Source organism: Pseudoalteromonas sp. NZS127_1 (assembly GCF_015864295.1).
Taxonomy (GTDB): Bacteria; Pseudomonadota; Gammaproteobacteria; order Enterobacterales; family Alteromonadaceae; genus Pseudoalteromonas; species Pseudoalteromonas arctica.
Genome location: NZ_JADYXO010000017.1, coordinates 57,672 through 102,000, shown reverse-complemented (window position 1 = coordinate 102,000; position 44,329 = coordinate 57,672). Strand labels below are relative to the sequence as shown.

At 38.3% G+C, this 44,329-nt stretch carries 32 protein-coding genes and 1 pseudogene (1 of these 33 running past the window's edge); 18 read left to right on the top strand and 15 right to left on the bottom strand.

Going from position 1 to position 44,329, the window contains the following annotated elements:
• Nucleotides 1-132: 132 nt before the first annotated feature.
• The 3 genes from I6F50_RS15045 to I6F50_RS15035 are packed head-to-tail and all read right to left on the bottom strand — an operon-like array spanning nt 133 to nt 6,469.
• Nucleotides 133-1,020 (bottom strand): peptidylprolyl isomerase, encoded by an 888-nt coding sequence (locus I6F50_RS15045; RefSeq protein ID WP_197176625.1) that lies wholly within the window; start codon nt 1,018-1,020, stop codon nt 133-135.
• Between the two features lie 32 nt (nt 1,021-1,052).
• On the bottom strand, nt 1,053-4,742 hold the full coding sequence (locus I6F50_RS15040) for a translocation/assembly module TamB domain-containing protein (protein ID WP_197176623.1): 3,690 nt from the start codon (nt 4,740-4,742) through the stop codon (nt 1,053-1,055).
• Entirely contained in the window at nt 4,742-6,469 is a 1,728-nt protein-coding gene (locus I6F50_RS15035) for an autotransporter assembly complex family protein (protein WP_197176621.1), read from the bottom strand. Before I6F50_RS15035 ends, I6F50_RS15040 begins: the two co-directional genes overlap by 1 nt.
• 214 nt (nt 6,470-6,683) lie before the next feature.
• Here I6F50_RS15035 and I6F50_RS15030 point away from each other — a divergent pair, with 214 nt between their 5' ends.
• Nucleotides 6,684-7,019 carry a ribonuclease E inhibitor RraB gene (locus I6F50_RS15030; protein ID WP_165725436.1) on the top strand — a complete coding sequence of 112 codons (336 nt, stop codon included), beginning with the start codon at nt 6,684-6,686 and terminating at the stop codon, nt 7,017-7,019.
• A 44-nt stretch (nt 7,020-7,063) separates the two neighbouring features.
• Here the strand turns inward: I6F50_RS15030 and I6F50_RS15025 are convergent, their stop codons facing one another.
• The 7 genes from I6F50_RS15025 to I6F50_RS14995 all read right to left on the bottom strand — a co-directional run bounded on the left by I6F50_RS15025 (nt 7,064) and on the right by I6F50_RS14995 (nt 23,745).
• Entirely contained in the window at nt 7,064-8,815 is a 1,752-nt protein-coding gene (locus I6F50_RS15025; RefSeq protein ID WP_197176619.1) for a DEAD/DEAH box helicase, read from the bottom strand.
• A gap of 124 nt (nt 8,816-8,939) precedes the next feature.
• On the bottom strand, nt 8,940-9,242 hold the full coding sequence (locus I6F50_RS15020) for an H-NS family nucleoid-associated regulatory protein (RefSeq protein ID WP_007586043.1): 303 nt from the start codon (nt 9,240-9,242) through the stop codon (nt 8,940-8,942).
• Between the two features lie 167 nt (nt 9,243-9,409).
• Nucleotides 9,410-12,226: a TonB-dependent receptor gene (locus tag I6F50_RS15015; RefSeq protein WP_165741699.1), complete on the bottom strand. Its 2,817-nt coding sequence runs from the start codon at nt 12,224-12,226 to the stop codon at nt 9,410-9,412.
• 1,167 nt (nt 12,227-13,393) lie between these two features.
• Nucleotides 13,394-16,279 carry a TonB-dependent siderophore receptor gene (locus I6F50_RS15010; protein ID WP_197176617.1) on the bottom strand — a complete coding sequence of 962 codons (2,886 nt, stop codon included), beginning with the start codon at nt 16,277-16,279 and terminating at the stop codon, nt 13,394-13,396.
• A gap of 1,683 nt (nt 16,280-17,962) precedes the next feature.
• A complete protein-coding gene (locus tag I6F50_RS15005; protein WP_024593662.1) occupies nt 17,963-18,205 on the bottom strand; it encodes a hypothetical protein in 243 nt (80 codons plus the stop codon).
• Between the two features lie 67 nt (nt 18,206-18,272).
• Nucleotides 18,273-21,161, bottom strand: a complete 2,889-nt coding sequence (locus tag I6F50_RS15000) for a TonB-dependent siderophore receptor (RefSeq protein WP_165728577.1) — start codon at nt 21,159-21,161, stop codon at nt 18,273-18,275.
• 241 nt (nt 21,162-21,402) lie between these two features.
• On the bottom strand, nt 21,403-23,745 hold the full coding sequence (locus I6F50_RS14995; RefSeq protein WP_197176615.1) for a DNA polymerase II: 2,343 nt from the start codon (nt 23,743-23,745) through the stop codon (nt 21,403-21,405).
• A gap of 194 nt (nt 23,746-23,939) precedes the next feature.
• Here I6F50_RS14995 and dinG point away from each other — a divergent pair, with 194 nt between their 5' ends.
• From dinG to I6F50_RS14965, 6 genes are read left to right on the top strand one after another with little or no spacing between them, the layout of a single operon-like run.
• On the top strand, nt 23,940-26,015 hold the full coding sequence (dinG, locus tag I6F50_RS14990) for an ATP-dependent DNA helicase DinG (protein WP_197176611.1): 2,076 nt from the start codon (nt 23,940-23,942) through the stop codon (nt 26,013-26,015).
• On the top strand, nt 26,015-26,791 hold the full coding sequence (locus I6F50_RS14985; protein WP_010553699.1) for a TSUP family transporter: 777 nt from the start codon (nt 26,015-26,017) through the stop codon (nt 26,789-26,791). The genes dinG and I6F50_RS14985 overlap by 1 nt, the downstream gene beginning before the upstream one ends.
• Nucleotide 26,792: 1 nt before the next feature.
• The gene (locus I6F50_RS14980; protein WP_007378182.1) at nt 26,793-27,401 is read left to right on the top strand and encodes a primosomal replication protein; all 609 of its coding nucleotides are present in this window, start codon (nt 26,793-26,795) and stop codon (nt 27,399-27,401) included.
• A 13-nt stretch (nt 27,402-27,414) separates the two neighbouring features.
• Nucleotides 27,415-28,308 carry a histone deacetylase gene (locus I6F50_RS14975; protein ID WP_197160228.1) on the top strand — a complete coding sequence of 298 codons (894 nt, stop codon included), beginning with the start codon at nt 27,415-27,417 and terminating at the stop codon, nt 28,306-28,308.
• A 51-nt stretch (nt 28,309-28,359) separates the two neighbouring features.
• Entirely contained in the window at nt 28,360-28,641 is a 282-nt protein-coding gene (locus tag I6F50_RS14970; RefSeq protein WP_024590772.1) for a late competence development ComFB family protein, read from the top strand.
• Complete coding sequence (locus I6F50_RS14965; protein ID WP_007584045.1) at nt 28,625-28,777, top strand: DUF2496 domain-containing protein; 153 nt, start codon at nt 28,625-28,627, stop codon at nt 28,775-28,777. The genes I6F50_RS14970 and I6F50_RS14965 overlap by 17 nt, the downstream gene beginning before the upstream one ends.
• A 2-nt stretch (nt 28,778-28,779) precedes the next feature.
• Here the strand turns inward: I6F50_RS14965 and I6F50_RS14960 are convergent, their stop codons facing one another.
• Nucleotides 28,780-29,301 carry a sel1 repeat family protein gene (locus tag I6F50_RS14960; RefSeq protein WP_165728573.1) on the bottom strand — a complete coding sequence of 174 codons (522 nt, stop codon included), beginning with the start codon at nt 29,299-29,301 and terminating at the stop codon, nt 28,780-28,782.
• A gap of 105 nt (nt 29,302-29,406) precedes the next feature.
• On the opposite strand from I6F50_RS14960, the pseudogene I6F50_RS14955 reads away from it, so the two are divergent.
• Nucleotides 29,407-30,296: pseudogene (locus I6F50_RS14955) on the top strand (DMT family transporter).
• Between the two features lie 29 nt (nt 30,297-30,325).
• On the opposite strand, the gene I6F50_RS14950 reads toward I6F50_RS14955, so the two are convergent.
• Both I6F50_RS14950 and I6F50_RS14945 read right to left on the bottom strand, forming a co-directional pair.
• On the bottom strand, nt 30,326-31,324 hold the full coding sequence (locus tag I6F50_RS14950) for a cupin domain-containing protein (RefSeq protein WP_165740533.1): 999 nt from the start codon (nt 31,322-31,324) through the stop codon (nt 30,326-30,328).
• 18 nt (nt 31,325-31,342) lie between these two features.
• Nucleotides 31,343-32,083, bottom strand: coding sequence for an SDR family NAD(P)-dependent oxidoreductase (locus tag I6F50_RS14945; RefSeq protein ID WP_165740532.1), 741 nt, complete (start codon nt 32,081-32,083; stop codon nt 31,343-31,345).
• A 129-nt stretch (nt 32,084-32,212) separates the two neighbouring features.
• On the opposite strand from I6F50_RS14945, the gene hisD reads away from it, so the two are divergent.
• From hisD to I6F50_RS14920, 5 genes are read left to right on the top strand one after another with little or no spacing between them, the layout of a single operon-like run.
• Complete coding sequence (gene hisD / locus I6F50_RS14940; protein ID WP_197160227.1) at nt 32,213-33,487, top strand: histidinol dehydrogenase; 1,275 nt, start codon at nt 32,213-32,215, stop codon at nt 33,485-33,487.
• Nucleotides 33,488-33,491: 4 nt separating this feature from the next.
• On the top strand, nt 33,492-34,499 hold the full coding sequence (locus I6F50_RS14935; RefSeq protein WP_149591888.1) for a LacI family DNA-binding transcriptional regulator: 1,008 nt from the start codon (nt 33,492-33,494) through the stop codon (nt 34,497-34,499).
• Between the two features lie 14 nt (nt 34,500-34,513).
• Nucleotides 34,514-35,215 carry an alpha/beta fold hydrolase gene (locus tag I6F50_RS14930; RefSeq protein WP_197160226.1) on the top strand — a complete coding sequence of 234 codons (702 nt, stop codon included), beginning with the start codon at nt 34,514-34,516 and terminating at the stop codon, nt 35,213-35,215.
• Entirely contained in the window at nt 35,212-35,982 is a 771-nt protein-coding gene (locus tag I6F50_RS14925) for an HpcH/HpaI aldolase/citrate lyase family protein (protein WP_197176607.1), read from the top strand. Before I6F50_RS14930 ends, I6F50_RS14925 begins: the two co-directional genes overlap by 4 nt.
• Entirely contained in the window at nt 35,979-37,001 is a 1,023-nt protein-coding gene (locus tag I6F50_RS14920; RefSeq protein WP_197160225.1) for an ester cyclase, read from the top strand. The genes I6F50_RS14925 and I6F50_RS14920 overlap by 4 nt, the downstream gene beginning before the upstream one ends.
• A gap of 62 nt (nt 37,002-37,063) precedes the next feature.
• Here I6F50_RS14920 and I6F50_RS14915 read toward each other — a convergent pair whose 3' ends face one another.
• Nucleotides 37,064-38,077, bottom strand: coding sequence for a nuclear transport factor 2 family protein (locus I6F50_RS14915; protein WP_197160224.1), 1,014 nt, complete (start codon nt 38,075-38,077; stop codon nt 37,064-37,066).
• A 238-nt stretch (nt 38,078-38,315) separates the two neighbouring features.
• Between I6F50_RS14915 and I6F50_RS14910 the strand changes: the two genes are divergently transcribed.
• From I6F50_RS14910 to I6F50_RS14890, 5 genes are all read left to right on the top strand, one after another.
• The gene (locus I6F50_RS14910) at nt 38,316-39,926 is read left to right on the top strand and encodes a sodium/solute symporter (protein ID WP_165741061.1); all 1,611 of its coding nucleotides are present in this window, start codon (nt 38,316-38,318) and stop codon (nt 39,924-39,926) included.
• Nucleotides 39,927-39,936: 10 nt separating this feature from the next.
• Entirely contained in the window at nt 39,937-40,902 is a 966-nt protein-coding gene (locus I6F50_RS14905) for an ester cyclase (protein ID WP_197176605.1), read from the top strand.
• Between the two features lie 9 nt (nt 40,903-40,911).
• A complete protein-coding gene (locus I6F50_RS14900) occupies nt 40,912-42,015 on the top strand; it encodes a nuclear transport factor 2 family protein (protein WP_197176603.1) in 1,104 nt (367 codons plus the stop codon).
• Complete coding sequence (locus tag I6F50_RS14895) at nt 42,012-42,866, top strand: hypothetical protein (RefSeq protein ID WP_197176601.1); 855 nt, start codon at nt 42,012-42,014, stop codon at nt 42,864-42,866. The genes I6F50_RS14900 and I6F50_RS14895 overlap by 4 nt, the downstream gene beginning before the upstream one ends.
• A 105-nt stretch (nt 42,867-42,971) precedes the next feature.
• The gene (locus I6F50_RS14890) at nt 42,972-43,289 is read left to right on the top strand and encodes a hypothetical protein (RefSeq protein WP_197176599.1); all 318 of its coding nucleotides are present in this window, start codon (nt 42,972-42,974) and stop codon (nt 43,287-43,289) included.
• Nucleotides 43,290-43,367: 78 nt separating this feature from the next.
• On the opposite strand, the gene I6F50_RS14885 is transcribed toward I6F50_RS14890, so the two are convergent.
• Nucleotides 43,368-44,329, bottom strand: the 3' end of a protein-coding gene (locus I6F50_RS14885) for a TonB-dependent receptor (RefSeq protein ID WP_197176597.1). Its footprint extends 1,444 nt past the window's final position; 962 of the gene's 2,406 nt are visible here — the last part of the coding sequence; its start codon lies off the right edge, out of view — the gene reads right to left on this strand; its stop codon occupies nt 43,368-43,370.

The following is a 44,329-nucleotide window of genomic DNA, read 5'->3' as shown; positions in this document are numbered from 1 at the left end:
TTGTTCTATATTCACAAAAAAATCCGTAGTTAGTTTCCTAACTACGGATTTTGCATGATCGTTTGGATCGGTCAACCGGTCATTTTCTTAACTGATCGGCATTAAGCCTAGGCTCCTTTTCTATTTGTATATTTAATTAACTTCACGCTTAGTGGGTATAGGCATACCACACACATCAACGTAATTATGTGCTTTAACAAACCATGGTTCAATACGGTTTTTACGAGCACTGATCAAGTTTTTAAACACAGATGAGTTTGTTTTCATCACTTTAAATATACTTTTATCGCTTTGTATATCGCCAAGTACTTGTATATTGGTAATTGGGTTAAATACTTTTCCTTCAGTTGGTGTACGCGCTAAACGATTAAAATGCTCTATACCTTCGAGCACTCGGCCAAACACCGTAATGTTTTTATCAAGGTAACGAGGGCCTTGCCCTATCGTTACAAAAAACTCCGTACTCGCACTATTTATATCGTTATCGCGCGCCATTGCAAACACGCCACTACAATGCACTTGCCATGTTTGCGTATGTGCTGAATTTTGAGCTACTGTAAAGCCGTTTAAAAAACCCGTAACAGGCGCATATCCGTCGCCATTTAGCTCAGTAATTTTAAGTGGTTTGTTTGTTGTTAAATAAAACTCAGCAGGGACTGTTTTATCCGCTGTTTTAATTAACTTTTCACCCGAACTGTCGCCACCTTGCGCTACAAAACCTTCAACAAACCGATAAACGTTGGTATTTTTATAAAACCCTTCTCGTGCTAACTTTTTAATATTTTGAACGTGCTTTGGGGCAAGCAGTTCATTAAGCTCAATGTACGCATCGCCCGTTGGCAGCGTTATCTTTAAAGTATTTTGAGCGTTCACTACTCGCCAGTCATTATCTGTTGCACTCGCAATTACCTCACTCGCGCTCAATAAAGGTAGCTCTTGTTTAGCAACACCATTACCTAGTTGTTGAGCACAACCGCTTAATAAAACACTAAGCAGAGCTGGTAATATAATTTTTTTCATCGCTTATATCCTTATAATTATTATAGTTTTTGTTATTCCCAGTCAAACTTATATAGCACATCAACATTTTGGTATAGGCCGCTCGTTATTTCTATGTATAACTGTGAAAGTAACTGATAACGCACAGCCACTTCACTGAGCGAATCAAATACACCCACGCTATATTTAACTTGTAAGCTAGGTGCTACGTAACCTGATATTTCTACTTTGGTGCTATCACCACTACCTGATGAGCTTAAACTTACATCTGACAGCCCAAAGGTTTCACCTACCTTAGAAACAACCCCTTCGCTGCGGCTAACCCCTTGAGAAAGCAATAACTGCGTAAGCATCGCATCGCTTGACGAACTTTCTCCATCGCCTAAAGGTTGGCCATTAAGTAAATATGCGAGTGCTTGAGCTTGATCCATCGCAGGCTCAGAAAATATTTTAAGCGTTGGTTGTTCAACATTACCCGTGAGCGTAACCCCTGCAATGACACCATTTGCAGTCGTGTCGGGGTTACGTATTGCTTTAATATTTAAAAATGGTTGTTCAATTGAACCGCTAAAACCTACTTGCCCGGTGCTGATTATTAAATCTTGCCCAAAGGCTAAGTAAGTACCTTCAATTAAGTTAAGCTCACCTGTGGCTATGATTGGCGCACCTTGACTCATTTTTATCGCTAAATCACCCGCAACTTTTGATTCCAAGCCAAACGACTCTACTTTTACATCGTTTTTAACAATCACTTTTAAATCTATGTCGTAATCAAACGGAACTGTTTCGGTGGCCTCGGTTTTTTTATCAACAATAATTTCATCATCGCTAACTTGCACCGCGCCCTCAGGAAGCTCTTCAATCATTATACGACCGTAAGGCACAATTACCTCACCAGCAAGCTTGAGTGCATTATTAGCCAAGCCTATTTTTAAATCCGGCGATACTTTAAAAGTAACCCCTTGCTGCGCGCGTACATAAAACTGCTCGCCAACTACCGCAACATTTACAGCAGGTTGCGCACCTTGCCAATCAACGTCACCGGTGAGATTTATTTTACCGCCTTGATTGTCGTTTAAGTTGCCTTTTATTGTGGCTGTTGTTTTATCAAACAATACGTTTATGTTTGATTTTTGCAGCGCTATAGGTAGTTGCTCGCCCTCTAAACTAATATCGCTCACATTAAGTTCGCCATTTAATAAAGGATCTTTTAACGTACCAGCTAACGCCACTTTCCCGCTAATATCACCTTTTAACTGCTCAAGGGTTTCAAGAAAAGGTTGTAAGTCTGAAAGGAGTATTTTATCGATATTAATGGTGCCATTAAGCGCTTGCGTATTTTGTATATCATCGATATTAATTTGTGTGTTTATTTTCCCAAGCACACTTGATTCTAAATTAGCTTCAAGCTTGCCAATTTGAGAATCCGAAAACGCACTAATGCTTAATGTTTCAATAGGTAATTTAAAACGATCTTCTTCAGAGGTAAGTACCGCTGTTAAATCAGTAGAATCGATATTTGCACGTAATGTTTTAAGCGCACCGCTTTGCCAGTTAAGTGCCACATCGCCAGCTATATTACCGCGAGTACGAATATTGTCAGGCAAAAAGTGCTTAAGTTCTTCAAGTGCTAAGTTGCTTAGTTTAGCATTTAACTGACCGAGATTTTTTGACTGCGCTAAGGTGTCTATGCATAATTTACTTTGCTCAGATGCCCAACAATGTGCACTCACATCAAAGTCGCCACTTTGCGTATTAACCATAATGGCAATATTTTTAGTATTACTAAAACTAAGCTTTTTATCGCTGAGCGTTACATTACTAAGCTCGCCATTCCAAGTGGTATTATTAATTTTGCCATTAACTTCAAGCTCTAAACTGCCTTGCTCGGCATTTATAGATGCCGTAAGTTGGTGATCTGTTTTGTCGCCGCTAATATCAATTTTAACGCTATTAATTTGCTGTTCGGCTACAAGCACCGAACCAACACTTACCGAAACATCGGTTTGCCAATCGGCTGCGGTATCTAACTGCCCTTTTACTGATAGTTTATTAATGTTTATTTCATCAAAAATAAAGCGATCGAGTATTAGTGCTAAATCAACAGAGGGCGTTAACCTTTCCCCCCTTACTTTTAAATTTGCGTTGCCGTCAGCAGTAAATGGAATATTAGCTTTTTCATCACTTCTTAGCGTTACTTTGCCATCAACCCGCCAAGTATCATCAACTTGCCCGCTTAGTGCTAATTTATTGGTGCCGCTACTTAAATAAAAGCTATCAATATTAGCTTTTAACGTGTTGTCTAGCTTAAAGTTTGAGGCAAATTCTAGTGGCACGTCGTTAAGTAATCCGCTTAACTTTGTATTATTCATTTGTAGCTGCCACTTGTCGTCAGCTGCATTAAACGAGCCTTTAAACTGTCCTGAAATATCACTGGTAGCGGCATCAGTTAAGTACTGCGCTTTTAAGTTAGCAAGCGTGCCATTAAAGTTAGCCTGTATGCCTTTTTGCCAATCAACATTGGCTTCTATAGTTGCACTGCTTTCGTTCGCTTTAATGCTTAGCGCTTGTAAAGTTGCTTTGGTGAGACTGCCTTTTAATTGGGTATTTAAGTCAACAGCTGGGTACGCGCCTAGTTGGCTATTCGCCTGTAGGCTAAGCTGATAGTCGTCAGCATTACCTTGTGCGTTAAGGCTAACATTTCGTACTTTAAGTTCATTACTTTGTGCATCAATAAGCCACAGCTTAATTTTTCCATTTAACTCAAATGGATAGTTTTTTTGCTTTAAATTTGCCGTTGCCGTTAAACTAAGCGGATATTGCCCCTGCGTTTCTAAATTTAAGTTTAGATTTGATAAGTCGCCATTCAACTGCAAATTGGCTTGGTGCTCGTCACTTTGTAAAACAACATCCCCTTTCACGGGCAAATTCCCTGCAAGCTCAGCATTAAGATGCGTATTAAGCTGCCACTGTTCATACTTTGCTGAGAATGACTCTAAATTAATAACCGCATCTTCCACACTTAATTGCAGCGAGATGTTTTCAATAACATGTTGGGCTTCGTTTTGCTCAATCGTAATTTTAGCTATTTCAAAGTCTTCAACAACTAAATCAAGTGGCGAAGTAAATTCTATATTAGGCAATGCGGGTAGGTGCGTTAAAGGCGCTTGAGTATTTTGCGCCGTTTGTGTTTTCGCATCTTGTTCTTGCTCTTTTAGAGCAACAAGTATGGTGGGAATATTCAGGCTTTTAACCGTCAGCTTTGAACCCTCTGCTTTTGCTGAAAGTTTAAAATTATTAACGCTTACGTTTGCACTTGGGTGCTCTAGAGTGAATTTATTTATCGCTATATTTTTTACAGCAATATTAAAAGGTAAGCTAATTTTTTCAAGCGGCTCTGCCGCGGCTTCTTCTTGTGAATCTGCAGTTTTTGGTAATGTTAAATTTATAGATTTAGCACTTAAGTTATCTATACAAATTCCATCGCACTGCCACCAAAACAAATCAATTCTCAATTGTTGAGCATTAAAGTCCAGCCCGTTGTTAGCAAAGCGCACATTAAAGGCGTCATTATAAATAAAGCGGCCATCTTTAATTTCAATATGTAGTCCATCTACCGCTTTATTTGCACTATAAGCAATAAATTGATTACCGGGTGCGGTAAATAACAAACAAAATAGTGCAACAACTAACGTGACAAAAATAGCACTTACGGCGGCTGTTATCTTTTTTAATACTGACATTAAATTTCTGGCCCTATGGTAATACTTAAACGTGTGCTTTTACTTTCTTTTGTTAATCCCCAAGCGTGGTCTATACGCACAGGGCCTACTGGTGTTAAATAGCGAAAACCAAAACCAGCACCTACTTCAAAGTCATCCGAAAAATCATTAGTCGCAGTACCACCATCAACAAATAAAGCTGCTCGCCAATTTTTAGCAAACTGATAGTTGTACTCTATTGTACTGGTTAGTAAGTATTTACCACCGATGAGGTCGCCATCATCATTTTCTGGCGATATTGATTGATATGCAAAGCCACGAACGCTTTGATCACCACCAGCGTAAAAGCGCAGTGAGTAAGGTACGTTTTCAATATCATCAACAAGCATTGCCCCCACATTCGCTTTTAAAAACACCAAGTGGCGGTCAAAATAAGTGCGTAGCCATGCATGTTGCATTTGCACCCTAATCAAATTAGTACTCGAAAGCACATCATCTAAGCCAAACTCAGCAGATATAAGCCACTGCTCTCCCCAATAAGGAGTCGTGCCGCCTTTTGATTTTTTGCGCGCATAGCTAATGCCAGGCATTAACATTTCGGTACTTTCTTCGTCTTCATCACCGATGCGGTAGGTTTCTTGGTCGCGGCGTAAAAATGCAGTACGCACCCACTTATTTTCGGTCAACCATTGGCGCTGAACTTGCCCTGTTAATATTTCACTGTAAGTGTCGTTTGTGAGCTCATCTTCTAATTTATAACCGACAGAGAATCGCCATAAATCATCATTAGGATCATCAACCGGAATTGTATAAGCCATGGAAATATCTTGCTGCTTTTGTGCCACATTTAAATTAGTTTCGAGGTAATGGCCGTCTTCTGTGATCCACGGTTTACTCCATTTAAAACGCACCTTGGGCCCTAAGTCAGTACTAAAACCACCGCCAATTTCATAGCTGTTAGCTGGCTTGGGTAATACTTCAACTTTAATCGGTACTTGGCTGTTTTTGCGCGCTGCAATGTCAGCATAAACACGTACACTGGCAAAATAAGGGGTACTTGATAAATCCAAGTTATAGTCAGCAATATGTGTTGATTTATAAGGTTGGCCCTGCGAGAAAGGCGCTATAGAGCGTATGTATTTTTCAGCGGGTGTACTACTGGCAATTTGTATATCGCCAAACTGATACCTAACTCCGGTATCAATTATAAAAGTAATAACAGCACTATTTTTTTTAAGCGACACTTCTAATTTGCGCGCTGGCCACTTAGCATCAAAATAACCTAGCTCTAGTAGCATAGATTCTATTTTTTTATGAGCAGAGTCATATTTACCATGATTTAAAACATCACCTTGCTTTAAGTGATTGCTTTTAATCAATGCCTGTAATTGGGTATCGCTTTGACCATCACCGTTTAGCGTAATATTAATTGCTTCTATGCGAGTTGCAGGCCCCCGTTCAACTTTAACAATTAGTTCGCTGTCGTCTTTATCATAAATAACCTCGACGGTCGGGCTATAATAGCCAAGTGCTTTGATGCTATTTTGTACTTGTTTTTGAGCATAACGGCGAAGTGTACGGGTTGGCTTCTCGCCAATTAACTGCTTGAGGTAAAGAGCTACGTTATTTTCTAAATCGCCACTTAACCCTTCAATTTCGTAATCTTCTATGACTTTTTCTGCCGCATAGCTATTTGTCGCAATTAAAGCGCTCACAACACACATGCAACGTAAAAACTTAATAAACAAGTAAATATCCTTACTTTTAATATCTTACAAAAAACTAGTTAATTACCCGCATATTAGCATAGCCATAATGAGCAACACATTAACTTAATAACAATCTAACGCGTAAATTTAACTTTGAATAAATATCAGCATAATTAAAATTAGTACGCGTTAAGACAATATTTTAGTTACAATAGTGCCTACGAATAAAAAATTAATTTTAAATGAGTTTTTAATGCAATTCCCTGATGATGATAACGGCCAACTTTTAGCCGAAATAGCCGCTGCTGGCATTGATTTAAATAAAATGCACCAAGTCGATTTTTTTATTTTATTTGAACAAGAAGCCGATGCTGAAAAATTTGCTAAAGAAATAGTCTCTGATGCATTAGTTCAAAATGCTGAGCTCGAAAAATGCAAAGACACTGGCGTTTGGGAAGTAATCACTCAAGTACAAATGGTGCCAGAGCACACCCTTCTAGGACAAGCAGAGCAATACATTGAAAGTATTGCTAATAGCTTTAATGGATACGGTGATGGCTGGGGATTAATGGACGGTGAAGAAGCTTAGTTGCCTTTTAATTGTATTAGTTCAATGTACTCTATCAGTTAAGCTTAGCGGCTTAACTGATTTGCCTTTCTAAAACCCCCTTTATAGTCAAATAGTTTATCAGCCACTTTCCAACCATACTTTTTGCTTTTTCGTGCAATAACAAAATCCGGTGGTACTAATTCAAATTGTGCGTTTACTACTTGCTCTGCAGTCTTAAAATTAATAGGTGTTTGCCCAAGTCCTACTCGTAGACCAAATTGCTTATTAAATATAAATTGCCCGCCTTTATTTGCGAGGTTATATACCTCATCGCAACTTGCGCCATCTTCATCAAAATACGTTATTTTAATTAAATCGTCTTTAATTTGAGTTACCGATAACCCACTACATCGAAGCACAAGTGCGTCTTTTAAGTTTAATGCATTACGTAGCTTATCATCAGGGTCAGCCATTACCGCGCCGCAATCATGGCATTGTCGTGCAGCAATATCATTTTGAGCGCCGCACTGCTCGCATTCTTTAAATCTAAAACGATAATCGCACTGCTCTTTATGGCCACTATCGTCTTCTAACAACCCTTTACATCGCCTGCCAAAGTGCTCTATTACTTTTCCAGCAGAATCAGTTTTACCCCAAAATATATTAGCAAACCCACAACCTGGGCAAAGTACCTGCACAGGCTCGTTATCACTATCGCCTTTTTTATCGCCTACTTCTGGGTGAAATAAATTAAAACCATTGCCGGCATAATCTATTACTAAGCAATCCGTTTTCGATTCAGATAACCTCAAGCCTCGCCCCACAATTTGTTGATATAAACTAACTGATTCTGTAGGTCTTAGAATAGCTATAAAGTCGACATGTGGCGCATCAAAGCCGGTTGTTAGTACGGATATATTAACTAGATACTTTAATTGCTTAGCTTTAAATTGCTTAATGATTTTATCGCGCTCAGTGTTTGGCGTATCACCTGTTATTAGCGCGCTTTGATGAGCTGGCAAATAGCTTAATATTTCCTGAGCATGCAATACCGTGGCGGCAAAAACCATAACACCTTCACGCTCTTCACTGTATTGAATTACTTGCTGTAATATAGCTTTAGTTGCGCGCTCACTGTTTTTTAAAAGCGCATTCATATCATCAGTCGTATATTGCCCAAATGCATTACTATCTAAGGACGAAAAATCATAATGGCTAATCGCTGCATCAACTTCATTTGGCGGCGTTAAATAATTATGTTTGATCATATACCTGAGCGGCAATTCAAAAATACAACTTTTAAACGGGCTTTCTTTAGTCCCTTTAACAAAGCCATGATAATGATGATGGTATATCCACCCCGTTCCTAGCCGATAAGGTGTTGCTGTTAAACCCAATACTTTTAACTGAGGGTTATATTCTTTTAAACTACTTATTACTTTTCCGTACTGGCTTTTTTTATCCCCATTTACCCTGTGGCATTCATCAATAATAAGTAACGAATAATGCTCATTTAATTTATTTAAATTACGAGAAAGTGATTGCACACTGGCAAAGGTTACTTGATGGTTTAATGACTTTTCTTTTAAACCTGCTGAAAATATACTCGCCTCTAAACCAAAACTTTTATATTTTTGCGAATTTTGCTCTACCAACTCTTTTACATGAGCAAGTACTAATATTTTTTGCTTAGCAATACGGGCAAGTTCAGCAATAACCAAACTCTTACCTGCGCCGGTTGGTAGCACAATAACGGCAGGATCATTACTCTTTCTAAAGTGTAAAACGGTTCGTTCTACGGCTTCTTGCTGGTAAGGTCTTAGTTTATAGCTCATGGGAAAACAAATAGGTTTGAGTGAAGAGATTTTAGCAAATAATAGCTGGGAGTTTTAAACTTTAATTATATTTTATTGAGGGGGAAACAAAAAAGAGAAGCCGAAGCTTCTCTTATATTTAGCTTTAAGCTAAAAACTTCTCAAGCTCAACACCTTCAAACGCTTTAGGACGACGGCCACGGCCTGTCCATTCAATAGTCTCACCATTAAGTTCCATGCGGTACTTAGGCTTAACTTTAGTACGTTTGTCAGATGCTCCATCTTGTAAATCTTCTAGCGTAAGTCCTTTTTCTTTTAAAAGATCCAAAACTTCCTGTTTCGCTTTTTGCTGCTGGGTATATTTTGAAATTGCATCATTGATAAGCTGTTGGGCTTTTTCAAGATCCGTTAATGATGCTGTTTTAATAAAAGATCGGACTTCTTTCATTTATATCTCGCTAAATTGTGTGATTAGATTTATTTAAATATTCTTTTTTAGTATAAGGGTATTTTTCAAAAATAACTACGACACATAATTTATTAATGTATATAAAATTTATTTATAAAAAAACCGCGATTAAAATCGCGGCTTTTATCATTTTATATAAATAATAATTAGAACTTAGTAGTAAAGCTTAACTGGAAATAACGACCAGTAACATCATAAGCTTCACCAACAGTGTTTATACCTGATGCTCCACTTACAGAACTTTGGTTTGCTACAGGAGGTTGCTTATCAAAAACATTTCGAACTGACAAAGTAACGTCTGTTCCATCAGTGATGTTATAAGTACCTGATAGATCATGATAAATAACAGTCGGGAAGCGATTAAACTTTTCTAAAGGAGCACCAGTTGAGAAGTTTTGGTTTCCTTCAATATTACTATCATTTGAACTTGCCCAGTACTTCATGCGCCATGATACTGCAAAGTCATCAACTGCATAGCCTAAATTTAAATTTGCACGATTAGTAGGAGTTAATACTTCACCTCTGTAATCTATCTCTTCACCAGATTCAATTGATGTTTCAGCATACTCATACAAATGATTCCAAATCAAGTCAGCTGATAATTGCCCGTAAGCAAATTCTTGTTTATAGCTTAATTCAATATCCAAGCCTTTTGTGCTTAAATCATTTTCATTGCTAGTACCAGAGCTAACTTCTGTCAAAGCACCTCTTGTATCACGTATTGCCCCACCACATGTCGCATCAAAGTCTGATGGATTAACACCGTAGCATCGGTTTAATACCGTTGTTCTAGCAGTGGTAGCAATAGCGTTATCTACAGCAATATCGTAGTAGTCAAGCGTTAATGAAAATTCATCAGTCACTTGCCAAATAGCGCCAACACTAAATGAATCAGATGTTTCTTCTTTTACATCTTCATTACCACCAACATAACCGCCAGTGCTTTGACGTTCAATAGTTGTTAAATTGAATGCGCCTTCAGTAGCAACTCGATTAGCCACTTCAGCGATAGAAAGACAGTTAGCCGCTACATTTCCGGTAGATGATGCAGTAATTGCATCACATGGATCTGCAACACCTGAAAATGTTTCACCTCTACCACCGAATAAATCAGCAATATTTGGAGTTCTAATAGCTCGCGCTGCTGATGCTCTTAATTTTACTGTATCTGTAGGAGAGTATTGTACACCTGCATTCCATGTTGTTTGTCCACCAACAATTTCATGATCTGAATAGCGAGCGGCTAAATCTAGTTCAACATTTTCGAGAACTGGTAATACAGTTTCAACAAAAACATCGTTAGTGTAGAAGCTACCATTCGTAGGCTCAGATTTATTTGTACTTGAAGCACCAGTTTGCGCTAAATCACCTGGAGAGTATGAACCTTTTTCAAGACGATGTTCTGCACCAACTGCTAGACCAACCATACCACCTTCTAGCTCAATTGGTAATTCACCTGAAAGGGTTGTTGAAAATATAAATTGCTCAACTTGACCTTGAGATTTTGCAGGTGATCTTACATATGCAACAGCTTCATCAGACAAAGTTCCTGCACCGAACAAATCTAAAGGCACACATCCTTGAAGTACTGCTAAATCATTAGAACATTGGACGTTACCTTCTGCGTTAGTGTATACATCTAATGCATTTGCAGCACGTTCAACATTTATTTGACCACCATTTTCTTGGCGCTGGTCAGTTTTACCCCATGAAATATAAGAGTTTAAAAGCCAGTTGTCATTAATTTCCCAATCTATACCTGTCGCAATACGGATAGTATCACGCTCTAAATCTGTTGAACGAGCACCAAACTCAACCATACGGCGAACTAACGTTGGAATATTATTATCCATTGTTAAATCAGGATTATCAGACATTAAATTTTGGCGTAAAAGGTCTGGAACTAAAGGGCTTCCCAGTTTAATCCCACCAACGCCACCACGTGAAGGTAGATATACATCATCCGTAGTAAAAGGAGTTGGTTCAATAGTCGAGTTGTATGTTTTAGATGAATTCCAGTTTACTTCCGTGAAAGAGTGAACACTATCTGAAATATCTTGTTTAAAATTAACTGCTGCGTATTTACGCTCAAGCGGAGTAACTAACTGTCGGTAAGAAGCACGATTGAATGAATTCTCATCACCTACATAAGGTGTCCCATCTGCATTGTATGCGCCAACACGGCCTTGAGGCGGATATGAAGAATTCTGAATACCAACATATTCACCACCCTCATCATTCAAAAATATAGCTTCATCATATCTTGAGAAGTCTCGATCGGATGACTTCAGACCTTTATCATCATCATATCCAGCAGCAATTGTTACACTACCTGAATCCCAACTATTACCAGCAGTAAGGTTTAAAGAATATTTTTCGCGATCAGACTCATCTGAAACACCTGTTTGAGCGTTAACTTCAACACCTTCAAAATCGCTTCGCGTAATAATGTTCACAACACCAGCAACAGCATCTGAACCATAAATCGCTGAAGAAGCACTTTTAAGAATATCAATACGTTCAATCATTGATGCTGGTATTGCATTTAAGTCAACCGCATAACCACTTGATGGAGAAACGCCTGATACAAAGCGACGACCATTCACTAATACTAATGTTCTTGAAGAACCTAAGTTACGTAAAGATGTAGTGTTAAGACCAACGCCTGTAGTACCAAATGCACTATTTGATTGGTTTGAACCAGCAATAGTGACCGGGGATTGATTCAAAACATCAGCTACATTCAATGCGCCCATTTGAATAATATCACTTCGGCCAATTGATGTGATTGGCACGGTTGTTTCAATATCAGTGCGCTTTATGCGTGAACCCGTTACTTGAATACGCTCTACTTTTTCAACACCTTCGTTTGCAGCGATTGTGTTCATAGAAAAAACAGCTGTAGATGCTGCACCAAAAGCAATCGCTAAGCGAACAGCTTTTGAAACTTGATTATTTAACATTGGATTCTCCCTAGAATACTATTTTAATTGTTTTGCCTTCAAAAACGGTCTGTAATTAATCACAGTACCTATTTTGATTCGAATAGTAGTCCTAACTTATGCAAAAGGTCAACACTTGGCTAACCAAATAAAACTCTTTATTTACAAAGCTTTAAAGTAACAAAAAACAAACACAATGCTCTTTTTGCATTATTGCAAAAACTTGATTTAGAATAAGTGCTATTTACTGAAGAAATCATATCTAAGTCTCGCCTCAAACAAGTTACTTACTTCCTTATTGTGGCGAATTATGTAGGTGTAAAAGCATGCAAAAAATAAATTACCTACATAAAATTAACAAAAATGATTGAGACAACTATAGCTATTCAACTATCTGAAAAAGTACTACTTGGCCTTTCTAAAAAAGAAAAAATCCATAAAGCTATATGTTCATTGATTTCAAAAATCGCACACCGATGGCAGGCTAACTAAAATAGCTGAGTCACTTTTTGTAGTAATTACTATTAAATATGTATAAATGCTTAGTCTGTATTTCAGAAAGTCGGCGAGGTAGGAGTGTTAATAACTCCTTATATAGATAAAGACGCTATGCGAGTGACGCAAGCTTAATACTGAAACGAAAAAATGAAAGAGCTGCTGTTATGCGTGATGTAATGTGATGCTGCTGATAGCTTTAAAACTCAAAGATATTAAAGCACCACCCTATTCATCAGATTAGAATATAATAAATTTAGAATAGGCTTTTAAAGGATACGAAGACGTTGTTAACGTAGCTTTGAAGTACGTAACCTCTTTATCAAAAAAAGTAATTGGCGTATCAGATATGATCAAGGTTGAGGCCTGTACTACCCAAGAATATATCCAATCACCACATTTTCAGCTTAAGTAATGAAAGATAATCTTTTGTTGGTATCCATTATGTTTTTAAACTTCTGAAGAACCGCTAAGTAAATCCAACAATTTCCAGTCTAAAGAAACGTAATATCAACTAGATGTAAAAATTTTTGCCTAGTTATAGCGAAATTTACTTATCGTTAAATAAACCCCATATATAAGCCGGTTCGTATAAAAACATATTAGGGCAAGTAAAACATAAAAAAGCCTACTGAAATTTCAGTAGGCTTTAATATTAAACACTTTCGTTTATAAACTTATTTACTAAAGATATTAGAAACGTAAGTTTAGTCCTAAGTTGAAACGTCTGCCGTATACGTCGAAAAACTCACCATCATCGTATGTGCCAGGGTTTCTAGGAGGTGTAATATCAAATAAGTTTGAAACACCTAATCTTACTTCAAGCATTTCGCTAACAGTATAACGACCATTTATTGACCATTCTGTATAAGAAGGAACATCATTATAGTTGTTATTTTCAGCAGTCCACTCTCTGTCTAATACTGTTGAATGACGGTATTTACCAATCATACCTACGTATAAATCATCGTAAGTATAGCCTACCGTTAGGTTACCCTGCCAACGAGGGTATCTTACTTCACCAACTGTAGGTGTTGGTTCATAGCCTTCGCTAGAAACATCTGTATTAAACTCTCTATGCTCAAGGTAACTTGCTAGTAAACGGAAGTTAAATGAACCGTAGCTCGTTTCATACTTGTATGTACCTTCTAAATCAACACCCTTAAGAGAGTAAGATGCTAAGTTATATGGTCCATTACGAACCTCAGAAATATCAAGAGTCGTAGGATCACGGTCAACTAAGTCACAAGCACTATTATCTAAACTAGACGCTTCGTAACAATCATCAATAACACGCTGTGCACCTAAAGAGTTAATTGCATCTTCAACGTCAAAACTCCAATAATCTGCAATTAACGTGATATTTTCAGTTGGGGTATAAATTACACCAAATAATGTATCGTCAGACGTTTCTTCTTGAAGGTTTGCATTACCTGAATTCACACTTGGCGGAGTAACACTACGCCAATCATCAGATGGTCTCCAATCTCCAACTGTAGTACCTGGATTTGGAATGCCTGCAGCTTGACAGTTAGCAATTAAGTTTGCTTTTTTGCTATCACTCGCTGTAGATATATTAGTTTGGTCACATGGATCGCCATAAGACGCGAATGACTGAGTACCAGCAGAATAAAGTTGAGATAATGATGGAGCACGAACCGACTTAGACTTTGTACCACGGAAACGAAGTTCATCGTTCATTGCATAGTTAAAGCCTACCTTCCAAGCTACATTATCGCCCACTGAAGAGTAATCCATGTAACGAGCGGCTAACTCAAGGCTTAATGAATCAACAAATGGTGCATCCACTAATAATGGAACTGACATTTCAACACCAATTTCATCAACTGTAAATTCACCATCCCATGCTTTTACAAAGTTACCAAACACTAGATTATTCTGCATTGCTGCACCAGGTTCATTAGAACCAGTTTCTTTACGATGCTCAGCACTTAAAGCAAAAGAAACACCACCGGCAGGCATATCAAAAGCATAACCTGAAATAACACCACCAATAACTTGCTGCTGTTTAACTTTAGAAATTGATGCTGAGGTAGTAACGTAATCTAAAGCTTCTTGAGATGCACCATTAAGACCGAACAGGCTCAATGCCTGACAACCATCTAACGCACCAACTAAAGAACCATCTGAATCACGGTCTGCACAACGAATTGCTCCGTCAATTTCTACCGCGTCAATAGCCTTGTTAAAGTTCTCAGTAAGGAATTCACCGTTCCATGTAGTGTCGTTTTTATTGCGACCGTAACTAAAATATACTTCGTAATCGAACTCTTCTAGTAGTAACCCTTGGAAAGAAAGAGTTGTATTAAGTGTTGTACGATCATCTTCATAGGTACGATTACCGAAACCCGAAGCTAGCTTATAAATTGTAACTGAATCTCTATTAGCTTCATCTAGCTGTGCTTTAGCAGCTGGGTCTAAAAATGCATTATCTGAACGAATCGATTCAGCAAGGAAAATTGGGCTACTTTCTGCATAAGCACTTGCTTTTGAAAAAGAAACTTCAAAATTCATTGAATGATCGTCAGCATAATTATTTACAATGTTTGTAAAAACATTGAAACGATTAAGTGGTGTTGCAAGATCTTGATGTTCAATAAATTTGTAACCATTAGAGAAGCCGTCACCAAAATATCTAAGTTGATTATTCGGTGCAGGTCTTGTTACACCACCAACTATAACGGGACTAAATTCACCATTATCACCAAATACAACATGGCCATCAGGTAGGAATGCATCACCTGCGCGATCGTAATAGCCTAGTGTTTGCAAACCGGCAAACTCACCTGTAGCTAAAATATTCTGTGGAATTCCATCTGTGTCAGAAACATTATCAGGGTTTAACATTCCAGAAACTGGGTTACGAAGAAAGTCACGGTCTTGAGCTTCAAGCTGTTCTGTTTCTGAGTAAGATAAGCTCGTAATAAAACTTATTTTGTCGCTTTCACCACCAAATGTGAATGAAAAAGACTCTTCTTCACCACCACTTTGTTCTGTAATAGATTTTTTGTAGTTGAAGTCCATAGTATCTTGAGACTTTTTCAAAATAATATTAACTACACCCGCAATTGCATCTGAACCGTAAACTGCTGACGCGCCGCCATGAACAATATCCATACGTTCAATCATTTCAGTCGGAATGCCGTTTAAATCTACCGCAGGATTATCTACAGAAGCACCTACGTATCGACGACCGTTTACAAGTACTAAAGTACGACCTTCTCCAAGCTGACGAAGATCTGTAGTATTTATACCCGCACCAAAAATAGTGTTAGTAGTTGTTGTAGGTGCAGAGCCTACGCCAGATGAAGGCAGTTTTTGTAACAAATCTGATATGTTTGTGATGCCGGCATTAGATAGCTCTTCGCCGGTGATTGTAGTTACAGGAGTAGGTGAAACCTCTGAAAAACGCTTAATACGCGAGCCTGTAACCTCTATACGTTCTACTTTTTCAACGCCTTCTTCTGCCGCAATTGAATTTGCCGAAAAAACAGCTGTTGATGCTGTACCAAAAGCAATCGCTAAGCGAACTGCCTTTGAAATTTTATTGTTTAACATTTGATTCTCCCTAGAATACTATTTTATTATTTATGCTTAATTTTTAAAATTAATGCGCAATAAAGCCACTTAATAAGACTAAAAATGCCTATATGAAGGTACAGTAGGACTTTATTGTGTGACGGATGATAGTACTAGAGAAACAAAGAGGTCAACACATTATTAACTTTAAACCAGCAAAAATAACAAATGTATCTTTCACCATTACATTAAAATCAACAGTAAGCAGCTGATTTTATTGAAAAAGTATTATGTGTATATTTAAAGCTTATATCACCTTAAAATAAAACACTTAAATAACAACAACTTGAATGTTTGTAAAGATTTGTAACAAAGCATCACTAAAATATATAAAAACATTCATATTTAGTAGACTTATCTAAAGCTGCAGGTTTAAAAAAGTGTCTCTTTTATTTAAGGTGAAATAAAAAACAACCTTACTATCAATTAGATAACCTCACTTTTATACCTTAACAATAAGATATATATGCGATTACTTTAATCTTTTCGAGTATATGACTTATAGTATGCTTGTAAAATTTATTATAGGAATGGACCCAATTAATGTGTAAACATACATAATTACTTACTCCTTCCTTATTTTGCAATCTGAGTTGTAAATTTTATGTTTTTTAACTTAGATATGTGGAAAAACCTTTTGAAGTAATCACTTAAATTTTATCCTGATCTTTTTAGGATAAGCAGATTATAACCAAGCTACCTGTTTGGCTTTTATGTAAATACCCACTACTGCCTGCATTTAATTTGTTTGAGAAATTCAGTTTAGAGCTATTGGGTACACATGTCAGATTATAAGTTTGGTTATATTATTTTGTAATTTGGCCTACATCGTGTTTAACCTGATTTATTGAGCTAGCCAGCTGCAAATCATAAATAAACTTTCTTTAATATGTCGTAAAAATATTCATTATCATTTTTATACTCGAAAAGAGCATCGACTGATGAGTGTTTGTTTAATGAGAGGAAATTATGAACTCAATTGTGAAGGTAGTGCTTGAACATTTGGTTGTTAACTGGCCAATATTACTTCTTAATACTTGTTCTAATGATATTTGAACCATCTCTTTATTTACTAATTTGATAACATTCATCTGAGTATCACATTAACCGGTAAATCAAAGTTAAAACATCCAAAATCATCAGATAAGCTACATGTATCTGATACGGCCTTAACTGTTAATATTGAATGTACTTAAGAAGAGTTACCCCCTATTAAGTGTAATGCGGGATATCCTCTATATTCATATTTACAGATACTTTTGCCGGGAGCCTCTACAATGATTATCGCTAGAAATAGAACAACTATAGTTTATAGTTACTCAGAATAAATAAGCTATAAATTATAAATAACGACAAACACTTAAAAACTTATTGCGATTAAAATCAACCACTTAAATAAACCAAGAGATGAATCATATATAATAGTTTTGTAAAAAATACGTTATTGAAATACGAGAAAACACCAACTAAATACAAAGTTACCACGTTAACAAGGTTTGGCAGATAGTCGAAATTCAATGAAATAATGTAGCCTGGAGGAGGGGTAAGTTTAATAGCAAATAGTTTACTTAATATAGATAACCTGTCCGCATTATTATTAGTACTAACACATCAAGATTTCGAACATAAGTTAAAGTATTGCAATTAAACTTAGTAGTAAAATTAGTTCCTATCTTGGTAAATATTTCCTCTTTTGTTAATTTCTCTCATTGCCTCTTGGTTTTTTTTGCGTCTTTCTTCTGCCAACTCTTTTGACATGCATGTACGCTTTTTAATATTACTACCTGTCACCGCTATTTTTTCGCATACCATATTTTCATTACTGCTTAGAGAGTCTTCACTCAGTGAACTACAACCAGATAGAAATAGTAAACTTGAAATGATTATTACGATTAGCTTTTTCATTTTATTCCCTTAAAGTAAAAGCGCTAATATTATGAATATTAGCGCTTTATTATTGTTTTTCTGAACTCTAGAACTTAGCGTTAAGAGTCAAGAATATATGACGACCAGTTGTATTGTAAGTACGAGGGTCTGTATTATCGTTAAACCCTGTTGCTGCATACGGAGGATCTTCATCAAATACGTTATTAATACCAACAGTAGCTGTGTAGTTATCAAGGAAGTAACTAAAGCGAACATTGTGTATTACTTGTGAGTCAACGGTTCTAATAACATCATAAGAATCAAGAGTACCACCGATATTAACGGCTTCAGTTCTAAATGAAGAGTTAACATCAGCTAAATCATCAGGGTCAATATTTGTAAAGTTTTCTTCAACTTCACCAATGTAACGCAATGCATAAGTTGCAGACCAATTCTCTTGAGCTAACGATACATTGAAGTTAGTTTTCCACTCAGGGAAGTTACCATCACCACTATTTCGGCGGTAGTAGCCAGCATTTTGAAGTGTTGAACCGTCGGCTTGAGTTATTGTGTAGTCGTCATAGTAAGTTGCATCTAAGCTTGCTGATAATGAACCAATTGACGTATCAGTTGTATAAGCAACATTAAAGTCGTAACCAGATGACTCTACACCACCAACATTTATGTTTCTGTTATCAATGTCACTTGAGTTACCAGCTAAAATACCTGATGTATAACGAGTTATTTGATCACAGTATGTACCGCTTTCAGCACACTTGTTTAAAATTAACTGCTCACCTACAGAGCTAATTGCATTTTCCAGCTCGATATCCCAGTAATCGATTGTGAAAGATAAACCATCAACAAACTCAGGGCTATAAACTACACCAACTGTAAATATATCAGCTTCTTCTGGTTGCAACTCTGGGTTACCACCAAGAGTAGAAGATAATTGGTCACCAATAGGTTCAAAACCAGCTGCTGGTACGCCGTCAGCTATACAGAATGATGTAGGGTTAGTAGCACACGGGTCCGAAACTTCAGGGCTATTATCTGATGCGCCAGAGAATAAATCAGAAGTTGAAGGTGCTCTAAATGCAGTAGATGATGTTCCTCGGAACATAAGGCCGTCCATAGGAGACCATTTAATTCCTACTTTATGGTTTGTAGTATCGCCAAAAGTATCATAATCAGAATAACGAATTGCTAAATCTAGCTCTAACACTTTTGCAAAAGGTGCGTCATATAATAGCGGTACATTAAACTCAGCATAAGCCTCATCTACAGTGTAGCTGCCTGATGTTTCTTGACGGCTAGATCCAGATGTAATTCCTAATGCTATTAGTGCATCAGGGAAATCACCACCTTTCTCTTCACGATGTTCTAGACCAAATGCCATACCTAAACTACCTGCTGGTAATTCAAATGCACTACCAAACACACTACCACTAATAATTTGCTGTTCGTTTGAACCAAAATCGTGAGCTTCAAACGAAATAAAATCTAACATTTCTTGAGTAACTTGAGTATCAGTTCCTGGGATACCAAATACATTTAATGATGTACAACCAGCGATAGGATCATCTACAGTTCCACATACAATGCTACCGTCAACGTCTTGGAATGAAGGACCTACGGCTTGTGAAACTTTTTCAAAGTTTACGCCACCAGCTCGTTTAGTTGTAGAATCACTTGAACCAAAGATGTATGAAACTTCATAACCCCAATCGTCATTGATATCGCCTTCAAAACCAACTACTGCGCGAACTGTATCTACGCGAAATTGAGTATCTCGACCACCAGTTTCAACCATACGACGACGCCAATCAGAAATCTCAACTGAGTCACCATTTCTGTCTTTAGGACCAAATTGTTGGTTATAGTAGTTATCTGCAGAATAATTTGCATTTGTCACACCAAAGAACGCAAGTGGTGCTAGAGGTAATGGAGCAAGCTTAGTATCTGAAATACGGCGGTTTAAACTAACTTCTGAAAAGAAACGAACATGATCAGAAAACTCATAGTTACTCTGAACAAATACGCCATATCGCTCAGCCGGAGTTAAGTGAAAGTTTACAGGCGCAAAGTTGTAAGTATCTTTATCCCAATCCCAACAATCATAACCAGTTGGATTAGAAAAATCGCTTGGATCTGATTGACCAGGACCATTAGCTGCACCGTGAGTAAAAGAAGAACAATCTTCACCAGCTACTGAACCATCAATACCGTTGTAACGACCCCATGGTGGAGCTGAAGAACCACCTTTAGAAAGCTCACCTGTATGATCCATGTCTAAAGAAAATTTAGACCAGTCTCTATCACCAGAAGACTGAGAACCCTGCTGAACGTAATATGCACTAGCTACCACGCTGCCTTTATCGCTTGTTAAACCTACAGTAAAATCGTAGCTTTTAGTTTCGCCATCACCGCCATGTGTCGAAGCATCGTAACTTGCTGTAGCTTCAAAACCTTCAAAATCATCACGTGTAATAACGTTAACTACACCGCCAATAGCATCTGAACCGTAAATTGCAGAAGCACCGTCTTTTAGAATTTCAACTCGCTTGATAATTGCTGTAGGGATTGTACTTAAATCTACAGAAGAGTTTGCACCACTACCCGACGCAACCATTCTACGGCCGTTTAATAATACTAGCGTTCTTGAAGAACCCAAACCGCGTAAAGATACACGCACCGCGCCTGAGCCACCATTATTAACAGAAGCATTAGTACCCGCACCAGCAACTGAAGGAATTTCTTGAAGAATGTCACCTACGTTACCAATACCTGAAGCAATTAGGTCATCGCGTGTTAATATTTGTACTGGATTCGCACCTTCCATATCAGTTCTTTTGATACGTGAACCAGTTACTTCAATTCTTTCTACTTTATCGGCGCCTTCGGCTGCCATTGTATTACCTGAAAATGCAGCTGTTGAAGCTGCACCAAATGCAAGTGCGACACGCACTGCTTTAGCTACTTGATTGTTTAACATTTGATTCTCCCTGGTGTCACTACTTTATAGTAGTAATCATTATTTATTTATTTTAGTTACATAAGATTAACAGTAACTAAAGCAAATAATAAACAAAAACCACCAAAAAGCCAACAAAAAGTTAACAAACCTTTGCAGAAAAAGAAATATTTGCGAATATAATAATCAAAATCGCAATAAACTAGAATAAATAAGATGTGGACAGTATGAAAACACAGATATGTTGCTATTTATGGTGTTATTAAAAAAGTTCCTCTTGTAAATTTAACCCAAAATAAACACTTGAGTGCGAAACAAGATCAACCATTTCAATTAACGGTACAATCTGTTTTTCTACATAAGTTGCATAGTCATAGCTATGAAAGCCTTGATATAGTTCAACTCCAGCAGTTGTGTAAACAAATGTAACAAATTCACCCCTATTGACCGTAAATTCGCTATTTTTTTTCTGGTGTTTCTTAACTGCCTGAATATGAGGAGGAATATTCTTTTTATAATCGATTAAGTTTTGACCTAATCTCTTTTTAAATATGAGTAAATCATCAAACTCACCTTTAAATAGCTTTGTTGTATAGTCTTTTACAAGGTCATTTATGTTTAAATTTCCATCAAAAAGACTAGTAAATAGGTCGAACTGAAATTGTTGAGCAAGTTTTGTCCAATCACTTCTTACTGTTTCTAATCCTTTAAATACTAGTTTTGATTCGTTTGGTTTAATTAATTTACCGACATAGCGCTTTTTAGAGCCAACTAGCTTCCCCCTTATGGTTGGCAAAAAGAAAGGGCTATAAAGAGATTCAAATTCTATTTCTAAATGACTTGTTAAGTTGTGCGTTTGTTTAATCTCGTTAATCCAATCTGTAGTTATCTTTTTAGCTAAAAACACGCCAATTTCATTACACTCGTCGTGGCTTAAATCATCATCCAACTTAATAAATGTAGAATCGGTATCACCATAAATAACGCTATAACCAAGTTCCTCTATCCACCTTTTAGTTTGTAGCATTATTTCGTGCCCTCTTAACGTAATAGAGCTCGATAACCTAGGATCGTAAAACCGACATCCTTTTGAGCCTAGAACGCCATATAAACTATTCATTATTATTTTGATTGCTTGAGAGAGCATTTGGTCTTGGTTGTCTTTGGCAAGCTGCCTTTGAGACGCTAAGCTTTTAACGAGTAGAGGGAGATGGTGTTTGTCTCGCGAGAATACGGCTTCATTAAATCCCTGCACACTATGTTCAGGATTTTGCAGGCCTTCTATTAGTCCGAGAGGATCAATGTAAAAAGTTTGCATAATACTGGGGTATAGGCTTTTAAAGTCTAAAACAATGACATTTTTATAAAGGCCAGGAATAGACTCCATTACATAACCGCCTGGGCTTTCAAATGTAAGTCCATGATCGCCCATATTAGGGGCAACATAACCGCTGCGATGCAGTAGTGGTAAATACATATTAATAAAAGCAGCGACAGAGCCGCCCTTTTTTTCAAGCTCTAACCCCGTAAGCTTTGTTCTTACAATAGAAAAATCGAGTAGCTTTAATTTATCAAAAATTTTATTTACCAAAATACAATCTTGTCGATTATATTTTGCTAAAGAAAGTTTATCTTCGTTAAATTGCCTAATAATTTCCTGCAGACTATTACCCGAATCGATTAATTTAGACTCACCCAACACTTGATTTGAAACATTAGCTAAAGAAAAACTCTCAAAGCTATATGTACCATTTTTTAAAGTGTCTATTCCATCAACCACACATCGCCCAGGGATCGATACCCGAGTAAAGTGCCCTTTTCGAACATACAAAGGCTGACTTCCTCTACCCAGTAATAACTTAATCCCGAGTGCTTCAGCTCTTTCATGAATAACAGCAAAGTCGAACTCAATTACATTCCAGCCAATTATTACATCAGGATCGCTAAGCTTAATAAAATGCTCTAACCCCTTTAACAGCTCAGCCTCATCTACACACCAAATAATATCAAACTCGAGGTTGGTAGCTTCTCTATCTGGCTCGCCAATCATTAAAACACAGTCTAAATTACAACCTACGAGCCCAACAGAAAACAAAACCCCACTTTCGTTACATTCAATGTCTAACGAGAGTTTATTAAGGGTTGGGGAATATTCTTCATTCGCTTTTAATTTAGCGTCGGTTATTAATGTATAGCCATCTTGTTTAAATACATTACCCGTTATCCAAGCTCCACCTTTTATAAAGCGTTCCATTAAATAGCGCTCTATTGGTCGAATATCTTCTTCAAATAATACAACTCCACGTTGCTTTAAAGCTTTAGTAGCAGAATAAAAGTGTTTAAGTGATTTGAAGTAACAGGCCGACATATCTTCTTGCTGAAAGTTTTTTAGCTCAAGACTTTTAATACTAAAGTTAAGTGATTCAGCTACTAATATTTCATTCGCTATTTCAGCATCTTTGCTTTTGATAAAAAACAGTGCACTTTCGTTAGCCGACACCGTTTTTATAGGTCCTTTATCACTACAAAACCACGCTTCGTAGCATATGCCGTTTGCAGTATCATAAGCATGAGAAGAAACAATAAAACCGGCTGTTAAGTACACTATTACTAAACCTTATACATATATATGTAAGTTTTTACTTAATTCAAAATGCTTTAAAGCCATAAACTCAACCTAAATAAACACTCAGACACTTTATTTTGCTAAATTAATTTCATCACTTCTTGTAGTTACACTCTTATAACTCTAAAATCCATAGCACTGTAATTATATACATACTTTAGGTAAATCATCCCATGCTTTCTGACTCACTAAAAAAAACAATTAGGCAAGTACACCAGCATGTGGCTAGCAACCTAAACGATTATCGCCCTCGTAGCAGTCAAAATTACCTTGTAGCCGAAATAGCAAAAACGCTTGCTGGCGAATACCATAAAAAGCAGCGCATTTGCGTAATTGAAGCAGGCACCGGTACAGGTAAGTCTCTTGCCTATTGTTTAGGCGCATTACCGCTTGCCTTAGCGCAAAAAAAGAAGCTAGTTATTTCTACCGCAACGGTTGCACTGCAAGAACAATTAATAGCAAAAGAACTCCCATTTTTTAAAAAGCATTCAGGCCTCGACTTTAAATTTGATTTAGTAAAAGGTCGCCATCGTTATATTTGTGCCCACAAATTACATAATGCTGTAAACGGCGATAGCCAAACACAAATGGACTTTATGCCAACGCTTACTTCACCATTGAGCGCAATGGAAACCAAGTGTTTGAATGAGCTATATAACGCCTATGTGAATAAAAAATGGCAAGGCGATAGAGACAGTTGGGCCGATACTGTACCCGATAGAGTGTGGAACTTAATAGCGTGCGATAAACATTCATGCCAACGCCAAATGAAGGCCCATCAAACGTGTCCGTTTCAGCTTGCTCGTAATCAATTAATGCAAATGGATGTACTGGTAATTAATCACTCTTTATTACTTGCCGATTTAGACCTAGGCGGTGGTAAAATTTTACCAGAGCCCGACAACACCATTTACGTTATTGATGAAGCACATCATTTAGCGCACATCACACGCGACTTTTCATCAGCTGCTGCCACAATTAAAGGCACAATAGAATGGCTTGATAAGCTCACCAAGTTTAGCGGAAAAATGGCGAAGGTTTTAGTGGGGCAAAGGGCTATTGGGCAAAATTTTAAACTTTGCGACAGCATTAACGATGCTAATAAAGATTTAAAAGTAGTGCGTGATATTCTCGACAATGCCGATTTTGAGTACTCAAAAGATGATACTTACCGCTTTGAACACGGTGAAATTCCAAAATCATTGCACAGTAAAGCAAAAGACATAAGCGAAGCCACGCAAGATGCGCTGCGCTGTTTAAACAAAATGCACGACACCCTTACCCAAGATGTAAGTGATGGCGACATAAAACCTTACGTTGCCGACCCAATACTAGGCGAAAGCGGTCAATACATAAACCGGTTAGAGCAACTAAACAAACTATGGTTTAGTTACGCAAAAAAAGGCGAAGGTGCTCCTCATGCACGGTGGATAAAACGCCTTGAATACAAAAGCCATCACGACCACTTATTAAGCGACTGCCCTATCGAGGTCGGTTATTACTTAAAAGATAAATTGTGGCGAGAATGCGCGGGCGCTGTTTTGTGCTCTGCTACATTAAGTGCACTGGGCTCGTTCGATCACTTTGCTTACGAAACAGGGCTTGCTAAAGAAGAAGGCGTTAAATTTATTAAAGTACCTTCTCCTTTTGATTACCCAAAACAAGCCACTTTACGTATTCCGGTATCTAAAGTAGAACCAACCGATAAAGACTTTAGTGATCACCTAGCTAAAACATTACCAGAGTACCTAAATGATAAAAAAGCGAACCTTGTACTATTCGCTTCTTATTGGCAAATGGACCACGTAACAAAGTTTCTTAGAACAAAAGGTTTTAACTTATTAGTACAAGGTGAAATGTCGCGAGAAGCGTTGCTTAAATTACACACCAAAAATGTAGACGAAGGCAAAGGCAGTATTTTATTTGGAACACAAAGCCTTTCGGAAGGCCTTGATTTACCTGGTAAATATTTAGAGAACTTAATAATTACTAAAATTCCGTTTGCTGTACCTACTTCGCCGATAGAAGAAGCGCAAGCAGAATTTGTACAAAGCAAAGGCGGTAACCCGTTTTTAACGATTACCGTACCAGACGCCGCAAAGAAATTGGTACAAAGCTGTGGTAGACTGCTGCGAAAAGAGAGTGATGAAGGCTGTATTACTATTCTCGATAGACGCTTAGTTACTAAGCGATACGGTAAAGCCATGCTCGACACCCTACCACCTTTTAAAAGACAAATAGATTATTAATGTTTGAACTCGCACTCGATCCAACAACCTGGGCTGTTTTATGTGCTGTTGCACTTGCCGCAGGTTTTATAGACGCTATCGCCGGTGGCGGTGGTATGTTAACTGTGCCCGCTTTATTAACTGCAGGCTTACCTCCACATTTAACATTAGGCACCAATAAACTAGCAGCAAGTTTTGGCTCCTTAACAGCAAGCTATACCTATTATAAAAAGAACTTATTTAGTCCTAAGTTTTGGGCTGCCTCCGTAATTGCTACTGCAATAGGTGCATTGATAGGTACTGTTATTGTTGATCATTTAAGTATCGACTTTTTAAACAAACTACTCCCAATTATTATTATTTTAGTTGCCGCCTATAGCTTATTTGGTAATTTAAGCACCACAGAAGGCGATGAACTGCCTAAACTCAACAAAGCGATGAAAATAAAACAATGGCTACAGGGTTTAGCATTAGGCTTTTTTGATGGTTTAGCAGGCCCAGGTACAGGTACTTTTTGGACCGCTTCTAATGGCATGCTTTATAAAATGAACTTGCTACTCAATTGTGGTTTAGCGCGTTCAATGAACTTTGTTTCTAACTTTATATCGCTCATCACCTTTGTAGCACTCGGCCATGTAAACTTTTTACTTGGCATAACAATGGGCTTTTTTATTATGCTAGGCGCATGGTTTGGAGCACATTCAGCAATACGTTTTGGTAGTAAATTTATTCGCCCTGTATTTAATACTATGGTTATACTTTTAGCTTTAAAACTAATTTACGAGGCTTACTTTTAATATGCATTCAATGGCTTTAGATAAACTACGCCAACAAGTTGCAACGCTAAAACAACAAGCTGAGCAATTTGATAAAGCTAAACTGTTTTCTAAAAACCGTTATATGCAGGCGCAACCGAGCTTGTTTGACCGCGCCGTTTTTAGTACAAAAAGCATGAACCTAGTCGATTACGTAATAGAAATTGAAGACGAAGTGTCAAGATTACCGCCAAGTGAGCATCGCCATGCTTATACCTACGCGCTTGAACGTATAGCAGCTCAAGTACAAGCTGTATTCAACGTTATTAAATCAACGCCTATTTGGGTTAAAGAAAACAAAAGCCATTATAAACCACGCCCTAAGCAAACCGTTTATAAGCAAGCGGTACAAAAAATAATGCAATCATCGCACGAGCTTTACGACGAATTAAAACAAAACCATGAGTTTGAACGCCGTTTAGTGCTCATGATTGAAGAGCGTAAAATGCAAATGGATAAAGCCTCGCCAGCTAAAGCACAAAAGCTTAACCTTGAAATATTAAGCACACATGCTCGATTGGGTCGCTGCAGAAAAGCAATTTCTGCCACTGAGGACAAAATACAACAAGTAGAAAAACAACAACTGCGTTAAGGCGCACTTTACTATGCAGCTTTATTATCATCCATTGTATTCAGACCTTATCCTTGCAGAACGTCATCGATTCCCTATTCAAAAGTATAAGTTACTTAAAACCGAAATAGAAAATCTAGGTGTTTCGGCGATTCACTTTCAAGAGCCTAAAAAAGTAACCGTATCTCAACTTGCGCTATGTCATAGCCAACGTTATATAGATGACTTTTTAAATGGAACACTAAGCGATAAAGCAATTAAAAAGATGGGATTTCCCTATTCGCAACAACTTGTAGAGCGTATTCTTTTATCTATTGGCGCGAGTATTCAAGCTGCTGAAGCGGCATTTAGGCACGATCTAACCTTCAACTTGAGCGGTGGTTATCATCATGCCTATAGCGATTTTGGCAGTGGCTTTTGTATTTTTAATGATTTAGCTATTGCAGCAGCACATTTAATAAATACAGAGCAAGCCGACACTGTTTTAATTTTTGATTGCGACGTACACCAAGGCGATGGCACAGCACAAATCACTCAAAACCATAACCAAATTATTACCTGCTCAATTCATTGTGAACAAAATTTTCCTCTTAATAAACAAGAGTCCACTTACGATTTTGCATTGCCCGCTAAAACAGCCGACGATGAGTACCTTGCTACATTAGAGCAAGCACTCGATTTTTGCGTGCGCATACATAACCCTGATATTATTTTGTATAATGCAGGCGCTGATATTTACACTAAAGACGAGTTAGGCTTGTTTAATATATCGCTCAATGGCGTATATGAGCGCGACTTGTTTGTTCTCAACTTCTGTAAGCAACATCAAATCCCACTAATGTGCGCTTTAGGTGGCGGTTATCAGCGTAATTTGAGTTCACTAATTAATGTTCATAAACAACTATTTAAAGCCGCTATCGATTTATAGTAAGCCTTAGTATAGACTCAGTTAAACGGATTATTTTAAAGCGGTGGGAATATGCGATTACACGAAGACATACACAACTATTACGAAAAGATTGTAGTTGAAGAAATCATCAAACTTAAACTTGATGAAAAATATGATGAAGATGTAATGGCTGACTTTTGTTGTACGGTACTAAATCAGCTCCCGCCACGATATATTCGCTACGATGTAGATATGGCGTTTTATTTACCGCAATCAGAACGCATACATATGGAACAACGTGTGCAAACAGCAATAAATGTCGCCATTAGCCAAATATCAAAAAAGAAAGAATTAAATGACAAGCCCACTTGATCAAGCCCCTACACATATTAAACTTGCAGTAGATTTAATTATGATACTAGAGCAGCACGATGTTGCTCCAGAAGAGGTCTTAAAAGCACTCGATATTGTAAAAAGCGACTTTGAAAAAAAGCTAGAAAAGCCATAACTCTATTCTATTATTTGTATGTCGTGCTCGGTAACGCTACCTTCGTGCTTAGTGCAATCAATTTTAACTTCACCAAATGTACGTCTAGGTGAAGTTGAACGACGACAGGTCATATTTTGTGCTTTAACGCCAAATTGCGTTATATACAACGCAACTGTTTCGTCTATTTGTTGTTTTTGCTGCGTAGTCGCTGCACTGTAAAATACATCGTATTGCGCAGACCAATTTTCAACCCCCGCTTCTCTTGCAACACCTAGCCAGCCCATCCCTAGTTTAGTAGATTGCTCCAAGTATTGGCCTTTCAAAAACATAAACGCCAACGTGTATTGTGCGCTTTTATAGCCTAGCCCAGCAGGCTCTTTTAAATAATTGAAAGCGGCCTCAAACTGTCCTTTTCGATACGCTTTAATACCATTGTATTCATTCTTTTTCATGGTGGTATCACTGTAAAGGTTGATTGAGCTTGAATTACATCCACCCAAAAAAGTGATAAATACCATAGAAACTACTGAGAACGTTTTCATTCTTATCCTTAATTTATTATTTTTATATGCCGGTTCCGAATATGGCTTACAGTGTTTATAAACCCTGCTATTCTAAAATCCAATATGCATAATTAAAATACTATCATGACCTTAGCAAGCTTACTGCGATTATTTTTTCTGGCCGCTATATGGGGCGCTTCTTTTTTATTTATGCGAATGGCAGCTAACAGCTTGGGGCCAGCGGTATTAATTGAGTTTAGAGTAGGCTTTGCTGCAGTTACTTTATTTATTGTTGCCTTGTATTTAAAGCGCCGTTTAGCGTTTACTGAACACAAAAAACACTTTTTTATTATAGACGCGTTTAATTCGGCTCTGCCGTTTTTATTTTTTGCCTATGCAGCACAAACTATAAGCGCTTCTACTTTATCAATTTTAAATTCAACAACCCCTATTTGGGGCGTAGTAGTTGGTATTTTATGGACAAAAACAAAGCCTACCAAAAGTATAGTGCTTGGTTTATTGCTTGGCTTGATAGGTGTTGCAATACTCGTTGGCCAAAATCACTTTGTATTAAATAGCCAATCAATCATAGCTATAATAGCGGCATTAAGCGCTTCACTTCACTTTGCTATGCCATTGCATCGCATTACACTAAAAACGCGCCTAAACTGGCCCCATTCGATAATGCCCATGGCTCAATGTGGGCGTCGAGCTTTATGGTATTACCGCTTATCTTATTTATGCCAATACGAGAAATACCAAGCACCAACATTATGCTAGGTGTATTAGTACTGGGCGTAGTATGTACCGCCCTTGCTTATATTTTATTTTTTAAATTAATCGACGATATTGGCCCAACCTCAGCACTCACGGTTACATTTTTAATTCCATTATTTGGCATATTTTGGGGGCATTTATTTTTAGATGAGCAAATAGGGCCAAATACATTACTAGGCGCACTATTTGTAATTGTAGGCACTATGCTGGTTACTGGTTTTTTACCACGAAAAAGGCACTTAGCTAAAACAAGCTAAGTGCCTTAAATTACATATGGCATTAAAGTTTAAATAAATTGCGGATCTTTTGGCGAATCATTCCTGCGAGTAATATACACAATACAATCATTTTTCGCTTCATTACTAAACGCTCGGCTATGCTCAATAGGAACTGAAAATGTATCTCCTTGAGTAAGCGTTAATACTTCATCGCCTAAATCAATGGTTAAGCTACCTTGATGAACAAAAATAACCTCTTCTTCAAAACGAATGTGTTTTGCTATTTTTGCATTTGGTTGGAGTTTTAACGCTGATATATTAAATCCATGTGGCCAATTTAGTTGTGTTTGAATAGGCGTATCGGCATTTAAATTGCCAACTAGTGGTGCTTCGTAAACACCTTCGAATTGGCTTAGGTAAGAGTGCTTGTTCCAATTAAAATCACTTGCTCTGACCACTGTTTGCGCAAGCTCTTCGTCTGTTATTATTCGGTGCTGCGCTATTTGTTCACTGCTAGTAACAGCCATTGGACTAACCCCATCAGGAGCTTTTTCATTGAGCGTTGTATCTACTAAACTGCCATTTTCAAGTAAAATAAGGCCAAACTCTTTTGCCATATCAAATACTTGTGGAGCCCAAAGTACTCTACCCGGATCGTCACTGCCAAGCACTGCATATAAGTAGCCAATACCATTACCTACGTTTTCAAATCCTCTAAAAATATCTAAAGGAATCGAAATAATATCGCCTTCGTTTAAAATTACCTTAGCGTCTTTACCGTCTACACCGGTATAAAATGCCCATGTGCCACTGTGTACAACAAATATCTCTTCGGTTAAGTGGCTATGCTGCGAGTTTAAGCACCCAGCAGGTTGGCGAGCACCACCAATATTAAAGCCATGTGGTATAGAAATATGCACATGCTGATTAGGGTTTTCTGCAACACCTGGACCTATAATAGTAAAATTTTCTTTTTGATCACTACCAGGCGAACGCGTATCAATAAAGGCATTCTTACACGGAATTAAATCATCGTATCGTACTAAGCGTTCTGCAAATAAACTCATTATTCTCTCCTAAATTAATTACTGAGCGGTCCAGCCGCCATCAATTTTTATACTTGTTCCTGTGATCATTGCAGACAACTCACTAAGCAAAAATACACAAGCATTTGCAACATCATCCGTTTGGGCAATTTTTTTCATTGGGATCATGTCATAAACAAATTTTTTGAAGTCGGGATTTTCAAGCATTGGCTTTGTCATTGGCGTTTCAACAAACGTAGGAGCAACGGTATTAACACGTACATTTTGTGTTGCTAGTTCAACAGCAAGTGCCTTGGTGAGCCCCTCTACCGCATGCTTACTCATGCAATACAAAGTACGATTAGGTGAGCCTACAAACCCCATTTGAGATGACATGTTAACCACAGCACCGGCACCAGAGTTAATTAAAGCTGGTAATGCTGCTTGGCTTATTCGATAAACACTACGGATATTCATCGAAATTACATCATCAATATTGTCATCTGTTTGCTCAAGCATTGGCGCAACACGGTTAATACCTGCGTTGTTAAGTAAACCGTCTAACTTAGTAAGTCCACGTAAACGCTCATAAAAAGCATCACTGTTTATATCAAGCGGCCAGATTTCTATTTGCGAAGGAGCATATTCCTTGAGCTGTTCCAAATCGTGTTTTGTACGCGCCACAGCAATTATATTTGCACCCGCATCTACACACTTTTGTACGCACGATTTACCAATGCCTTTACCCGCACCCGTTATCAAAATGGTTTTACCAAGTAAAAGAGTTTTATCAAATCCCATTTGTTCACCTAAATTCTATATTGCATTCGAAGTCATTATTAATTAGAGTACCCACAGATGCAAGACATTATTTAACCAGTACGTCTCATCAACAGTGTATAAAACAACTAGTCACTAAGGATATAAACAATGATAAAGCATTTAAAAAAAGGTCAACCAGTTGACTCAAAACAAAAACAAAATCAATCAGTAAGAGATATTGTAGAAAATATTTTAGCGCGTGTTGAATCTGAAGGTGATGCAGCAATTCGTGAATATTCTGAAAAATTCGACAAATGGACTCCGAAGTCTTTCAGGCTATCTAGTGATGAAATTAAAGCGTGTTATGCACAACTTGATGATCAATTAATCGAAGATATTAAATGGGCGCAAAGCCAAGTCCGTAATTTTGCTCAAATTCAACGTGACTCAATGAAAGACGTTGAAGTAGAAACACTACCTGGCGTTACGCTTGGCCATAAACACATAGCAATGGAGAGCGTAGGTTGTTACGTACCAGGTGGGAAATATCCACTACTAGCCTCTGCACACATGAGTGTATTAACGGCTAAAGTAGCCGGTGTTAAACGTGTTATCGCCATGGCTCCACCTTTTAATGGCAAGCCATCACCAGAAATTGTGGTTGCAATGGATATGGCCGGCGCAGATGAAATTTACTGCCTCGGTGGTGTACAAGCCGTTGCTGCAATGGCTATTGGAACGCAAACTATTGCTCCTGTAGATATGATTGTAGGCCCGGGTAACGCCTTTGTAGCCGAGGCTAAACGACAGTTATTTGGCCGAGTTGGTATCGACTTATTTGCAGGCCCTACCGAAACACTCGTTATTGCTGATGACAGTGTAGATGGCGAATTATGTGCGACCGATTTACTAGGCCAAGCAGAGCACGGTCCTACGTCTCCCGCTATTTTACTGACTAACTCTGAGCAATTAGCTATTGATACAATGGCTGAAGTAGAGAGACAACTTACCATATTACCTACTGCTGATATTGCAGGTGTGGCATGGAAGGATCATGGTGAAGTTATTGTATGTGATACCTATGAGGAGATGATCGAAGTTGCTAACGATCTTGCATTTGAACACGTACAAATTATGACTCGCAATACCGACTACTTCAAAGAAAACATGCAAAACTTTGGAGCCTTGTTTTTAGGTCCGCAAACTAACGTTTCTTATGGCGATAAATGTATTGGTACAAACCATACACTACCCACAGGTAAAGCAGCGCGTTATACTGGTGGGCTATGGGTAGGAAAATTCATAAAAACATGTACTTTCCAACGAGTAACAGAAGAAGCCTCGGTTATTGTTGGTGAGTATTGTTCACGTTTATGTGCTGCAGAAGGGTTCGCTGGCCACAAAGAACAAGCAGACATACGAGTAAGACGATATAGGAAATAAATCATTGTCAAAGCAAAAACGAGTCACCTCATATGATGTAGCCCGCGAAGCGGGTGTATCACAATCGGCGGTATCGCGTGTATTTAGACCCGGATTTAGCGTGTCTAAAAAAACCCGCGAAAAGGTAGTCGCAACAGCCAATGAAATGGGCTATCGCCCTAATGCCATTGCCCGTATGTTGATCACTAAACAGTCTGGTATGGTCGCGGTTATTTTATCATCGCGAGCAAACTTGAACTACCCTGAGGTACTCTCTGAGCTTAACAAAGAGCTAGCACTTAACAATAAACGAGTGCTGCTCTTTACTCTTGATGACGCAGACGAATTAGATGAATTACTCGAAAACATTTGGACCTTTCAGGTTGATGGCGTAATTGCTCTAGCGGCTCACTTTGATAGTAAAAGCCTGGATTTATTTGCTAAACACAGCACACCTATTGTGCTTTATAACCGTAATGTGCCTGAATCGAATGCAAACACAGTTTGCTGCAATCACGATAAAGGCATTAAACAGCTAATTGATTTATTACACCAATCTAACCATAAGTCGTATTTAATTATTGCCGGCCCAGATGACTCCGATGTAGCCAACGAGCGCCGTGAAATAGCTCAAAATTATTTACACACTTTAGGTATCCAAAATACGCCTGTTATTTATGGTGATTATGGCTATAAATCAGCACGAAGTGCATTAGAAGATTGGTTAAAAACAAACACCCTACCCGATGCTATTATTTGCAGTAACGATGTAATGGCCATTGGCGTAATTGATGAAATCAAACAAAACTTAAACTTAAGCGTACCCGACGATGTGTCGGTGGTAGGGTTTGATGGTATTAGTGCTGCGTCTTGGTACAACTATCAAATAACCACAATACAACAACCTATGAAACAGTTAACAAAAGCTGCTGTAGACATACTCATGGAACGTATTGAAAACCCTCAAGCCGCTGCTGAAGCACGAGTTTTTACCGGTTCATTAATTACAGGGAACTCTATTAAAACACGCTAAATTAAGGAATTTTTGTGGCCAAAAATCCTGTTTATATTTTACCTGGTACTATGTGTAACCACCGTATGTTTGAAGCGCAAATAGTTGCCCTTCAAAATGCGGGTTATACCCCTCACGTTATTCCATTTACTGAACAAACAAGCATTGAAAAAATGGCTGAGCTTACTAAAACCATAGCCCTAAAGCCTGCTCCTTTTATTGGTTTTTCAATGGGTGGGATTGTTGCTCTTGCACTTTTAAAATCAAACCCTGAGCTTATACAGTCGCTGTGTTTAATATCAAGTAATAGCCTAGCCGACAAACTCGAACGCCCGGCTATTAGGCAAAAACAAATTGAGCAAGCACACGCTACAGGCGTAGAAAGCGTACTTAAGCTCGACTTTTTACCGCATTATTTCCACCAGCCAAATATAAAGCACAGTGAACTTGCATTAAAAATGGCAAATGAGCTTGGCTTTAACGCTTTTAGTGCACAATTAAATGCCCTTGCAACACGCGAAGACACCCTAAACGTTATTAAGAAAACCAATAAAAAATTACTATTTGTTGGTGGTGAACGTGACGTTTTATGTCCAAGCACTATTCAAAAAACAATGCATAATGCCTGCCCTAATAGCGATCTTATTTTATTAGGCAATTGTGGACATTTCGTCCCGCTTGAAAGAAGTAACACCCTAAACGCACTACTCTTAGATTGGTTGGAGTCTATTAAATGAATTTAAAACAAAAGTTAAATGCTCAACAATTGCTATTAGGCACATTTATAAAAAGTACTCATTATCATAATACCGAAGTACTTTCTCACACTAATCTCGATGTTTTGTGTTTAGATGCAGAGCATGCTCCGTTTGATCGCGGCGATTTAGATAGTTGCATTATGGCAGCCCGTACTAAAAACATGCCGACCCTTATTCGCGTAAGTAATACCGATCACGCCACTATACTTAGCAGTTTAGATATCGGTGCTGACGGCTTAGTACTACCTCACATTAAAACGCCAGAGCAAGCAAAAGCGATTATTAAAAACTGCTTTTATGGCAACAACGGTAGGGGTTACGCAGGTTCAAGCCGCTTTGCAGGCTATACCACACATGCATTAACCGATAACTTAGCAGCCAACAAATCATCTACCTGCATTATTGCTCAAATAGAAGATGCCGATGCGCTTGAGAACATCGATGAATTATGCCAAATAGACGAAATTGACTGTATTTTTATAGGCCGAATGGACTTAACTATTTCCCTCGGTGAAACTAATCCAAGCGCTCCTATTGTTATTGATGCCGTTACTAAGATAGCTAACGCAGCGGCAAAATATAATAAATGCTGTGGCATGTTTGTTGGTAATTTAAGTGAGCTCAGTCATTGGCAATCGTTAGGCGTAAGTTTTTATCTATTAGGCTCTGATCATAGCTTTTTACTAAGTGGTGCTAAGCAATTACGTGCAGACTTTGAATCAGCTACAAGTGAATACAAAATATGAGTATCCATAACAAAAATAAAGAGTTAATTAAAAACTTCAGAAGCGCACTTTATAACTTTGATATAAATTTGCTCAAAAAAGAAGTCACAAACTTATTTACTGATGACGCATTAATACAACTTTGCTACCCGTTTGAAACACTCGCAAATCCTAATGCACTTATTGAGCAAGCCTATTTACCCCTTAGCAAAGCATTTGTTGGCCTTGAACGCCGCGATACCATTGTAATGGCAGGTAGCTCTATAAACGACTCTGATTGGGTTGGCTGCTGTGGATACTATACCGGCTCATTCGAAAAACCATGGCTAGGCATTCCACCCACAGGGCATCAAGTGAGTATGCGTTTTCATGAGTTTTACCGGATTAAAAATAGCAAAGTGGTTGAAGTACAAGCTATTTGGGATATTCCCGAAGTAATGATGCAAGCAAACGTATGGCCACTGTCTCCGAGCTTAGGCAAAGAGTGGCATGTGCCAGGGCCTGCCACACAAGATGGGTTAATCACCCGTCCTTATAATAGCGAACAAGCTGCGCAAAGTTTAAAGCTTGTGGGCAATATGTGTGAGCATCTTGGATTTTATGCTGAAGGTGGCATTAAAGCCATGAAACTAGAGCACTTTTGGCATCCGCATTTTAGCTGGTATGGGCCAAGTACAATAGGCACTGCACGCGGTGTAAAAGGCTTTAGAAATTGGCATCAAATTCCCTTTTTAAATGCCCTACCCAACCGGGTTGGCGATGCAAGTAAAGGCTATTTATTTGCCGATGAAAACTACGTAGGGTTTACTGCATGGCCTGGTATGAGCATGACAATTAGTAACGATGGTTGGTTAGGTATTGCGCCCGCAAATCAGCAAATAACCATGCGTAGTCTCGACTTTTGGCGAGTCGAGAATAACTTAATTCGCGAAAACTGGGTGCTGATAGATATGCTTGATGTGTACAATCAAATTGGAGTTGATGTATTAGCTCGTATGAAAGAACTAACTAAAGCGCACTATTTAAACTTTGCGCCCTAACAATTAAAGCCGTATAAATAAAAAAGCTCTGTAAAACAGAGCTTTTTTATTGCTTAAACAGGCTACGCCCCCGGATTAGCAATACTTTGTGTGCGTTTTAAAATATCTAAGCCTTGTTGTTTTAACCAATACGGTAAGTCAATAATTACCCAGTTTTCAACTAGCTTATCACCTTCACGATGATATACATCAACCACGCGCATATCAGCAGGAGTATTAGCTCCAGGTAAACCTAAAAAGCCACCAATGGCGGTATTTGTTAAGTTTGGCCAACCAAAAAAGCATGCATATTCATCCTCAGCAAACCGGCAAATATGGCCATTAAATACTTTACCCGTTAACCCTTCTCTAAACGGATACATATGTTGTTGCTGATAACGCTCAATTGTATATGTAGCACCAATACCCGCAGGGCCATACCAAACCATGTTTTCATCCCATGTTTTTGCAAGCACTTCGGGTGGGCAGGTATTTATACCGCTTTGATTAAGCGCGGTTAGGTTATCAATCATCTGATTAACCAAGTTCATTGTGCGCGTACTTTGCTCATCGCTCCCTTCACCTAAACGAACTCCATCGTGGGTACGTGGCCCAGGATAAGTAAAGTATTGCCCGGTAGAGAGCGGTAATGGGTTTAAACCTACTTGTAGCATCACCCCAATAATATCGACAAAAAAACCAGTTTGAATAATTTTACCGTCTTTAACACAGTTAAACTCAGCGTAGCGAATTGTCGCCAATTTATGAGAAGGTGCAATACCTAACCAGTCACGATCAAAGAGGCCCATAAAGTGGCCCATACTCATTACCCACTCGCCACCATCGGCTTCACTTTGCCCTGCAATAAAAATATCTTCACGGCGCTGAAGAGCTTTAAAAGAATGAAATAAAGGCTGCCAAACATGTTCAATTACATCATTAGCATTATTTAATTCATTAAACGGATGCACACCTTTAAAGCTGTAATTATCTGCCAAGTATTCTTTAAATACAGCATTTAAATCATTACCTTGTGTTTTTTCTAATGCAGCATGAAACTGACGAACCAACTGCTTATTATTAATTATTTCTGCCATGATGTTCCCTTGTTGTTTGCGCAATCAAATTAACACTCTTAAACCGCAAATAAATATGCATTGCTAAAATGTATTCTATTTAAAGAGTAATTAAAAGCCTGTAAATACTAAGTTATAAATCGATTTAAAATAATACTAATGACAATTGACTTCGAAGTCAAAGTGATTCATGATGATTCAAAATAAAAAGTATAAATAGGCTAATTAGCCCGTAATACCTAATCTAACAGGATTAATTATGAATGATTTTGGATTATTGAATTGGAGTATTCTCATCGGGTACATTATTGCTAACCTCATACTTGGGTTTGTAATAAGTAAAAAGGTGAGCAGTGCTAATGATTTTTATATTGGCCGAAAAAATACACCTTGGTGGGCTATTGGTATATCGGTAGTGGCAACCTATGTTAGTGCGCTTACATTTTTAGGTGCGCCAGCGTGGTCATACAAAGAGGGTTTATCGGTTATTGCCATACACTTAAACTACCCACTCGTTATTGTGGCTGTTGTGTGTTTGTTTTTTCCGTTTTTTTACAATGCAGGTGTCGCCTCGATATACGAATACCAAGAGCGTCGTTTTGGTAAAAAAGCGCGGATTTTAATCTCCACAATTTGGCTTATTTCACAAACAATGGGGTCAGCCGCCGTACTTTATGCAACCTCTTTAGTACTTGCCTTTATTGTAGATATTAACGTTATTACTGCCATATTTTTAGTCACTATTATCGCACTAATATATACCATGCTAGGAGGTATAACTGCCGTAATATGGACCGATGTTATTCAATCAGCAATATTATTTATTGGTGCCGGCATTATTATGTATGCACTTATTACCTCGATGGATGGCTCGTTTAGCTCAACACTTACTGAGTTAAAAGCACAAGGTAAGTTAGACCCTCTTAATTTCTCGTTCGACTTCACGCAAGTAACCACCGTTTGGTCTGGCGTGCTAGCTATGTCGCTTTATCACATCACTGTTTACGGCACTAACCAAATGATGGTGCAGCGTACGCTTGCAGCTAAAAACATTGGTGATGCTAAAAAGTCGTACTTACTAATGGGCTTTATTGCATTCTTTATTTACCTGTTTTTTATATTTATGGGCGTATTGTTTTACAGCTACTACGGCGGCCGTACATTTGAAAACGACAACTTAATTATTTTACAGTTTGCATCCGACTATGGTCTACCAGGATTAATGGGAATAATAGCGGCAGCCGTTATGGCCGCTTCTATGTCGAGCCTCGACTCAGCGCTTAACTCACTCTCTACAATTAGTACTATCGACTTTTATAAAAAGTATTTTGCACCAGATAAAAACGACGCACATTACTTAGGTGCAACACGCTTATTTACCCTTGGCTGGGCAATAATCATCATTGTACCCGCCATTATGTATCACCTTTACAGCGAAGGCTCAATTTTAGAAATACTCACCAAGGTCGGCTCATACTTTGTAGGTGCTCAATTAGGTATGTTTGCACTAGGATTTTTCTCTAAGCACACCACCGAAAAAGGCCTCTTAATTGGCACATTAGTATCGTTTGTAACTGTTGCAATATGTGCCCTTTACACCGATATAGCATGGCCTTGGTACTGTGCAATTGGTGCCCTAACGTGTGTAGTGTTTAGTATTACGTTGAGTATCGCTTTTGATGGTTTTCAAGAGGAATACAACGAGTACACCATTAAAGGTCAGCTAAAAGTGTTTAAAGAACAAAACCGCCCTGAAAAAGAAAATGGTTGGTATTTAGTTCCAGGTAAGTTTGACTCAATAAACTACTGGTTACTCGGCTTTTTTGTAGTGAGCTTCGCGTCTCTCATGTTATTTGAACATTTTGTATAAGGTGAAATAAATGAATATTTTAGAACAACTTTTTGAAAACTTCAGCGCTGCAGAATTACCAAACCAAGCATTGCTTGCTGATACCGTTCAATGGCAGGTAAGCCACCCTTTTGAACCAATTACATCTAAACAAAATGTAATTAATAATTACTTTAAAGTGCTAAAAAACTCATTACCCGATATAGAGCGTAAACCCTTTATTTCTATTGAGGGCGACTACAAAGACGAGCAATGGATATGCGCAACAGGTTACTTTACTGGCACATTCACAAAACCGTTATTGGGTATTCCGGCCAGCGGTAAAAGTATTTTTATTCGCTATAGCGAAATGGCTCAAATAGAAAACAATAAAGTAATTAACGTTTATACCTTTTTAGATTTAATCGATGTAATGAACCAAGTGGGTGTAAATCCACTGCGTCCAAGCTTAGGTTACCCGGGTTTAATAATGCCCCCCACTACACTTGATGGTGTGCCTGCTACAGCTAAAAACGACGAACTAAGTAAAGCCAACGAACAGCTCGTAATTGATATGCTTACTGAGCTTGGCCGCTACGATGGTAAAGACCTGTACAGCATTAATTTAGAAAAATACTGGCACCCAGATTTTATTTGGTATGGCCCAGCCGGTATAGGAACAACCCGAGGCATTAGTGGCTTTAGAGAACACCACCAAGCTCCATTTTTAAAAGGATTCCCTGATCGTGGGATCAATAAAACACTCTGCCTAGTAAGCCACGACAATTTTGTAGCCACCGGTGGCTGGCCGCATATGTACGGTACTCATACTGGGGATGACTGGCTAGGTTTACCTGCATCGGGTAATAAACTGTTTCCGCGTGTTATGGATTTTTGGCGCTGCGAAAACGGAATTTTAAAAGAAAACTGGGTCGCTATCGATATTCCTCATTTATTAGAGGGAATGGGTATTGATATTTTTGAGCAAATGCAAAATAAAATCACTGCAGCAAACTAAGAGGTATTTATGAGCACACAAAACACAATTACCCAACCTTACTGGCTGCCTTTATCGAGCGTATTAAACCCGCAAAGTAAAAAGCAGCAAGCGCTTATAGGGTTTGACGAAGAGTTTGTTGATATTGTTGATTACATTTTACGTATTACGCACCGCATTTGGGAGCAAAAAAACATTGGTTTATGTTATCGCTATTACGCTGATGTATGCCCTGTTTTTACACTTGGCGCTTATGGCGAAAATATTGAAGATGTTATTCAAGGCACACTTAAAACCATTGCCGCATTCCCTGATAGAAGCCTAATTGGCGAAAATGTTATTTTTTCAGAAGACGGCAACGAGCATTACTACTCATCACACTTAATTAGCAGTGTAATGAGTAATACCGGTAACTCAGAATTTGGCCCTGCTACAAATAAAACAGGCCGAGTAACCACCATTGCCGACTGCGTTTGTTTTGAAAATAAAATAGTAAAAGAATGGCTAGTACGCGACAACGGCTTTTTAGTTAAACAACTTGGCCTAAGTATTATTAATGTAGCCAAGCACATGGCCAAAGTACCAAGTAAAGAAAAGCATACCCTATGGCTTGATGAAGAGTTTACTCGAGTACAAACAATTGATCACCGCACGCCAAGCACTCCAATTTTAGACGGTGAACTGGCCGCATTTGCGCATAACTGGCTAGATACATTATTTAACCAAAAGCAATTTGCTAAAATACACGAGTTTTATAGCTTAACGGCCACACAACAATGGCCAAGCGGCAGAATGGCAACCGGCCTTGCACAAATAAATGGCGTATTTATACAATTTTTTGCCAACTGCCCTGATGCCAAGCTAACCGTCGATCACTTAGCAATTACCCCCTTTGATGAGAGCACTACAGATGTAGCAATTCGCTGGTCACTTGCGGGGCATTTTAACCCACAAAGCGATGAACTAAGTGAGCTAAAAAATCTTCCTTATTTTGTGTTAGGCGCCTCGCACTTACGCATCAAAAATCAAAAAATCATTGAAGAAGTCACCGTTTTTGACGAAGTTGCGCTACTCGCAAACTTATTTAGAGCACACGCATTAAATAGCCAAACAGAATTGGAGGTAAATGCATGATCAACGCAATTATCGATTTATACACCAAAGCAGATATTAAAACTATTTCAGGTAAATTGCTGCGCAGTAGCCGTTGGCAACAACATCACTTTACCGCCATGGGTTCATTGCAAGCACAGCCGCTATGGCTTGATTTTTTAGCGCAATATGGTGTATCAGAATTAATATCTAAAACGCACAGTAAAGGCAGCGAACTTGAGACTTTACAGCTGGTATTGCAACCAAAAAAATTGCTAAAACCAGTAAGACTTTCATTTGTTATAAAGCACAATAACACCTTCATAAAATCAGTAAAATGTGTTGTTGATACGCTCTTATTGGCTAACAACGAATTTGCAAATAGTGAGAGCAATAATACGCTGGTGATCCCTAAGTTACCTAAAAGCGACCCTATTATGGTTAGCGATTTAGACAATCAGCTGCACCCTACTACCTTTCATGCAACGCCCAGCGACATTTGTGAATTACCAATGCAAATTGCCGAAACATTAAATAATTGGTGGCAAATTTGGCAGCTTAATAACTTAGCTAATTTTGAAAGTGTTTATACTAAAAGTGCAGACGTTATTCTTGCTGGCAGTAACGACACACAATCAAAAGATGCACTGTTAAATTGCCATTTAGCGTTTTCACAAAGCCTAAGCAGACGCTACGCTCAGCTAGAAACCGTACAGTTTGACAGCGCCTCAAATCAAGCAACAATTTGCTGGACACTCGATGGTACTTTTAATGCCAAAAACGTACGCGTTCGCCAACAAATACTCACCGTTATTACATTTACTAACACTCTAATATCAAGCGAAGTTATGCAATTTGACACCCTCGCGTTAAATCAGCAATTCGCACTGTAAACACTTATTACTTCCCTTCAAGCGCTCACTGAGCGCTTTTTTTGTTTATAATTTCAACTTTTTTAGGTACATTAAACCTTAAATTAAAATAATTAATGACAATAAATGAAGTACCTCAGTATAGGCATCGTTTTACTCTTAACTGGCTGCCAAGCTACCCCTACATTATGTGAAGTAGAACCCAACGCGTTTTTGTGTGACTCAAGTAGTTATAATGTAGCGACGGTAAATGCATTAACCACATTCGAATCAAGAGCTGGCAGAAAAGCATTCGCACTAGGGAAAACCGAAAATGGTGGCGAGTTTTATGGTTTTTCAGAGGGTTACAGCTCACAATCTAAAGCAAATAAAAGAGCCCTAGATGAATGTAAAAAAAGACTCGCTAAATATGATACTAATGCTCAATGCGAGCTAATTCGCTAACTTTTTTAAATAAAAAAGCCAGCTAATAAATTTATTAGCTGGCTAAAAGTTATGGTCATTTGACCATTTTAGGAAACCTTAAAACTGATATTTTAAGCTCGCGCCCCACGTACGCGGGTTGCTCCAGTTTGCTTGTACTGAGTTAGCTGGCAAACCATCAACAATTTGTGAATGCACCACGCCACGCGTTAATATGGCTTTGTCGCCAATATTTTTAACATAAGCCTCAATTTGTACACTGTCGTTTATAAACCAAGTTAGGCGTGCATCAGCCATTAAATGCGCATCTACTCTTACCTCTGGAATATTCGTATCAAACGCGTAGTAATCGTCTAAGTAATTCATTTGAATGTACGGTACTAAGTACGAGTCGCCCCCTAAACTAAATTCATAACGCGCCGAAAGCCCCATGCTGTACTCTGGCGCCATTGCAGGTCGCCAGCCTTCAAAACTAAATTGGCTTGAATTATCGTTTATATCTTGGCGGCCACCTTGGTTACCAAGTGCTAGCAACGGGCGAAGTTGCTCGTTACCCACAGCGTAACCATCAGCAAACTCGCTATCCAATAACGATAACGTACCGGTAAGTGTTAAATTATCAATTGGTACCCATTGAAGGTCGGCTTCAAGGCCTTTTGTTTCTACGTCACCGCCATTTTCGTAATACTCAAATGTTGTGGCTGTACCTGCAGACACACATTCTAAAACGGTATCACCCGTTGTTGTATCGTTACATGACGTTGCAAACAACTGTGCTTTTACGTCTTCGTACTTATTCATAAATACCGACACATTTAAACGCATTGCACCATCTAGCAAATAGCTCTTCATACCCATTTCGTACGAAATAACATCTTCGTTATCATAAAGTGGGTCTGCACCGCGTGCTACCACGCGCGAATCGTTTGCACCACCCGTTCTGTAACCCGTGGCTACGCTTGCATACACCATTATGTCTTTGTTTATGTCGTACTCTGCAGCCGCTTTATATAACATTGCAGAATCATCCCAATCGGGAATGGTATCACCAGTAAACGTTT

Excerpts from the sequence above, each read along its gene's own strand:
- I6F50_RS14915 (WP_197160224.1), bottom strand. The coding sequence starts at position 38,077 with ATGGCAGAAATAATTAATAATAAGCAGTTGGTTCGTCAGTTTCATGCT.
- I6F50_RS15045 (WP_197176625.1), bottom strand. The coding sequence starts at position 1,020 with ATGAAAAAAATTATATTACCAGCTCTGCTTAGTGTTTTATTAAGCGGT.
- I6F50_RS14910 (WP_165741061.1), top strand. The coding sequence starts at position 38,316 with ATGAATGATTTTGGATTATTGAATTGGAGTATTCTCATCGGGTACATT.
- I6F50_RS14960 (WP_165728573.1), bottom strand. The coding sequence starts at position 29,301 with ATGAAAACGTTCTCAGTAGTTTCTATGGTATTTATCACTTTTTTGGGT.
- I6F50_RS15015 (WP_165741699.1), bottom strand. The coding sequence starts at position 12,226 with ATGTTAAATAATCAAGTTTCAAAAGCTGTTCGCTTAGCGATTGCTTTT.
- I6F50_RS14905 (WP_197176605.1), top strand. The coding sequence starts at position 39,937 with ATGAATATTTTAGAACAACTTTTTGAAAACTTCAGCGCTGCAGAATTA.
- I6F50_RS14925 (WP_197176607.1), top strand. The coding sequence starts at position 35,212 with ATGAATTTAAAACAAAAGTTAAATGCTCAACAATTGCTATTAGGCACA.
- I6F50_RS15025 (WP_197176619.1), bottom strand. The coding sequence starts at position 8,815 with ATGAGCTATAAACTAAGACCTTACCAGCAAGAAGCCGTAGAACGAACC.
- hisD (WP_197160227.1), top strand. The coding sequence starts at position 32,213 with ATGATAAAGCATTTAAAAAAAGGTCAACCAGTTGACTCAAAACAAAAA.
- I6F50_RS14920 (WP_197160225.1), top strand. The coding sequence starts at position 35,979 with ATGAGTATCCATAACAAAAATAAAGAGTTAATTAAAAACTTCAGAAGC.
- I6F50_RS15005 (WP_024593662.1), bottom strand. The coding sequence starts at position 18,205 with ATGAAAAAGCTAATCGTAATAATCATTTCAAGTTTACTATTTCTATCT.
- I6F50_RS14980 (WP_007378182.1), top strand. The coding sequence starts at position 26,793 with ATGCATTCAATGGCTTTAGATAAACTACGCCAACAAGTTGCAACGCTA.
- I6F50_RS15040 (WP_197176623.1), bottom strand. The coding sequence starts at position 4,742 with ATGTCAGTATTAAAAAAGATAACAGCCGCCGTAAGTGCTATTTTTGTC.
- I6F50_RS14975 (WP_197160228.1), top strand. The coding sequence starts at position 27,415 with ATGCAGCTTTATTATCATCCATTGTATTCAGACCTTATCCTTGCAGAA.
- I6F50_RS14970 (WP_024590772.1), top strand. The coding sequence starts at position 28,360 with ATGCGATTACACGAAGACATACACAACTATTACGAAAAGATTGTAGTT.
- I6F50_RS15010 (WP_197176617.1), bottom strand. The coding sequence starts at position 16,279 with ATGTTAAACAATAAAATTTCAAAGGCAGTTCGCTTAGCGATTGCTTTT.
- I6F50_RS14950 (WP_165740533.1), bottom strand. The coding sequence starts at position 31,324 with ATGAGTTTATTTGCAGAACGCTTAGTACGATACGATGATTTAATTCCG.
- dinG (WP_197176611.1), top strand. The coding sequence starts at position 23,940 with ATGCTTTCTGACTCACTAAAAAAAACAATTAGGCAAGTACACCAGCAT.
- I6F50_RS14900 (WP_197176603.1), top strand. The coding sequence starts at position 40,912 with ATGAGCACACAAAACACAATTACCCAACCTTACTGGCTGCCTTTATCG.
- I6F50_RS14945 (WP_165740532.1), bottom strand. The coding sequence starts at position 32,083 with ATGGGATTTGATAAAACTCTTTTACTTGGTAAAACCATTTTGATAACG.
- I6F50_RS15030 (WP_165725436.1), top strand. The coding sequence starts at position 6,684 with ATGCAATTCCCTGATGATGATAACGGCCAACTTTTAGCCGAAATAGCC.
- I6F50_RS14965 (WP_007584045.1), top strand. The coding sequence starts at position 28,625 with ATGACAAGCCCACTTGATCAAGCCCCTACACATATTAAACTTGCAGTA.
- I6F50_RS15020 (WP_007586043.1), bottom strand. The coding sequence starts at position 9,242 with ATGAAAGAAGTCCGATCTTTTATTAAAACAGCATCATTAACGGATCTT.
- I6F50_RS14890 (WP_197176599.1), top strand. The coding sequence starts at position 42,972 with ATGAAGTACCTCAGTATAGGCATCGTTTTACTCTTAACTGGCTGCCAA.
- I6F50_RS14985 (WP_010553699.1), top strand. The coding sequence starts at position 26,015 with ATGTTTGAACTCGCACTCGATCCAACAACCTGGGCTGTTTTATGTGCT.
- I6F50_RS15000 (WP_165728577.1), bottom strand. The coding sequence starts at position 21,161 with ATGTTAAACAATCAAGTAGCTAAAGCAGTGCGTGTCGCACTTGCATTT.
- I6F50_RS14895 (WP_197176601.1), top strand. The coding sequence starts at position 42,012 with ATGATCAACGCAATTATCGATTTATACACCAAAGCAGATATTAAAACT.